The organism is Dermabacter sp. HFH0086, assembly GCF_000413375.1.
Classification (GTDB): domain Bacteria; phylum Actinomycetota; class Actinomycetes; order Actinomycetales; family Dermabacteraceae; genus Dermabacter; species Dermabacter hominis.
Genome location: NZ_KE340308.1, coordinates 514,682 through 572,352, shown reverse-complemented (window position 1 = coordinate 572,352; position 57,671 = coordinate 514,682). Strand labels below are relative to the sequence as shown.

Annotated in this window: 45 protein-coding genes (2 of these 45 running past the window's edge); 25 read left to right on the top strand and 20 right to left on the bottom strand. The window is 63.4% G+C overall.

Annotated elements, in window-relative coordinates; translation table 11 throughout:
* The 4 genes from HMPREF1484_RS02640 to HMPREF1484_RS02625 form a co-directional block, all read left to right on the top strand.
* Positions 1 to 257: the 3' portion of a phosphodiester glycosidase family protein gene (locus HMPREF1484_RS02640; RefSeq protein ID WP_016663474.1), read on the top strand. It extends 3,610 nt beyond the left edge of the window; the window shows 257 of its 3,867 coding nt (coding positions 3,611-3,867); its start codon lies off the left edge, out of view; the stop codon is at positions 255 to 257.
* A 151-nt stretch (positions 258 to 408) separates the two neighbouring features.
* Positions 409 to 2,211, top strand: a complete 1,803-nt coding sequence (locus tag HMPREF1484_RS02635) for an ABC transporter ATP-binding protein (RefSeq protein WP_016663473.1) — start codon at positions 409 to 411, stop codon at positions 2,209 to 2,211.
* Between the two features lie 51 nt (positions 2,212 to 2,262).
* On the top strand, positions 2,263 to 3,627 hold the full coding sequence (locus tag HMPREF1484_RS02630; protein ID WP_051120604.1) for a carboxylesterase family protein: 1,365 nt from the start codon (positions 2,263 to 2,265) through the stop codon (positions 3,625 to 3,627).
* A gap of 317 nt (positions 3,628 to 3,944) precedes the next feature.
* Positions 3,945 to 9,287, top strand: a complete 5,343-nt coding sequence (locus HMPREF1484_RS02625; RefSeq protein ID WP_016663471.1) for a G5 domain-containing protein — start codon at positions 3,945 to 3,947, stop codon at positions 9,285 to 9,287.
* A 604-nt stretch (positions 9,288 to 9,891) separates the two neighbouring features.
* On the opposite strand, the gene HMPREF1484_RS02620 is transcribed toward HMPREF1484_RS02625, so the two are convergent.
* The 8 genes from HMPREF1484_RS02620 to hutG all read right to left on the bottom strand — a co-directional run bounded on the left by HMPREF1484_RS02620 (position 9,892) and on the right by hutG (position 19,602).
* Entirely contained in the window at positions 9,892 to 10,791 is a 900-nt protein-coding gene (locus HMPREF1484_RS02620) for an anchored repeat-type ABC transporter permease subunit (protein ID WP_016663470.1), read from the bottom strand.
* Positions 10,791 to 11,603, bottom strand: coding sequence for an anchored repeat-type ABC transporter ATP-binding subunit (locus tag HMPREF1484_RS02615; protein ID WP_016663469.1), 813 nt, complete (start codon positions 11,601 to 11,603; stop codon positions 10,791 to 10,793). The genes HMPREF1484_RS02620 and HMPREF1484_RS02615 overlap by 1 nt, the downstream gene beginning before the upstream one ends.
* Positions 11,600 to 12,736, bottom strand: coding sequence for a choice-of-anchor M domain-containing protein (locus HMPREF1484_RS02610; RefSeq protein ID WP_051120603.1), 1,137 nt, complete (start codon positions 12,734 to 12,736; stop codon positions 11,600 to 11,602). The genes HMPREF1484_RS02615 and HMPREF1484_RS02610 overlap by 4 nt, the downstream gene beginning before the upstream one ends.
* Positions 12,737 to 12,764: 28 nt before the next feature.
* Positions 12,765 to 14,375, bottom strand: a complete 1,611-nt coding sequence (locus HMPREF1484_RS02605; RefSeq protein WP_197736225.1) for an anchored repeat ABC transporter, substrate-binding protein — start codon at positions 14,373 to 14,375, stop codon at positions 12,765 to 12,767.
* Positions 14,372 to 16,372, bottom strand: coding sequence for a choice-of-anchor M domain-containing protein (locus HMPREF1484_RS10805; RefSeq protein ID WP_016663466.1), 2,001 nt, complete (start codon positions 16,370 to 16,372; stop codon positions 14,372 to 14,374). Before HMPREF1484_RS10805 ends, HMPREF1484_RS02605 begins: the two co-directional genes overlap by 4 nt.
* A 93-nt stretch (positions 16,373 to 16,465) precedes the next feature.
* Positions 16,466 to 17,083: a cysteine hydrolase family protein gene (locus HMPREF1484_RS02595; RefSeq protein ID WP_016663465.1), complete on the bottom strand. Its 618-nt coding sequence runs from the start codon at positions 17,081 to 17,083 to the stop codon at positions 16,466 to 16,468.
* Positions 17,080 to 18,549, bottom strand: coding sequence for a cytosine permease (locus tag HMPREF1484_RS02590; RefSeq protein ID WP_016663464.1), 1,470 nt, complete (start codon positions 18,547 to 18,549; stop codon positions 17,080 to 17,082). The genes HMPREF1484_RS02595 and HMPREF1484_RS02590 overlap by 4 nt, the downstream gene beginning before the upstream one ends.
* A 48-nt stretch (positions 18,550 to 18,597) precedes the next feature.
* Positions 18,598 to 19,602, bottom strand: a complete 1,005-nt coding sequence (hutG, locus tag HMPREF1484_RS02585) for a formimidoylglutamase (protein WP_016663463.1) — start codon at positions 19,600 to 19,602, stop codon at positions 18,598 to 18,600.
* A gap of 62 nt (positions 19,603 to 19,664) precedes the next feature.
* On the opposite strand from hutG, the gene HMPREF1484_RS02580 reads away from it, so the two are divergent.
* Entirely contained in the window at positions 19,665 to 20,423 is a 759-nt protein-coding gene (locus HMPREF1484_RS02580; RefSeq protein WP_016663462.1) for an IclR family transcriptional regulator, read from the top strand.
* 38 nt (positions 20,424 to 20,461) lie between these two features.
* Here the strand turns inward: HMPREF1484_RS02580 and HMPREF1484_RS02575 are convergent, their stop codons facing one another.
* Positions 20,462 to 22,219 carry a pyruvate dehydrogenase gene (locus HMPREF1484_RS02575; protein WP_016663461.1) on the bottom strand — a complete coding sequence of 586 codons (1,758 nt, stop codon included), beginning with the start codon at positions 22,217 to 22,219 and terminating at the stop codon, positions 20,462 to 20,464.
* A gap of 613 nt (positions 22,220 to 22,832) precedes the next feature.
* A complete protein-coding gene (locus HMPREF1484_RS02570) occupies positions 22,833 to 23,678 on the bottom strand; it encodes an MBL fold metallo-hydrolase (RefSeq protein ID WP_016663460.1) in 846 nt (281 codons plus the stop codon).
* Positions 23,679 to 23,901: 223 nt separating this feature from the next.
* On the opposite strand from HMPREF1484_RS02570, the gene HMPREF1484_RS02565 reads away from it, so the two are divergent.
* Genes HMPREF1484_RS02565 through HMPREF1484_RS02555 form a run of 3 tightly spaced genes read left to right on the top strand, consistent with a single transcriptional unit; the run spans position 23,902 to position 27,043 of the window.
* On the top strand, positions 23,902 to 25,227 hold the full coding sequence (locus tag HMPREF1484_RS02565) for an ABC transporter substrate-binding protein (protein WP_016663459.1): 1,326 nt from the start codon (positions 23,902 to 23,904) through the stop codon (positions 25,225 to 25,227).
* Positions 25,224 to 26,108 (top strand): carbohydrate ABC transporter permease, encoded by an 885-nt coding sequence (locus tag HMPREF1484_RS02560; protein WP_016663458.1) that lies wholly within the window; start codon positions 25,224 to 25,226, stop codon positions 26,106 to 26,108. Before HMPREF1484_RS02565 ends, HMPREF1484_RS02560 begins: the two co-directional genes overlap by 4 nt.
* Positions 26,105 to 27,043, top strand: a complete 939-nt coding sequence (locus HMPREF1484_RS02555) for a carbohydrate ABC transporter permease (RefSeq protein WP_016663457.1) — start codon at positions 26,105 to 26,107, stop codon at positions 27,041 to 27,043. Before HMPREF1484_RS02560 ends, HMPREF1484_RS02555 begins: the two co-directional genes overlap by 4 nt.
* Before the next feature lie 15 nt (positions 27,044 to 27,058).
* On the opposite strand, the gene HMPREF1484_RS02550 is transcribed toward HMPREF1484_RS02555, so the two are convergent.
* A complete protein-coding gene (locus HMPREF1484_RS02550; protein WP_016663456.1) occupies positions 27,059 to 28,375 on the bottom strand; it encodes a sugar ABC transporter substrate-binding protein in 1,317 nt (438 codons plus the stop codon).
* 232 nt (positions 28,376 to 28,607) lie between these two features.
* Here HMPREF1484_RS02550 and HMPREF1484_RS02545 point away from each other — a divergent pair, with 232 nt between their 5' ends.
* From HMPREF1484_RS02545 to HMPREF1484_RS02530, 4 genes are all read left to right on the top strand, one after another.
* Positions 28,608 to 28,967: a FeoA family protein gene (locus HMPREF1484_RS02545; RefSeq protein WP_016663455.1), complete on the top strand. Its 360-nt coding sequence runs from the start codon at positions 28,608 to 28,610 to the stop codon at positions 28,965 to 28,967.
* Positions 28,964 to 30,907, top strand: coding sequence for a ferrous iron transporter B (locus HMPREF1484_RS02540; protein ID WP_016663454.1), 1,944 nt, complete (start codon positions 28,964 to 28,966; stop codon positions 30,905 to 30,907). The genes HMPREF1484_RS02545 and HMPREF1484_RS02540 overlap by 4 nt, the downstream gene beginning before the upstream one ends.
* Positions 30,908 to 31,050: 143 nt before the next feature.
* Positions 31,051 to 31,578 (top strand): NifU family protein, encoded by a 528-nt coding sequence (locus tag HMPREF1484_RS10800; protein WP_051120602.1) that lies wholly within the window; start codon positions 31,051 to 31,053, stop codon positions 31,576 to 31,578.
* 169 nt (positions 31,579 to 31,747) lie between these two features.
* Positions 31,748 to 34,186 carry a PhoX family phosphatase gene (locus tag HMPREF1484_RS02530; RefSeq protein WP_016663452.1) on the top strand — a complete coding sequence of 813 codons (2,439 nt, stop codon included), beginning with the start codon at positions 31,748 to 31,750 and terminating at the stop codon, positions 34,184 to 34,186.
* Between the two features lie 184 nt (positions 34,187 to 34,370).
* On the opposite strand, the gene HMPREF1484_RS02525 is transcribed toward HMPREF1484_RS02530, so the two are convergent.
* The 4 genes from HMPREF1484_RS02525 to HMPREF1484_RS02510 form a co-directional block, all read right to left on the bottom strand.
* Positions 34,371 to 34,988: a response regulator transcription factor gene (locus tag HMPREF1484_RS02525; RefSeq protein WP_016663451.1), complete on the bottom strand. Its 618-nt coding sequence runs from the start codon at positions 34,986 to 34,988 to the stop codon at positions 34,371 to 34,373.
* A complete protein-coding gene (locus HMPREF1484_RS02520; RefSeq protein WP_016663450.1) occupies positions 34,985 to 36,205 on the bottom strand; it encodes a sensor histidine kinase in 1,221 nt (406 codons plus the stop codon). Before HMPREF1484_RS02520 ends, HMPREF1484_RS02525 begins: the two co-directional genes overlap by 4 nt.
* A gap of 88 nt (positions 36,206 to 36,293) precedes the next feature.
* On the bottom strand, positions 36,294 to 37,112 hold the full coding sequence (locus HMPREF1484_RS02515; protein WP_016663449.1) for an ABC transporter permease: 819 nt from the start codon (positions 37,110 to 37,112) through the stop codon (positions 36,294 to 36,296).
* Between the two features lie 44 nt (positions 37,113 to 37,156).
* Complete coding sequence (locus HMPREF1484_RS02510; RefSeq protein ID WP_016663448.1) at positions 37,157 to 38,104, bottom strand: ABC transporter ATP-binding protein; 948 nt, start codon at positions 38,102 to 38,104, stop codon at positions 37,157 to 37,159.
* Positions 38,105 to 38,306: 202 nt separating this feature from the next.
* Here HMPREF1484_RS02510 and HMPREF1484_RS02505 point away from each other — a divergent pair, with 202 nt between their 5' ends.
* The 6 genes from HMPREF1484_RS02505 to HMPREF1484_RS02480 are packed head-to-tail and all read left to right on the top strand — an operon-like array spanning position 38,307 to position 43,741.
* A complete protein-coding gene (locus tag HMPREF1484_RS02505; protein ID WP_016663447.1) occupies positions 38,307 to 39,149 on the top strand; it encodes an S-adenosyl-l-methionine hydroxide adenosyltransferase family protein in 843 nt (280 codons plus the stop codon).
* Between the two features lie 11 nt (positions 39,150 to 39,160).
* The gene (locus tag HMPREF1484_RS02500; RefSeq protein WP_016663446.1) at positions 39,161 to 39,757 is read left to right on the top strand and encodes an ECF-type riboflavin transporter substrate-binding protein; all 597 of its coding nucleotides are present in this window, start codon (positions 39,161 to 39,163) and stop codon (positions 39,755 to 39,757) included.
* A 9-nt stretch (positions 39,758 to 39,766) separates the two neighbouring features.
* A complete protein-coding gene (locus HMPREF1484_RS02495) occupies positions 39,767 to 41,602 on the top strand; it encodes an ABC transporter ATP-binding protein (protein ID WP_016663445.1) in 1,836 nt (611 codons plus the stop codon).
* Complete coding sequence (locus tag HMPREF1484_RS02490) at positions 41,592 to 42,425, top strand: energy-coupling factor transporter transmembrane protein EcfT (protein ID WP_016663444.1); 834 nt, start codon at positions 41,592 to 41,594, stop codon at positions 42,423 to 42,425. The genes HMPREF1484_RS02495 and HMPREF1484_RS02490 overlap by 11 nt, the downstream gene beginning before the upstream one ends.
* 60 nt (positions 42,426 to 42,485) lie before the next feature.
* The gene (locus HMPREF1484_RS10795) at positions 42,486 to 42,995 is read left to right on the top strand and encodes an Arc family DNA-binding protein (RefSeq protein WP_016663443.1); all 510 of its coding nucleotides are present in this window, start codon (positions 42,486 to 42,488) and stop codon (positions 42,993 to 42,995) included.
* A 14-nt stretch (positions 42,996 to 43,009) separates the two neighbouring features.
* Complete coding sequence (locus HMPREF1484_RS02480; protein WP_016663442.1) at positions 43,010 to 43,741, top strand: hypothetical protein; 732 nt, start codon at positions 43,010 to 43,012, stop codon at positions 43,739 to 43,741.
* 63 nt (positions 43,742 to 43,804) lie between these two features.
* Here HMPREF1484_RS02480 and pdxH read toward each other — a convergent pair whose 3' ends face one another.
* Positions 43,805 to 44,488 (bottom strand): pyridoxamine 5'-phosphate oxidase, encoded by a 684-nt coding sequence (pdxH, locus tag HMPREF1484_RS02475; RefSeq protein WP_016663441.1) that lies wholly within the window; start codon positions 44,486 to 44,488, stop codon positions 43,805 to 43,807.
* A 697-nt stretch (positions 44,489 to 45,185) separates the two neighbouring features.
* On the opposite strand from pdxH, the gene HMPREF1484_RS02470 reads away from it, so the two are divergent.
* Genes HMPREF1484_RS02470 through HMPREF1484_RS02460 form a run of 3 tightly spaced genes read left to right on the top strand, consistent with a single transcriptional unit; the run spans position 45,186 to position 47,863 of the window.
* Complete coding sequence (locus HMPREF1484_RS02470; RefSeq protein ID WP_147594872.1) at positions 45,186 to 45,725, top strand: hypothetical protein; 540 nt, start codon at positions 45,186 to 45,188, stop codon at positions 45,723 to 45,725.
* Positions 45,726 to 45,778: 53 nt separating this feature from the next.
* On the top strand, positions 45,779 to 47,188 hold the full coding sequence (locus tag HMPREF1484_RS02465) for a hypothetical protein (RefSeq protein ID WP_147594871.1): 1,410 nt from the start codon (positions 45,779 to 45,781) through the stop codon (positions 47,186 to 47,188).
* Positions 47,189 to 47,203: 15 nt separating this feature from the next.
* Positions 47,204 to 47,863, top strand: a complete 660-nt coding sequence (locus HMPREF1484_RS02460) for an ABC transporter ATP-binding protein (RefSeq protein WP_016663438.1) — start codon at positions 47,204 to 47,206, stop codon at positions 47,861 to 47,863.
* On the opposite strand, the gene HMPREF1484_RS02455 is transcribed toward HMPREF1484_RS02460, so the two are convergent.
* On the bottom strand, positions 47,860 to 49,260 hold the full coding sequence (locus HMPREF1484_RS02455; RefSeq protein ID WP_016663437.1) for a hypothetical protein: 1,401 nt from the start codon (positions 49,258 to 49,260) through the stop codon (positions 47,860 to 47,862). The two genes, HMPREF1484_RS02460 and HMPREF1484_RS02455, sit on opposite strands and share 4 nt — an antisense overlap.
* Before the next feature lie 309 nt (positions 49,261 to 49,569).
* Between HMPREF1484_RS02455 and HMPREF1484_RS11460 the strand changes: the two genes are divergently transcribed.
* Both HMPREF1484_RS11460 and HMPREF1484_RS02450 read left to right on the top strand, forming a co-directional pair.
* Entirely contained in the window at positions 49,570 to 49,779 is a 210-nt protein-coding gene (locus tag HMPREF1484_RS11460; RefSeq protein WP_147594870.1) for a hypothetical protein, read from the top strand.
* A gap of 105 nt (positions 49,780 to 49,884) precedes the next feature.
* Positions 49,885 to 51,333, top strand: a complete 1,449-nt coding sequence (locus HMPREF1484_RS02450) for a multidrug effflux MFS transporter (RefSeq protein ID WP_016663435.1) — start codon at positions 49,885 to 49,887, stop codon at positions 51,331 to 51,333.
* On the opposite strand, the gene HMPREF1484_RS02445 is transcribed toward HMPREF1484_RS02450, so the two are convergent.
* Positions 51,330 to 52,487: an ATP-binding protein gene (locus HMPREF1484_RS02445; RefSeq protein WP_016663434.1), complete on the bottom strand. Its 1,158-nt coding sequence runs from the start codon at positions 52,485 to 52,487 to the stop codon at positions 51,330 to 51,332. The two genes, HMPREF1484_RS02450 and HMPREF1484_RS02445, sit on opposite strands and share 4 nt — an antisense overlap.
* Before the next feature lie 107 nt (positions 52,488 to 52,594).
* Positions 52,595 to 53,587: an asparaginase gene (locus tag HMPREF1484_RS02440; RefSeq protein WP_016663433.1), complete on the bottom strand. Its 993-nt coding sequence runs from the start codon at positions 53,585 to 53,587 to the stop codon at positions 52,595 to 52,597.
* Positions 53,588 to 53,739: 152 nt separating this feature from the next.
* Here HMPREF1484_RS02440 and HMPREF1484_RS02435 point away from each other — a divergent pair, with 152 nt between their 5' ends.
* Together HMPREF1484_RS02435 and glpK are read left to right on the top strand one after the other, a co-directional pair.
* The gene (locus HMPREF1484_RS02435; RefSeq protein WP_016663432.1) at positions 53,740 to 55,467 is read left to right on the top strand and encodes a glycerol-3-phosphate dehydrogenase/oxidase; all 1,728 of its coding nucleotides are present in this window, start codon (positions 53,740 to 53,742) and stop codon (positions 55,465 to 55,467) included.
* A gap of 71 nt (positions 55,468 to 55,538) precedes the next feature.
* Complete coding sequence (gene glpK / locus HMPREF1484_RS02430) at positions 55,539 to 57,089, top strand: glycerol kinase GlpK (RefSeq protein ID WP_016663431.1); 1,551 nt, start codon at positions 55,539 to 55,541, stop codon at positions 57,087 to 57,089.
* Here glpK and HMPREF1484_RS02425 read toward each other — a convergent pair.
* Positions 57,086 to 57,671, bottom strand: partial view of a methyltransferase domain-containing protein gene (locus HMPREF1484_RS02425; protein ID WP_232049680.1) — the 3' portion only. The gene runs 554 nt beyond the window's last position; the window shows 586 of its 1,140 coding nt (coding positions 555-1,140); its start codon lies beyond the right edge, outside the window; its stop codon occupies positions 57,086 to 57,088. The two genes, glpK and HMPREF1484_RS02425, sit on opposite strands and share 4 nt — an antisense overlap.

The following is a 57,671-nucleotide window of genomic DNA, read 5'->3' as shown; positions in this document are numbered from 1 at the left end:
TGGCAGGTACCGATGAGGACGGTGCCGCTGAAGGGCCAGCCGGCCAGGCGGAGCCACCCGCGAAGGAGGATCCCGGGATGGCAAGCGCCGATTCCGGTACGGCATCACGCCCCGCGCGAGCTACCGCTCCAGCGGCGAGCGGCCATGCGCCCCTCCCACGCACGGGCGTCGAGCTCGGCGGAGCGATCGCAAGCCTCATGTTCCTCGGCCTTGGCAGCGTGCTTCTTGCACGCTCGCGTAAGGCGAGCATGAAGTAACCAAAGAGCTCCCGATCGAGAGCTCAGGGGCGCCGGCGTCGCAGTTATCGCGAGCCGGCGCCCCACTCCATTATTGAAAGTGGGAGCAGTTCCTCACACTGCGGAAACGACGTGCGCTCGGCAACCGTCGGACCTCGCCTACCCTGGAAGGGTGAAGGCACTTTCGAGAATTTTCCGGTTTACGAGCGAGCTGTGGCCGCTCTACCTTGTGATCGTCGTGTCGGCGCTCCTGACGACCGCGATGACCCTCATCATTCCGTTCCTCATCGGCTCGGCAACCGACACCGCGACCGCGGCCGTGGCGGGGACGCTCACTCGCGACGAAGCCCTGCACGACATCATCATGACGGCCGTGTGGATTTTCGTCGCGTTCATGGCGAGTGCTCTCATTCAGAACATCGGCGGGTACTTCGGTGACGTCATGGGCAACCGCCTCCGTGCGATGCTCTCCGTTCGCTACTACGACAAGCTGCTCAACCTCCCGCAGCGCTGGTACGACGAAGAACTCACGGGAACGATTGTTTCGCGCCTGAACCGCTCAATCGCGGAAATTGGAACGTTCGCGAAGATCGCCTCAAACGCCTTCATCTCGATGATCATCACCGCGATCGCCGTGCTCGCGATCAGCGCGTGGTACTGGTGGCCGCTCGCCCTCATCCTGTTCATCATGTTCCCGCTGTACCTGTGGCTGACCTCCCTCACGAGCGTCAAGTGGCAGCGACTCGAAGGCGAGAAGAACGAGCAGATCGACATTGCCTCGGGCCGCTTTGCGGAGGTCGTGGGCCAGATCCGCGTCGTCAAGAGCTTCGTGCGAGAAAAGAGCGAACTTGCCTCGTTCACGAAGCGCTTCAACAGCACCGACGCGATCACAAAGGAGCAGTCGGTCCACTGGCACAAGATGGATGTCTACCGTCTCGCGGCCCTTAATCTCGCGTTCGCGGTGCTGTACCTCATCATCTTCATCCGCACGGTTCAGGGCGATTTCTCGGTCGGTGACATGGTCATCCTCATCCAGCTCATGAACCTCGTGCGCAACCCGATCGAGAACATGAGCTGGGTCGTGGACACGTCGCAGCGCGCGGTTGCCGGGTCGAAAGACTATTTCGCGGTCATGGACACGAAGGTCGAGGTATGGCCGACGCTTGCCGACGGACGATCGTTCCCGGAGGCGGTGGAGGGTGCCCCGCGCATCGTTTTCGACCACGTGAACTTCGCCTACGAAGAAAACCACGACGTCCTGCACGACATGAGCTTCCACGTGGACTCGGGGGAGAAGGTCGCGCTTGTCGGCGAGTCCGGCGGCGGCAAATCCACGATCGTGAACCTGATCCTCGGCCTGTACCGCACGCGCACGGGAGAGGTGCGTCTTCGCGGCCACAACGTGAACGATCTGCCGATCGACGTGGTGCGCTCACGCGTGGGCGTCGTGTTCCAAGACGCGGCGCTGTTTAGCGGCACGATCCGCGAAAACATCGCCTACGGCCGCCCCAACGCGACCGACGAAGAGGTGCGCGAAGCGGCTCGCCGCGCGAACGCGAGCCAGTTCATCGAGCGGTTCAACGACGGCTACGACACCCTGATTGGGGAGCGCGGCCTCAAACTCTCGGGCGGGCAGCGCCAGCGCATCGCGGTTGCGCGCGCGATGCTCAAGGACGCTCCGATCCTCGTGCTCGACGAGGCGACGTCCGCCCTCGACACGAAAGCCGAGCGGCAGGTCCAGGCGGGCCTCGATGCGCTCATGGAGAACCGCACGTCGATCATCATCGCCCACCGCCTCTCGACGATCGCGGGAGTGGACCGCATCATCACGCTGCGCGATGGTCGCATCGACGAGATCGGCACGCCCGCTGAGCTCGCGGCTTCGGGTGGCATCTACGCCGAGCTGCTTGCCCTGCAGAACGCGGGCGGCGCTGAGGCAAAGAAGCTGCTCGAGAGGTTCGGGATCACCGGCTGAGTTCCCCAGGTTAGTCTCGAGGACGCCGAAGGGCGTTCGTACGATGGTGGCGTGACTTCCGAGCGTTTTTCACGAGAGCAGAGCATTGTGGTTGACGCGCCCGCGGGGCGTGTAACGGGGTGGCGCGACGGGGGCGTGATCCGCGCGACGGGGATTCCGTACGCGCGTGCGGGTCGCTTTGAGAAGCCGGTGCCCGTGCTGGACCTGGGGGAATTCGAGGCGCGCGAGTGGAGCCCCTCGGCGCCGCAAAACCCCGCGGAGGAGCCGCCGCTTTTCGGCCCGGAGCTTCGCGACCTGCCGGTGAGCGAGGACTGCCAAAACCTCTCGATTACCGTCCCCGGTGATATTCGCGAGGGTGAGAAGCTTCCGGTGATCGTGTGGATCCACGGAGGTTCGTATGTCGCGGGTGCGGGCGATTCGTCGTTCACCGATCCCGCCCGCTTCGTTATTGAACGCCGTGTGGTCGTCGTGACCGTTTCATATCGCCTCGGGGTGCTTGGCTTCCTCGGCTCCGCGCTCGGCCCCGCGAACCTCGGGCTCCTCGACCAGGCTGAGGCATTTCGCTGGGTTCGACGCAACATTTCGTCGTTCGGCGGGGACGCTGCGCGAGTGACGGCACTCGGGGAGTCGGCGGGGGCCGACGCCATCCTGCACCACGCCGCCGCCATGGGTCATGCGATCCTCGCGGGCCGTGACGAGGAGTTGCTCTTCGACCGCGCGATTGCACTCAGTCCACCGCTCGGGATTCGCGAGGGTCGTAGCCGCATGAACGCGCTCAGCGCGAGAATTCTTGAGAAGCGCGTGAGGCGCGAGTCGCCCATCGACGACCTGCTCGCTGCGCAAAAGGCCATTGAAACGGCAGCGGCGCCCTTCGGCTACGCGGGGTCGATGCCGTTCGGCGTCCAATACGGCCACGACCCACTTCCGCCGGAGGAGGACGTGCTCGCGGCGTGGCACGCGATTGCACCCAAGGTGCCCCTCCTCATCAGTTCAGTCGGAACCGAAAGCAGTTTCTTCGCGCATTCGATGCCTTTCGCGCGTTTTTTGCGGGGGCTTCCGCGCGTGGGAGAGCGGGCGTACTGGATGTTCGTGGATTCGGCGAGCAGGGCGGTGTTTACGAAAGGCATCGATGTTCTCGCGCACGAGTGGGCGGCCGCGGGCGGAACCTCGCACCGTGCCGTTGTGCCGTGGAGCGTGCCCGGTAATCCGTTCGGCTCCCCGCACGTCATGGACATCGCGCTCCTCTTTTCGCGCGAGGATTCGTGGCGCAGCGCCCTCCCGTTCGAAGGTGCAACGTGGGAGGAGATCGACAGTGCCGGAGCGGACCTGCGCCGCTATCTCACGCAGTTCGCTTCGGGCGAGAGTGACCACCCGTTCACGCGCGAGCCGAGGAGCATCCGCGGCTTTACTGCGTAGGGCGAGCCCTATTTGCGGTGGACGCTTGCAACCCGAGTCGCAACCGTGGGTGTGAGAGCGAGTTGCGTTGGTACCTCACCAGGATGCACTCAGTAGACGTCGAGGTCACAGTTTCATAACGATCGATTTGAATCGTGCCGTGCATTCGATTGGTCCTAGCGTCCAGGTGCCTCTAGCGCTAAAGTCAGAGGTACCGTTGAATATTACTGTCCGCTTTCGTCGTCCCTGACTTGGGCGGTGGCATACGAGAAGAGACTCCAGTTCTCCGCTCTCGTCCAATCGGTATTCAGTGAAATCCCTGACCTAAGGACAAAGGCATGATTTCTTCCCACGACACATGGGGGCGTAAGCGCTTACCGCGCTTGGGCTTCTCGGCGCTCACCGCGCTCGCTCTCGCTGCGGGCACGCTCGGCGCTGTTCCACTGAGCCCCTTCGTTTCCGAAGCCTCTGCAGCTGAAAGCTTCACCGGCGGCATCCGCGGCAAGTCCGGCGCGGTAGAGAAGGGCGCCCAGCAGGCGTCCGACCTGTCAGCCGGTTCGTGTGTTGTCGAAGAGTCCGACACCCCTAACCACAGCCAGGCTGGTTTCACCTGGAACACTCTGGAGCCGAGTGCGACCAGCCCCTCGAAAACCCTGTGGGGTCTGAGCGTCTCCTTTGATAACTCGAAGGACCGCACATTCGCCGATTGGTACTTCACCAATACGGGGAACCTTGGTGCACTCTTGGATACCGGCGAGGTCCCTTCCATGGAGGCCGGCCAGACCTTCCTTGACAAGAGCGTCACTCACAAGGCCGACGAAAGCATCGTCATTGATGGTGCTCGCGCACAACGAAACCTGAATCTCAACGCAGAGATGACCGAGGAGGAGGTCAAGCAGTTCGTTTCGGCCACTGCCGACAATCCCGTGCGCTACGCCTGGCAGAGCAATTACAAGAAGGACAATCCTTCGGGCCTGAGAGCCACGCAAGGTCCCAGCTCGACATTCAGCGCTACTGTAAACCCGTGGCCGAGCGAGAACATCGAATGTAATCCGATCACGGTGTCGTGGGAGAACTGGGAGAAGCACGTCATCGTCCCCGGTGACGAAACCAAGGTCGGTACAGTCAACATTCCTGCTGTGCAGAACGACGGCGAGGACGATTCCATGTCCCGCATGGTCGTGGAAGCTTACGACGGCAACGGCAAGTTCATCGGCACCACGGACCCGGCAGTCTCTGGCGGTGAACAGAACCTGCGTATCGATAAAGACACCGGTGAAATCTTCTTCACCTGGCCGGAGTACCGCGGTACTGACTTGGCGACCGACAAGAACGTCAGCTTCTCCGTTCTGGCGAAGCCGCGTACCGTTGACCAACTCCAGGCCGCTGCTCACCACAACACCGACGGCGAAGGCAAGGCCTTCGACAGCTCCAACTCGCTGGACCGCTACAGCAAGGCGAACGTCATCGACTCCAAGGCGTTCTCACTGGATGACACCGAGTACCACGACCCGAAGTACGACAAGACCGACGCGTCGATCATCTCCGGCGTCGACAGCGCTACCGGTCCGATTGCTACCGAGCCTCAGAAGGTCACCTTCACCCAGACCCCTGACCTGATCAAGGAACTGGCGAAGAAGGGCGACGGCGGCTTTGAAGCTAAGGTCACCCTCGACGAGAAGTACGTCTACGAGGGTTGGACCGTGGAGATGGACGAGGACTACAACGTCACCGTCACCGCCCCGGAGAATCCGCGGCCGGGCACCTTCGCACGCCCTGTCGTAACCGTGGAGTACTCCAACGGCTCCACAGACGTGCTCGAACTGCTCGTCGTGGTAGACCCGAACAACACCCAGGTCACCGACCTCGTGCGCCCGGGTCTCACTAAGGGCAAAATCGGTGACGACCTGACCGCCCAGGTGGGCACGAAGTCCATCATGAAGGGGCATAAGCCGGTTAACCCGGCTAAGTTCGAGATCGACGAGTCCACCGTGCCGGCTGGCTGGACCGTCACCGTCGATGAGACCGGCAAGGTCACCGCGAAGGCTGACGAAACTGTCGCGCCGGGCACCATCATCACCCCGAAGGTGAAGGCGACCTACCCGGACCAGACCACGGACGAGATCGAGACCCAGTTCCAGGCGATCGTTGATATCAAGATCCCCGATTACGACACGGTCACGAACAAGCCGGGTGCCAACGTTAGCTTGACGCCCACGCTCCCGGAACGTGGCCTGAGCGGTAACACGACCGACGAGGCGCCGAAGCGCTACACCTTCGAGGACGGCACGACCGAGATGACCGTCACGGATGACAGTGGTACGTGGACCGTCAAGATCGACGAGAACACTGGCAAGATCACCACGACGATTCCGAAGACCGCACCCGAGGGCTACCAGCTGAACGTCCCGGTGCTTGCCTACTACGACAACGTTGACAAGCCGCAGAAAGTAGAGGGCACCGTGGTCGTTCTGAAGGCCGATCACGCCCCGACTTACTCTGTGGAGTCAACTGGCCCGAACCAGACTGTGAACCACAACGTTCAGGACGCCCCGAAGGGCTCAAAGTTCTCATTCGGTAGGGATGAGAACGACCAACCGATCACTGAGCAGGAAGTTGACGGTTGGAAGTACAAGGTCGATCCGGACACCGGTGTCGTCTCTTCCACCCCGCCGGCTGACGCCAAGCCGGGTGACAAGAAGACTGTCACCGTAACCGTCGAGGCCCCGGATGGATCGACTCCGGTGGTTCCCGTCACCACCGTGGTGAAGCTATCTAACAACTGGGAAGCGGAGCCCTCCTACCCGGTACAGACGGTGTACCCGGGCGAGTCCGCAAAGCTGCCGCTGGAGCTCAACAAACCGGACAACATCAACGTCGCCAAGGACAACCCTTACAAGCTGGGTAACCTCCCGGCGGGTTGGACGGCCACCATTGACAACAATGGCCAGATCACTGCAACCGCACCTGCGGATGCAAAGCCAGGTGATCAGGTCAAGATTCCGGTTACCGTCACCTACGAGGACGGCTCTACCGATACCGCTTACGCAGTGGTGAACGTTATTGACGTCCCCACCCGCGAGGTGCCGTTCGACGTCGTATACAAGTACGACGACTCCATCCCCGCCGGCGAGTACAAGGTCGAGACCAAGGGCGAGCCGGGCTCGGAAAAGCAGAACAAGGACGGCAGCTGGGAGCGGACCAAGAATCCGGTAAACGAGGTAGTTATCGTCGGCACAAAGCCTGCCGAGGCTGCCAAGGATGTGACGTGGACGGTTCCGATCCCGTACCCGACTGAGGTTCGCGAGAACCCGGAACTGAAGCCTGGTGAAACCCGGGTTGTTCAGGAAGGTGAGAACGGCGAGAAGACCTACACTGCTAAGTTCACGGCCAAGGGCTCCGAAGCACAGGTTGCTGAGGAAGAAACCACCAAGGAGCCTGTCAAGCGGATCGTCGAGTACGGCCCGGGCGTTGCTCCGAGCGAGCTGGTGACCAAGACCGAGAAGCCGATTCCGTTCGAGACCAAGGTTGTCTTTGACGACACCCTCGAGGCAGGCAAGCAGGTAGTTGACCAGAAGGGTGAAGTTGGTACCGAGGTTGAGACCTCGACTCAGAAGATCGTGGACGGCAAGCCTTCCGGCGACCCGGAAGTGACGACTGAGCGCACTAAGGAACCGACCGAGCAGATCATCCGCGTCGGCACCAAGACGACCGGTACTACGACTGAGACCGTTAAGTCCGAGGTTCCATTCGGCGTGAAGGTCGAGTTTGACCCGAACATGCCTGCCGGTACGTCTGAGGTTGTGACCGAAGGTAAGCCTGGTGAGAAGACGGTGACGATCACGCGCGATATCACCAACTCCAAGCCGGGCGAACCGCAGATCACCGAAGAAATCACCAAGCAGCCTGTTGATCAGGTCATTAAGGTCGGCACTAAGCCGTCCGAGGCCTCCAAGCAGGTCACCTGGACTGCCCAGGTTCCGTTCGAGGTTATTACCCGCCCGAACCCGGAGCTGAAGCCGGGCGAGATCAAGGTCGTCCAGAAGGGCGTCCCTGGCGAGAAGACCTACACTGCTGACTTCACTGCCAAGGGCGACCAGGCAACTGTCACCCCTGAAGAGAAGCAGACCAAGGACCCGGTCGACGAAATCATCGAGTACGGCCCAGCAGCTGAGGACACCGAAGTGGTGACCAAGGTTGAGAAGCCGGTTCCGTTCGAGACTGAGATCGTCTTCGACAACACCCTCAAGGAGGGTGAGCAGAAGGTCGACCAGCAAGGTGAGACCGGTACCGAGGTTGTGACGTCGACTCAGAAGATCGTGGATGGCAAGCCTTCGGGTGACCCGGAAGTGACGACTGAGCGCACGAAGGAACCGGTCAAGCAGATCATCCGCGTGGGTACCAAGACTGAAGGCACTCACACGACTGCGTATGAAAAGGATGTGCCGTTCGAAACCGAGATCATCTTCGACGACACGATGGAAGCCGGAAAGCAGGAAACTGTTCAGGAAGGCCAGCTCGGTAAGGACAAGGTCACCACGACCCTGACCATCGAGAACTCGAAGGTTGTGGATACGAAGGCTGAAACCGAGCGTGTGACCGAGCCGGTCAAGAAGATCATCAAGATTGGCACCAAGGGCACGCCCGCCTCCACAACCATCGAGTGGACGGAAAAGACTCCGTTCGAAGTCGAGGTACGCGTCAACCCTGACCTACAGCCAGGCGAGACCAAGGTTGTCCAGGAAGGCAAGCAGGGCGAGGTCAAGCACACCGTCAAGGTCAACGCCGAAAACGGTGAGATCACCAAGGAGGACACCTCCGAGAAGATCAGCGACCCGGTCAAGCAGATCGTCGAGGTTGGTCCGGCCACGAACCAGACCGAGCTCACCGATAAGCACACTGAGAAGACCCCCTACGACACCATCATTGAGTACGATCCGAACCTCGAAGTCGGCAAGGTGGTTGAGGACCAGGCTGGTTCCTTCGGCGAGAAGGAAATCACCAAGACGTGGAAGCTCGAAAACGGTAAGCCAGTAGGCGATCCGGAAGTATCCGAGAAGGTTCTTAAGGATCCGCAACCGCGCAAGATCCGCGTGGGCTCCAAGTGCAACTGCGACAAGCCGACTCCGGAGGAACCTGGCAACCCCGAGGATCCGACGAATCCGGGTAAGCCGGAGGAGCCGGGTAATCCCGAGGAGCCGGGTCAGCCTGAGGAGCCGGGTCAGCCTGAGGAGCCGGGTCAGCCTGAGCAGCCTGGTGAGCCTGAGCAGCCTGGTGAGCCCGAGGAGCCGGGTCAGCCTGAGCAGCCTGGTGAGCCCGAGGAGCCGGGTCAGCCTGAGGAACCGGGTAAGCCTGAGGAGCCGGGTCAGCCTGAGGAGCCGGGCAATCCCGAGGAGCCGGGTAAGCCTGAGGATCCGACGGATCCGGGTAAGCCTGAGGAGCCGGGTAATCCTGAGGATCCGACGGATCCGGGTAAGCCTGCAGATCCGACGCAGCCCGGTCAGCCCGAAGAGCCCGGTAAGCCCGAGAATCCGGCTAACCCGAGCAATCCGTCGAAGCCGGCTATTCCTCTGCCGCGTACCGGTGCCGAGATTGCCGCGACTGCCGGCCTTGCCGCACTGCTCGTGCTCGGCGGCGTAGGCGCAGTGGCATGGCGCCGCAGGTCGAACTCGCAGAAGTGAGCACCGAGGCGATGAGGCTCTAGAGCTTCATCCCTGACTCGCACACATGTGGCGGGGGAGCGGGAGAAATCCCGAGCCCCCGCCACATTCGTATACCCATGACCGAAAGACGGCGATGCCGCCTCCCTAAGAGGGCTAGGCGGCAATTCGCGAGGAATCGTTGCGGCCGAAGCACGCAAAGGCGAAGGGAGCCGCAGAAGCCGAGATATATCGGGCCAGAGAACCACCCGTGGCCGTCGGCGGGATAGCTGTCGCCGGTAGCTAAAACTCAACCCAACGTTTGCGGCGGAATGAGGTCGAATAGCGCCGCAAACGTTGGGGTTAGTTTCCTAGACCGGGAAAGGGAAGGGAAGGGATGGGAAGGGGCGGGAAGGGAAGAGGAGGGAAGGGAAGGGGCGGAGTGCCGAAGCCGTGGTGCGCCGGGGTGTGCCGGTTCGGGTGCGAGGCCGGAGCCGGTGCGGGATGGTGGGTCGCCGAAGCCGTGGTCCGTTCGGCCTGCCGCTCTGGATGGCCCCTGCGGCCCCCCTCACCAACCTAGGAATCTAAACCCTACGTTTGGGGCGTAATGGCTTCGAGTTGCGCCGCAAACGTTGGAGTTAGTCTCCTAGACGGTCGCCTCGAGCTCCGTTCCCTCGGCCCCGTTATCGAGCTCGCCCCGGCGCTTGTTGCGTAGTACGCCGTGGCGGGGGCTCAGCGCCCACGACAGCACGAAGATCGCAGTCGCGACGAGCACGATCGTGCCGCCCGTGGGAAGATCGAGCGACCACGAGAAGTACACGCCGAGCAGGGCACTGCCCATGCCAATACCTGCAGCGCACGCCATCATCGGGACGATTCGATCCGTGAGCATGCGCGCCGAGGCCGCGGGAGTCACGAGAAGGGCGAGCACGAGGATGTTGCCGATCGTGTGGATGCTCATGACGACCGCGAGGGTGACGAGAACCGACAGCGCGATGTCGAGGAGCATCACGGGGAGGCCAAGCGCCGCCGCGTAGCCGCGATCCATGCCCACCACGACGAGGTCGCGGTGCAGGATCACGAGCAGGGCAAGCACAATCGCGGTGAACACAGCCGAGGTCACGAGCGCCGAATCCTCAATGCCCGTGATTGCACCAAACAGGAAGCTCGAAAGCGAGCCACCATAGCCGGGAGCGCGGCTCATCACGACGATGCCGAGCGCAAATGCCGCCACGAAGAACACGCCGATCACGGCGTCGCTTCGCAACCGGTGGTGGTTCCCGAACACCGCGATGAGAATTGCCGTGATGACACCCGCGACGATGCCTCCCACGAGGAACGAGCCCTGAAGCACGAACGCGACCGCGATGCCGGGAAACACCGCGTGCGCGACGGCGTCCCCAATGAACGTCATGCCGCGCAGCACCACGTGCGTGCCCACAACGGCGCACACGAGCGCCGCGAGCATCGACACGACGAGAGCTTTCGGCAGGAACGTCAGCTGCGGGTTCGTGAGGTCGGTGAGGAAGTCGAGAGGAGTCAGCATCAATGGTCTTTCGATTCGGCGTCGACCGCGGAGGCGACGTGCGTAAGAAGAGGTGAGTGCTCGGAAACGCGGAAGGTCTCCCGCCACGGCTCGGGGTCGCGCAGTTCGCTCGGCGGGGCATCCGCGATCACTCGGCGATTGAGCAGCACCACGCGATCGGCGACGTGCAGCGCATGCGTAAGGTCGTGCGTCGACATGACCACGGCGCAGCCCTCGCGCGCGAGCGAGACGAACAGGTCGCTCAGGAGTTCCTGCGAGGGCATGTCGAGCCCCGTGAACGGCTCGTCGAGCAAAAGAACGGCGGGCTCGAGCACCAGTGCGCGAGCGATCATGACGCGTTGCCGCTGACCGCCCGACATCTCACCGATCGGGCGATCCTTCATTGCGTCCATGCGGACCTTTGAAAGGGCGTGCGCGACGGCCTTGTAGTGCTCTTTGCCGGGGGAGCGCCAGCGGCTGAGCTTGCGAATAAGCCCGAGCATGACCACGTCGTGCGCGGTCGCGGGGAAATCCCACTCCATTTCGCTGCGCTGCGGAACGTACGCACGTTCCCCGCGCGCGTCGACGGTTCCCGAAGCGAGGGGGAGAACCCCGAGAAGGCTCTTCACGAGGGTGGTTTTACCGGCGCCATTCGGCCCGAGCAGCACCGTGACGCTTCCCGCCTCGATATCGAGGCTGATGTCGTCAAGGACCGTGCGCCCACCGAGATTCACACGTAGCTGCGAGCACGACAGCGGAAGCGCGGCATCGGTGTGGCCCGCCGCGGTCGCGCCAGCCGCCTCACGCGGGTGTGCGCTGAGGGCGGAGGTCACTTCCTGCCACCTTCGCCCGGCTGGTTCGCGGCCGAGGAGCCGGTGCCTGCGGCTTCGCTTTCGGCTTCGGCTCGCGCGCGCTCATTCTTCTTTTTGTTGAGCGCGTAGGCTCCGCCGCCCGCAGCAGCAACCACGGCAGCGCCGCCGCCCACGATCCACGGAAGAGAGTTCGAGCTCGTCTTTTCGCTCGCGCCGTCATCGGCAGCGCCCTTCGAGGGCTTAGCCTTCGCGTCATCCTTCGCGGCGCCGGGAGCCGAGGAAGCGTCGGACCCGCCATCGCTCGCACTTCCCGCGGCCGGTGCACCGTCGTTGGCCCACGCGGGCGTCGCCTGCATCGCTTCATCCGGTGCGGTCGCATCGCCGACCGCGAAACGCAGGGTGCCGCCAGCGGAGTACTTCGTGCCATCCTCGCCCTCGGCCATCGCCTCCACGGCGAGGAGATACACGCCGGGCTTCGTGAACACCCAGTTCGCGTGCGTGTGCGTGTTGATGTCCACGAACACGTCGGCGGGGGTCTGCTCGAGCGTGTCGCCATCGGCGAGCTGCTGCGGCGGCGCGAAGTTGCCCGGCTGGAGGAAGAGGCTGAAATGCCCCGGGCCTGAAACGTTGGTGAAGCGCAGCGTCACGCCGCGCGGGCACGCCTTCACAACCGCCGGGTCCTGCGTGTTCCAGCCGAGCCACACGACGCCCGAGACCTCGGTCTGCGGAACGACGTACACCTCGGAGCCCGGATCGGCCTTGATGAACGAATACGCTTCATCCTCCGGAACGGGAAGAATGCCCTGGTCATGCACCTGGAAAACGATGTCCTCGACCATGCGCCACGTGGGGGTTTCCCCCGTGTCGTCGCGCGCGGCGAAAATCCACTCACCGTCGATGAGGCGCGGGCCGAGATCGACGTGATGCGCATCGATCACGACCTTCTCGCCCTCGACAATCTTCTCGTCATCGCTCACCTTCTGCTTGAGAGCCGGATCGTCGGCACCGTCGGTCGCGCCGTCGGTCGGATCGAGCGGGAGGGGCCGTGCGGGGGCCGCGAGGGCAGCGGGGGCACAGGCCAGGGCGCCGAGTGCGCCGGCGCCGAGGGCCGCAAAGTGGCGCCGCGTGAGGGCGCGAGAAGAACGGGAAGTCATGAGCTCATCTTTCGTTGGTAGGAGGGTCTTATTCCGACGCTTGCCGGTCACCATCGCCCAGGGGTTTTCCACCGAGCCCCCTCGCGAGGGAGTCGGCGTTGGCTCTCATCATCGCGGCGTAGGTATTGACCTCGCGCGTGAAGGAGTCGCCCCAGATGGGCTGGACGGGAATCTTTTCCATGCGGGCGGCATCAACGAGGCTCGTCGATACCGGTCCCGCTGTGGCTTCAAGGAAGACCGCTTTCGGGGCGAGGTCGCGCAGAGTCGCGGCGAGGCGGCGGCGATCCGCGATGGAAGGCTCTTGCCCCGGTGAGGGGGAGACGACGGCGGCGATACGAAGCCCGTAGCGGTTCGCGAGGTAGCCGTAGGCGTCGTGGGTCGTCACGAGTTCGCGGCCGGCCTGCGGGATTGAATCGATCGAACGCTGGACGTAGGAGTCGACGTCGTCGAGTTCGCGCAAGTATGTGGCTGCCCGCGAGCGGTATCCGCCCGCGTGGTCCGGGTCGAGGCCGCACAGGTGGTCGCGAATGACTTCGACGTAGGCCTGGGCGTTCGTGACGTCTTGCCACAGGTGCGGGTCGATCTCGCCGTGCACGTGCTTGCCGAGCACAGCCTGCGGCAGCTGGTAGACGTCTGTTCCGCCGCGGGCGATGAATCGGAAGGCCGGATCGGCGGGGACCGGAAGCAGCGCTTTCGGAGGCACGTGGATCACCATGTCGTCGAGCGCGATGTCGCGCGTACCGCCGTCGGCTTCGGGGTCGTCGATGCGCATCACGAGCGCACCAGAGGGCACATCGACCGTGATGTCGGCGTGGCCCGCGGAAATCACCCGGCGCTTCGCGAGGGAGGAGTGGGCGCCTTTTTTCGCCGCTTCCTCGGGGGAGATGCCGACGCAGATCCAGACGTCGCCCTCGGCGGAGGACTCGGCGCCAAGCGCACCACCGCTCCACGTTCCCCTGAAGCGCGCGCGATAGACGCCTGCCTTAGTAAAGGCCCAGCTCATGTGCGTGTGGGCATCCATGGGAAGGTCGATGGCATCGGTGCGGGCCGAGAGGCCGTCGGACGAATCAAAGACGCGCTGGGGCTCCCCGAACGTTCCGGTCACGTACCCGTGCAGGGCGCCGGGTCCGTCGCTCTCGGTGAGGGCGAGACGCACTTGCGTGAGGCGCCCGGCACCACGTTCGCGGCCCGCGACGCGAAGGCCGAGCCACACCGTGTCAAGAGAGCGGTTCTCGACGAGCGGGATGATTGTGGCGCCGCGCGTCGAGGCTTCCTCGGCGAGTGCGAGGTGCGTCGAGCCAGCGGGAAGGTTCGCGTCGATCGTGCGGATCAGCGCCTGTTCCTCGAGCATGAGATAGTTCGACAGCGCGAGATCGGCGTATGCGATGTCGCGGACGTTGCGGGGGAGCGGTTCGAACGAGTGTGGGTCGCCGCCCTCGGGGATGAGGGACGTGACGAGTGCATCGGGACCCGCGACGTTCTTTGCGAGATCGGCGAGAATGCCGGTCGTTGCCACGACGCGCGGGCGAGGATCCTCGCTCGAGCGCGCGGTGCGGCCAGGCAGAATGATCGCGCCGAGAGAACAGGCGGCGGCGCCCAGGAGCACGGAGCGCCGCCGCAGTTGAGGGGTGGACGTCACTGGAAGCGGCGCCTCGCCACTGCAGTGCCAGCGCCCACGATGATGAGCGCTGCAGCGGTGCCGGCAAGGCCGGTCACCTCAGCGCCCGTGCGCGGAAGATCCGAAGCGGAACCCGCGGGAGCGTCGCCCGTCACGGACTTGGCGTAGTCGGCGGAGCCGCCCGCCTCCACGATCTGGTCGGCGCTGAGGTCACAGTCGGCGCCGTCCTCGGTCTTGCCCTTGAGGTCGACGATCTTGTAGCCCTTGCCGTCCTTGAAGATCTGGCCGATCTTCGCGCTCTTGCGGTCCTTTGCGGCGCTCACGCTCGAGCCCGAGCCGGCGGTCGAGGAGTACCACTTCTGGCCAACGATCTGGCCGAAGTTGCCCGAGGTGAACACGCCCACGTTGCCCGGGCCGCTCGCGGACACGAGGGTCTGCGTGATTTCGCCGGTCGTGTTCTGAATGATCGAGGGGTGCATCGAGTTCGCGCCGACCCACGGAACGCTCGGGGCCTGAGTCGAGCCGATCATCCACACGTCCGAGCCTGCGGGGGCGATGAACTCGATGCCCGCGGGGGCCTTTGCCTTTGCGGCGTTGCCGAGGCCGAACGAGATGGAGGAGGGGTCAACCCACTGCGCGGGTGACTTGCGGTCGTCCTTGATCGACGAGATGAGCTTGCCGTTCTCGAAACGTGAACCGAAGTCGAAGTGGCCGCTCGTTGCGCCGGAGCTGCTCCCCACGTTGAACGTGAGGGTCGAGGTGTCGGAGTAGCTCTTGCCGTCCTTGCCCTTGACGCTCTGACGGATCGTCAGCTTGTAGGTGCCGGGCTTCGAGAAGACCCAGTTGGGGTGCACGTGCGTGTTCGCGGGAATCGTGTACGAGCCGCCAACCTTGGCCTTGGAGATGCTCGTCGCGGCCTTGATTTCGTCCTGCGTGGCGTCGCGCACGACCTCGGTCGCCGTGCACACGGGCGCCTTCGGCTCTTCCTTGGCGGGGGCTTCCGGCATCGCCGGTGCTGCGGGAGCAGCGTGCTTTGCCGGTGTCTTGGCCTCCTTAGCCGGGGCCGCAGCCTTAGCCTTAGCCTTAGGCTTCGCCTTCGGCGCGGGTGCGGCGGGCTTTTCCGGCGCCTTGGCCTTCGGCGTGGAAGTGCGAGGCTTCGGCTTGTCCGCGGGTGCGGGATTTGCGGGCGCGGCAGGCTTGGTGGAGTCCTTCGGCGCAGGCGCTGCCGCGGTGGGTGCGGTGTCCGACGGCTTCTTCGGTGTCGTCGAGTCCTCCGGTTTAGGGGCAGGAGCCGGTGCTGGGGCAGGAGCCGGTGCCGGCTTTTCAGCCTTGGCGTCGGCCTTGCCCTTGAACTCATCGCCCACGGTGAAGGTGTAGGTCGCCTTGTTCGAGGAGACCTTCTTGCCGCCCTTGCGGCCCTCGGCGTGTAGGGTCAGCGTGTACACGCCGGGCTTCGTGAAGACCCAGTTGGCGTGAGTGTGCGCTGGCATTTCCTGGTTGCGCACGGCGCCAGCCTTGAGGTCCATGCTGCCGTTCTCGAGGAGAGGCGCGATCCCGCCGAATGAGTCCTGGCCGAACAGGTGAATCTGGCCCGGGCCTTCGACCTTGTCGAACTTGAGCTTGATCGACTTATCAAAACCCTTCCCCTGCGTGCTGAGCGTGTCCCAGCCCGGCCAAAGGAGCTTTTGGTCCTGGGACATAGGCAAAAAATACGCTTTGGGTGCGCCGGGAAAGGCCTTGGGGATGTCTTTGAGGGCCGCGGACTTCACGTGAAGCTCGACGTCTTCGGGCTTGTGAGTCACGTGTTGACCGGTGACGTCTTCCTTGAGGTTGAGCTTCAGTGCGTCGCCCTCAGCGGTGACGTTGAAGGCATCGACGTGGCCGGATTCGATCACGAGGCGCCCGGCGGCGTGCGCCGAGCCGAGAGGAATGAGGATAACGGCGAGCGAAGCGAACGCCGCGAGGAGCGCGCGCAACGCGGCGCGAGTGCGCGCCGGCGCCGTGGCTGTCTGGACCAAGGGAGCACCTTTCTATGTCGCCCGGCGAAAAAACGCGAGCAACGGTTGTTAATGAGAGTCGCTATCATTAACAACATAGGGAGCCTCCTCCCGTCAACCCAGGGACAGCACCTCGTTCGTTGTAGCGATACGCACCTGCGGCGCAAAAAGCCTCATGATTGAGAGCGCCCGCTCGTGATTTCCCTGGTCAGAGCCCGCACACGCATCGCTCACGAGGGTGATCCACGCACCCGAATCGGCCGCGGGAAGCACGGTCGAGATCACGCAGCAATCGGTCGACACTCCCGCCACGACGAGACGCGGGCTCCCGCCCGTAATCGCGGTGAGCTGGGCGCCCCACTTGCCGAACGTTGGCTCGGAAATCACGTGCGAAGCACCGAGCGCGGCAGCCTCGGGAGTGAGGTCGTACAGTGGGTCGCTCGCCGGCACATCTGCAAACGGCCACGCCTCGAAATACTCGCCCCACGAGGTCGAGCGGTCAGCCGTCGGAACCCAGCGCGTGAGAATCACGCGCCCCTCGAATGCCTCCGCGAGGCGCGCGATATTCGCCCACGCCGCCTCCCACATGGGGGAGGCCCAGTCCGACGGCTGCTCGGCAAAAATCACCTGCGGATCGATCACGAGGAGCCACGCCTTCGAAGCTTTGTCGCCCGCGCCCCCGCGAGAAGAGGCGGACGAGGTGGGCCCCCCGGGCGTCGGAAAAGCGCTCACTGGCCCATCTCCTGCCGGCGGATCGTGCCGCGGCGCAGCACGAGCGTCACGAGGAAGCCGAGCACGAGCGCGAGCAACACCCCGAGGTTCGCGAACGCCCAGTCTCCCTTGCGGCCGCCGATCGGGCCGAGCAGGTAGCCCTGCCAGTTGTTCCACGCGGCCGCCTCGGCGAAGTTGTTGACGACGAGGCCCCAGCCGATGATCGAGCACACGACGAGCGTGAGGATCGAGACCCAGTCAATGGAGCCGTAGCGCCCGTTCGCGTCGAAGAGCGCGTGCTCGTCGTAATCGGCGCGGCGCGTGAGGATGTCGGCGATGAGGATGCCCGCCCAGGCCGCGAGCGGCACGCCAAGGGTGATGAGGAAGCTCTGGAAGGGGCCGAGGAAGTCGTGCGCGAAAAACACGACGTAGATCGTGCCTGCCGTGAGGATAAGACCGTCGATCGCGGCGGCGGCCGGGCGCGGGATGTTAATGCCGAGGCTCAGGAGCGTGAGGCCCGAGGAGTAAATGCCGAGAACAGCGCCCGAAACGAGCGCGAGAACCGCCGTGAGCCAGAACGGGATGAGCACCCAAATCGGGAGGATCGAGGCGAGAGTACCGATCGGGTCATTCGCGATGCCGCTGCTTAGAGACGGATCCGAGGCCACGAGGAGCACGCCGAAGAACACGAGGAGAACGGGGGCGATCGCGCCGCCAAGGGTGTTCCACAAAATAATCGCGCCATCCGACGTCTCGCGCTTTTGGTATCGCGACCAGTCCGCGGCGATGTTGATCCAGCCGAGGCCGAAGCCCGTCATGACCATGACGAGCGCGCCGATGACCTGCTGAGGGCTCCCGTTCGGAACGGCGAGAACCGTATTGAGGTCGATATGCGAGAACGTGAGAATCACGTACAGGATCGTGATCGCGCCCGTGACCCATGTGAGAACCGACTGGAGCTTCATGATCGTGTGGTAGCCGAGCACGCTCGCGATCACGATGAGGGCCGCGACGGCGATCGTGGCCGCGATAAGCACGGGCGTGCCGCTCGGGAGACCAAGGCGCGCGAAAACCGTGGCCGTCGCGAGGACCGCCATGATCGACAGGAACGTCTCCCAGCCGATCGAAGTGAGCCACGAGACGATGCCGGGAACCTTCTGCCCGTGAACGCCGAACGCGGCGCGCGAGAGCACCATCGTGGGCGCGCTACCCCGTTTGCCCGCGATCGCAATCAGGCCACACAGGAAGAACGAGATCGGGATGCCGATGAGGGTCACGAGCGTGGCCTGCCAGAAGCTCACGCCGAAACCGAGGATGTAGCTGCCGTAGCCCATGCCGAACACCGAGATGTTTGCGGCGAACCACGGCCAGAAAAGGTCGCTCGGCTTCGCCGTGCGCTCGGATTCAGCAACGATCTCAATGCCTTGGCGTTCCATGAGCCCCGGGCTCGTGGAAGGCGTGGGGGAGGAGGATGCGTGAGTGCTCATGAACAGCTCCAGTCGCGCGAAGGAAAGAGGGGTTAGGTCACATCCTAGTCAGCGAGCGAGGATGTGCGCGGCCTCGCTCACGAGTCGAGCCGCGGACTTCGCGGTGCGTCCATCCACGTCAAAGCGCGGATTCAGCTCGACTATGTCCATGAGCGAGAGTTTCCCGGTGCGCGCAGCGGCCCGCACCGCCGCCACGATGATCGGCAAATCCACGCCAAGTGCCGCCGGGGCCGACACCCCGGGCGCCGTGTGGGCGGGCAGCACGTCGAGGTCGATCGTCAGGTAGAGAACGTCGATACGGGCGGCGAACTCCTCGACGAACCGCGCGACGCCCTCGGCACCCATCTCAAGGCACTCCAGATCCGTGCGGTACTCAACCCCAAGCGCATCGGCAGTCTCAAACAGAGCGCGCGTATTGCCTGGCTCCGCGATCCCGAGCACGGCGTAATTGAGGGAGCGCCCCTCGGCCGCCTCCGCCTCAGCCATCTGCAAGAACGGAGTCCCGCTCGTCGGCGTCGGGGCGCTGCGCAGATCGAAATGAGCGTCGAGATTGAGAACACCCCACGATGGGAGGCGGCAACCGTCGGATCCCTCGCCGCCAAGGTGCTCGCGAAGCCCGAGGTAACTCGCCCACGCGGTCTCGTGGCCGCCACCGAGCACGAGCGTGAGGCGATTGCCCTCGGTGCCGAGCGCGGTGGCCGTCAGGCTCCCCATCGCCGCCTGCGCCTCCTCGAGAGCCTCGCCGATCGTCGCAACGTCGCCCCAGTCGGCAAGAGCCACCTCACCCGAGGCGAGCGAGCCGTGAAGAGCCATGCTTGCAAGAGCCGAACGCAGTGCCGCCGGCGCCTCGGCGGCTCCTACGCGACCGTGGTTTCGGCGCACCCCCTCGTGCGAGGCGAAACCCGCGAGAGCCACGTGCGGGCCCTTGGGCGGTTGATTCTCGCTCACGAGCGACACGCGCTGATGCCAGCGCGCATGTGCGACCCCCTCGCCGTCGACTCGGCCTTGCCACGGACTTCTTTCGGTACTGCTCACGGTGTTCACACCCACCATTATGGGCGGATGGACTGTATCCAAATGGATTCGCTCCAGGCGCGCCCGATAGTGTGTGCCCTATGCCGTCGAAAGTACCCGCAGCCGCCTCAACGTTGAGGATCCTCACCTACCTCGCGCAGCGCTCGAGGCCCATCGCCGCCTCGCGCATCGCGAGCGAACTCGATATTCCGCGCTCGAGCACGTACGACATCCTCGCCGAACTCCTCGATCAGGGCTTCGTTCTCCACTACTCGGACCTGCACGCCTACGGCCTTGGCCCATCCGCCTATGAACTCAGCTTCGGCTACACCCGGCAGGCTCCGCTCGCGCGCCTCGGCAAGCGCGTGACCGAACGTCTCACGGATCGAGTCGGCGAGATCTCGCACGTCGCCGTGCTTCAGGGCCGCCACGTGCTCTACGTCGTCGAAGCACGCCTCAGCAAACCCGCCTCCTACCCCACCGACGTCGGCGTGCGCGTGCCTGCCCACCTCACCGCAAGTGGCCGCGCAATTCTCAGCGCCCTGCCAGCCAATCAGCTCGCCGCAGTGTTCACGGGAGAAACCGTGCTCGAGCCTCATCTCGGTGCCGACGTTGGCCCAGCATTCCCCGTTGCCCGCGCGCTCGCCGACGCACGCGACACACGCACGCGCGGCTACGCCGTCGAAAACGGCGAGGTTCTCGAGGGGCACCGCTCGGTGGCGCTCCCCGTTTTTGACGGCGCCCGATGGCCCGTTGCCGCGGTGGCCGTCACCTGGCAGGGAAGTGACTCCTCGCGCGACCTCGACATGGTTGAAGCCGTGCGTGTCGCCGCAGACCAACTGCAAAAGGCGATCTCCTAAAGGAGACCGCCTTTCGCCTTAGCCGCTCGCGAGAGTTCCTAGAAGAACGCTCCGGGTCGCGGAATATTACGCACGTTCGACTTCGCAAGATTCACCATCTTGCCCACGCCGCCCTCGAGCACGATCTTTCCGCCCGCGGTTGCAAAACCGCTCATCTGCTCGAGCGTGATCTTCGGAGGCATCGCAAGCGCGTCCGGATCCGTCACAATGTCGATGAGCATGGGGCCGGGGGCGGCGAGAGCCTTCTTGAGGTCCTTGCGCAGGGTCTTTGGGTTCTCGATACGGATCGAGGGGATGCCGGCACCTTCGGCGATCTTCGCGAAGTTCACCGAATCGTGGTCAGTCTCGAAATCGGGAAGGCCCGCCACGAGCATCTCGAGCTTCACCATGCCGAGGCTCGAGTTGTTGAACACGACAATCTTCGTGTTCAACTGGTGCAGGCGCACCGTGAGAAGTTCGCCCATGAGCATCCCGAGGCCGCCGTCGCCACTCATCGAAATGACCTGGCGGTTGGGTTGTGCAGCCGAGGCGCCGATCGCCTGGGGGAGGGCATTAGCCATCGTGCCGTGACGGAACGAGCCGAAGATGCGGCGCTTGCCGTTCGGCTCGATGTAGCGTGCGGCCCACACGTTGCACATGCCCGTATCGACCGTGAACACAGCATCGTCGTCCGCGAACTCATCGAGGAGGCTCGCAACGTACTCCGGGTGGATCGGCTTGAGGCGCGACGCACGCTTCGTGTACGAGTTGACGACGTGCGTGAGCTCCTTCTCCTGCTTGCGCAGCATCGAGTTGAGGAACGAGCGGTTTTTCTTCTGCTTGAGCTGGGGCAGCAGCGCGCGGATCGTGAGAGCCACATCGCCGTGCACGCCCAGATCGAGGGGCACGCGGCGGCCGAGACGCGAGCCGTCGGCATCGATCTGCACAACCTTCGGCTTGCCTTCGCGGGGAAGGAACTCCGAGTACGGGAAGTCCGTGCCGAGCAGGATCAAAAGATCGCACTCGTGAGTTGCCTCGTAGGCAGCGCCGTAGCCGAGCAGGCCGCTCATGCCCACGTCGAACGGGTTGTTGTACTGGATGAACTCCTTGCCGCCGAAAGCGTGCCCGATCGGCGCCTTGAGGGTGTCGGCGAGCTCGAGGACTTCCGCGCGTGCCCCCTCGATACCGGCCCCGGCAAAGAGGGTGATCTTCTTTGCCGAGTTCGCGAGGCGGGCGAGTTCCTCGACGACCGAGGCCTGCGGCTGGATCGCGCCGAAGGTCGTGGTGAGGGTGCGGGTCGCTTCAATCGTGACCTCCTGGCTGGCGATGTCGCCGGGAATCACAAGGACCGAAACATCCTTCTTCGCAAGCGCGGTTTGCGCGGCGTTATGAAGCATCTGCGCGCCGTGGTTGCCCGAATTGACCATTTCGCAGAAGGCCGAGCACTCGTTGAAAAGAAGCTCGGGGTGGGTCTCCTGGAAAAAGCCGGTCCCGATCTTTTCGCTCGGGATATGCGAAGCAATCGCGAGAACCGGGACGGAGTCGCGGTGGTTGTCGTAAAGGCCCTGAACGAGGTGCGTGTTGCCGGGGCCGCACGAGCCTGCGCATACGCCGAGCTTGCCCGTAACGCGGGCTTCGGCGCCTGCCGCGAAAGCCGCGGCTTCCTCGTTGCGCACGTGGATCCATTCGATGCCCTTGGTCGTGCGCACGGCATCCACGATGGGGTTGAGGGAGTCGCCCACAACGCCGTAAATGCGCTCGACGCCCATAGCAACGAGTTGATCAACGGTGTGCTGGGCGAGTGTCTTTTTCGCCATGGAGTTTCATCCCTTTCGCGGATGTTCGTCTGGCCCGCGGCGAAAACGCCGAAAAGACCAGCGTTGAGTCTGTGACGCTTTAAGCGTAGGCGGGACTTTGGTCCATTGCAGCTTGAGGTTTCAGAGGTCACGTTATTCGCGTGAGCCGGGCCACGTATTGATGAAGTTAGTACATTCTTGGGGCGGGGGCGTCGGCCTCGCGCAGGCCATGCGAGTGAACGGGCACGTAATGCAAAAAGGAGCGTGAGTGGTGCAAGGTGGCGTGCGGATTGTGTGACTCGCGTAATATTTCGCGAATCGCTCAAGGCGCTGACCAGGCAGTTTGTTGCGCTTCCGAGGGGAATTGCAGGAAATACAGCCAATCGTGAGCCCATTTCCTGGTTTTTTCAAGGCGGACGTAGTTGCCTTAATGCATCGCGCACGGATCCCGCAAAGTGGGGTCTCGTCGTGCGGGGATAAGGGTAAAGGGATTGACCCCCGGTTGTGCCTCGTGAAGGCAGACCGGGGGTTTCCCTATTGTGCCTCGCGTAATCGAGGTGTCGATAACTGCGCTATTTCCCCGTTTTCGCGCATGCCTACGAATTTTTCTCCACGCGGAAGAAGGGTCCGACGGTTACCCGCGCCCTACTGCCTCCCGAAGGCGCGCGTGCCACGCCTCCATGCGAGGTATCGATCGGCGTTCATCACGGGGATCGCCGCCCTCGAGAATCGTCTCGAGGTAGGCCCGATCGCGCTCGAGCCTGTCGAGCGCATCGGTGCCAAGGGGGCCGTGGCCAGGAATGACGAGTCGCGCCTCATGTGCGTAGGGCTCGAGCAGTGAGAGTGCATCGAGGTAGGCGCGGAAAGGGTCGAAGCTGCGCTTTTGGAGCACGCGTGCGCGATAGTCGCAGCCGTCGAGATCGGGCAAAGGGAGCTCGATGCTCGAGAGCATGTCGCCCGCGATCAGGATGCGCTGGTCGGGTAGCCATAGCGCTGTGTGGCCCGGGACGTGGGCGTCGTGAGTGAGCAATTCGGGCTCGAAGCCGTCCGGTGCCGCACCCTTTGGGAGCCATGTGCGGTGGGCATCGGCCGGAGCCTGTGGGGTGGGGTAGAGCCGGCCGAGCAGCGCGGCGATGTCGGGCCGAGAATCAAGGCCCGGATCGTCCGAAGCGGCGCGCTCGAGGAGGCGCTCGCGATCGGCTTCGACAAGGCGGACGGTTGCCTGAGAGGCGAGCCGCGGGACATCACCAAAAGCCGGATGCCACAGGACGTGATCGTGATGGGCGTGGGTGGCGAAGCCAGAAAGGGCGCTCAAGCCGCGCTCGTCGAGTTGGTCAGCGATGTCATCGAGCTCATCGACCTCCCCTCCCGGATCGACGAGCATCGCCTCGCTGATCGAGGCGAGCACAACGCTATTGAGTGCCTCGTGGCGCGAGGTGTGCACGAGGACTCCGGGCGCGACATCCACCAATTCAGCCATGGCCCCATTCTTTCAGCTGCTCGGTTTTCGAGGTAGAAGCAGCCCGTCAAGCGCGTCAAAACTAGCGACGCCGCGGCCCCTTTCTTCGGCCTTTTCGGTTGGACGGCGTGGTGTTTGCCCAGGTCCGAGGGGTAGGCGTATAATAAAATGTGATGCAGGCCGCATGGGTGCTGGCCGACCCAACGTCGAGGGCCGCACCGTTGCGGATCGACAAGGAGGTCCCATGAAACCCATCACGCGGCGTACCGCGCTCGCCGGAACAGGCGCCGCACTCGCGGGTGCCCTCGCGAGCTGCGCTCCACCAAACCCCGGCTCGGTTAACGCCGAAGCCACAATCCCACCGTCGAAGGATCGCGTAAAGCTCACCTACTGGGCGTGGGTCAAAGACCTTCAAAAAGTCGCTGACGTATTCAACAGGAGCCAAGACCGCATCCACGTGGAAGCCTCATGGATCCCCGGCGGCGGAAGTGGCGGCTACGCCAAGATTCTCTCCGCTGTAGCCGCAGGAGGCGGCCCCGACATTGCGCAGGTTGAACTCCGCTCCGTCCCCGAGTTCGCGCTCGCGGGCGCCCTCGTGGACCTCTCTCGCTACGGGATCGTCAAAGACAAATTTGATCCGGGCGCTTTCGCGCAAGCGCAAGTGGGCGAGTCCGTGTGGGCCGTTCCGCAAGACACGGGCCCCGTCGCAAACTTCTACAATCGCGAAGTGCTCGAAGAGGAGCTTGGCCTTACGCCGCCGTCCACATGGGACGAGTTCCGCGAGGTCGCGGGCGCCGTCAAGGATGCGGGTAAGACGATCTTTACCCTCGATCCGAGCGACGGTTCCTACTTCGTCATGTGGGCCATGCAGGCGGGTGCCACGTGGTTCAAGCCCGAGGGCGATGGATGGGTCATCAACATGACCGACGAGAAATCGCTCAAGGTCGCCGAGTTCTGGGATGGCATCCTCGCCGACAACCTCGTGGGCACCGGATACGGCGCGTTTTCGACGCCGTGGATGGCGGCCACGGGTGACGACAAGGTGCTGAGCACGATCTCCGGATCGTGGAGCGACGCTCTCATCGAAGCGGTGCCGGGCGCCAAAGGTAAGTGGGCCGTCGCGCCCATGCCAACGTGGGGTGATGGCTACGCCTCGGGAGCCCACGGCGGCTCGTCAGCGGCAATCCTCTCCACGAGTAAGCACCCGGCCGAGGCCCTCGAATTCTGCACGTGGATGTGCACGAGCCCCGAGGGAATCGACGCGATGATCGAGAACTGCGGTATCGGCTGGTCGCCGTCGGCGGACTACATCGGTGAGTCCCGCACACAACCATCAGAGTTCTTCTCGGGCCAAAACTACAACGAAGAGGTCATGGTGCCCATGGCCGAGGGGCAGAACCTCGAATGGACGTGGGCGCCGCTTATGCAGCGCTTCATGGACGTCGTGGGCACGGGAATGACGAAAGCGATCAACGGTGAGCAGCCCCTCGTGGACCTCCTTGCGGTCACGCAGAAAGACATCACCGAGATTATGCAAGGCATGGGCCTCAACGCGGAGGAGGCGCGATGAAATCGAAGTGGGCACCCTGGGTACTTATGGCACCGTTTTTGGTGCTGTTCATCGGCACGATGGTGGTGCCGATCATCATGGCGGTTGGCTACAGCTTCACGACCGTGGAGCGCCACGGCCTCCTCGGCGAGGGAGGTATCGAGACTTCGTTCGCGGGCTTCGATAACTACATCGCCGCGCTCGCGAACCAGAACTTTGTGGCCTCGATCGGGCGCATGATCCTCTTTGGCGTCGTGCAGGTGAGCGTCATGATCGTCGCCGCAACGATCCTCGCGCTCCTTCTCGAAAGTGCCGCGGCGAAATGGCCGGGATTCTTTAGAAGCGCCTACTTTTTGCCCTACGGCATTCCGGGCGTGATCGCCACTATCCTCTGGTCGTTCCTGTACATCCCGGGTCTGAGCCCCATCGTTGATGCGCTTCAGCTCGTGGGAATTGAGGCCGATTTCCTGAGCCCAGACATGGTGCTGTGGTCGATCGCGAACATCGTGACCTGGACGTATACGGGCTACAACATGCTCATCATCATCGCCCAGCTCAAGGCCATTCCCGGTGAGCTGTACGAGGCCGCCCGCATCGACGGGGCCGGCCCCTTGAAGATCGTGACCTCCATTCAGTTGCCACTCATTCGGCCGGCGCTTTTGCTGACGATCATCTTCTCGATCATCGGCACGCTCCAACTGTTCGCGGAGCCTCGCCTACTGATGACGATGAGCTCGGGCATCACGAACGAGTACACGCCGAACATGAGCGCCTATGCGTACGCGTTCCAATACAACGAGGTTGGGATGGCGGCCGCGCAGGCCGTAATCATCGCGGTCTCGGCCTTTGTTCTTTCGGCCATTGCTCTCGGGGTCTCCTCGTGGGCGGAGAGGAAGCGATGAGCGCCACGCAAACGACGCACGTCAGCGAACGTTCGAGGAAGAAGCAGGCTATGCGCCTTGAGCGGGATCAGCGTTCGGGTGCCCGCTCGGCCGGTCGCAAGCCAGCGACGACGATCATTGTGACGGCGCTTTTGGCGATCGTCGCGATGTACTTCCTCGTGCCGGTCTATTGGGTGATCGTGAACGCGACGAAGTCGACCGAGGACCTGTTTGGTACGAGCGGCTTCTGGTTTGGCAAAGAATTCCTGCTGTTCGACAACCTCAAGGCTGTCTTTACGGCCAATGGCGGGATCTTCTCGCGCTGGGCGCTCAACTCGCTTCTGTATTCGGGAGTGGGCTCGGTGCTCGCGACCTACTTCGCGGTCGCCGCGGGGTATGCGCTCGCGAAATACCGCTTCCCCGGCCGCAGGGCCGTGTACGCGTTCGTGCTCGGTGGTGTGCTCGTGCCGGGCACCGCGACCGCGCTCCCGCTGTTTTTCCTGTTCTCGAGCGTGGGGCTCACAAACACGTACTGGGCCGTGCTTATTCCGTCGCTCGTGAGCCCGTTCGGTCTGTTCCTCGCGTCAATCTACGCGAGTGCGGCCGTTCCGGATTCGATGCTTGAGGCGGGGCGTCTCGACGGCGTGAGCGAGATTGGGCTGTTCCACAGGCTTGCCCTTCCTCAGCTCACGCCGGCGGTGGTGACGATCCTGCTGTTCCAATTCGTGGCGATTTGGAACAACTACTTCCTGCCCCTCGTGATGCTTGCCGACGAGAAGCTCTACCCGATCACTCTGGGCCTCGATAACTGGCGCGCGCAAACGGATCGTTTGCCGGAGTTTTTCCAGCTCACGACCGGCGGCGCGCTGCTCTCGGTGATCCCGCTCGCGATCCTCATTCTCGTGCTGCAGCGCTTCTGGCGCGGTGGCCTCACGGAGGGCTCGGTCAAGGGGTAGGGAGAGTCCGGGCGTTTAGCTGTTTTCCTTTTCGAGGACCTCGTTCATCGCTTTCGCGAGCTCGCGGCAGCCGTCCTCCGCGGTGATTTCCCCGTTGAAGACCTTCGAGAGGTATTCACCCTCGAGTTCCTCCCATTCGGGGCACGTCTTGGAGACGGGGAAAGGCACGGCGTAGTTGTGTGCCTGGTCGACGAAGACCTCGAGGTTATAGCCGGGCTGGGCGTCGACGTACGGATCCTGGGTGCCTTCGAGAGCGGGGAGCGCGATCCCGGATTCCGCGCTGATTTTGGCTGCTTCTTCACCCGCAAGGAAGGTCACGAGGGCCTGGGAGGCAGCGAGGTTTTTGGTGTTTGCAGAGATCACGTGGCCGAGGCCGTGCACGGCGGTCTTGCGGTCGTCGCCGCCGGGAAGATACGCGACGGCGCAGTCGTTCTTCACGGAGGAGCCGATGAGTGCGCCAACGCGCCAGTTGCCTGACCACTGCATGGCCACCTGGCCGCCTTCAAACATGCCGTAGCACGAGTTTTCAGCAAGGAACTCCTGGTCGGGGCATGCGCCGATCTCGATGAGGTCGCGCCAGAACTTCACGCCCTCGATCGTCTTGGGGTCGTCGTAGCCGGACTTCTTTTTGTCGTCGGAGATTACCCATCCGCCGTTGATGGCGATCGAGTGGTAGTAGGAGGCTGTGCGCGAGAAAACCTCAGCGCAGCCCCACACGCCGTCGGGAAGCTTGTCGGTGAGCTCGAGTGCCTTTTCCTTGTAGGTGTCGAGCGTCCAGGTTTCGTCCGGGTAGGCAACGCCGGCCTGGTCGAAGAGCTTCTTGTTGTACCAGATACCTACGCAGTCGACGTCCTTGCACGTCGCGAAGAGTTCGCCGTCGACCGTGTACATGTCGACGAGTGCGCTCGGGTATTTGTTCGGGTCGATGAGCCCGTCGTCGACGAGGGCTTTGAGGGACGCAAGCTGGCCGTTTTCCGCGTAGGAGCGGAAGTTCGGGCCGTTCATCCAGAAGACGTCGGGAAGAGCCTTCGACGAAGCCTGCGCGCGAAGCTTGGTGAAGTAGTCCTTGAACGGCACCATGTTCAGCTGGACTTTGACGTTCGGGTATTTCTTGTTGAAGGCCTTCATGACGTCGGTGAGCATGGCCTCCTGGTTGATGTCCCAGTAGGCGTAGGTGATCGTGCCTTTGATCTTTGTCGGGTCGTCGCCAATTTCGTTCGTGGCGCCCTTGACGTCGGCTTTGTTCCCTCCGCCGCATCCTGCTGCTGCGGCGGCGAAGGCGGCCCCGCCAGCGGCGAGGAGGGAGCGGCGGGCGATCGGGGATGTGGCCATGATGGTCTCCTTTGTGGGTAAGGGGTTTCGGAGAGTGGCAGAAGTGAACGGTTTTCTAAAGCCGCTTTAAGAAGACCAATGGCGGGGAATTTACGGCAAGGCAGGAGGTGAAATGTTGCAGCTCGTTCACTGAGTATTCAGATCTGCGGCACTGCCCGGGGGTTCTTCGGTCCGACGGTGGCGTGCCCCACGTCCCTTCCTAGTTAGATTAGGCAATGCTAACCTTGCAAATATGTCAGTTGCCTATCCCGAGATGACGTCGCTCGCCAACGAGCTCACCTCGCGTGCGCTCGTGTGCACCCTCGACTGCCCCTTCGCTTCGACGATCGCCTTGAGCGATGTGCCGAAGGGGGTCACGGCGATCATCGCGGCGTATCGTGACTCGCATTCTGTTCTGTGCCGCCGCCTCTTTGACCTGGGCTTCCACCCGGGTCTCGAGGTTGAGCTCGTGCGCAAGGCGCCCATGCGTGACCCGCTCGTGTTCCGCGTTGCCGATTGCGAAATCGTCCTTCGAAAGCGCGACGCGGCACGCATCCTCGTGCACGTTGGGGATGAGCACCCCAACAACTCGGTCGAGAAGAAGGCAGCATGACCTGCCACGATGCGGCGCCGGAAGCGCCGCGCGATACCGGCGCGCGCCGTTTTGCGCTCGTGGGCAACCCGAACGCCGGTAAATCCACGGTGTTCAACGCCCTCACGGGCATGCGGGCGAAGGTCGCGAACTACCCGGGCGTCACGGTCAGCAGGTTCGTGGGTAGCGTCGAAGTGCAGGACGCCTCCGGCGCGAGAATCGACGCCCAGGTGGAGGACCTCCCGGGCACCTACTCGCTCGACCCCATCAGCCCCGATGAACAGGTTGTTCTCGAATCGCTCAGCGATGAAAGCCGCGCGGATGCGCTCATCGCGGTGCTTGACGCGACGAGTATGCGCCGCTCGCTCGGGCTCATTGCACAGCTTCAACGCACGGGTCTGCCGATCCTTGTGGCGCTCACCCATGCCGACGAATTCCTCTCGCGCGGCGGCAGTGTGGACGTCGCGGCACTGTCGAAGGCGCTTGGCCACCGCGTTCTCGTCGTGACGGCCGGAAACCACCGAGAGCTCGACGCGCTGAAAGCCGAGCTGGCGTCGGAGGAGGACTGGCCGAGCCCCGCCATTGCCGCTCCCACCAACCCGAAGGGCTCCGCTGCGTGGATCGATTCGGTGCTCGAAGCCGCGCACTATCGCGCGCCCGGCACCCACGCCCGCACCCGCAAGCTCGATGCGGTGCTGCTGCATCCCGTGTGGGGCAGCCTCGTGTTTTTTGCGGCGATGTTTGCGCTGTTCCAGCTTATTTTTACGGTCGCTGCTCCCATTCAAGGCTGGATCGAAGAGGGCTTCGCGTTCCTCGGAGATGTTGCGCGCGAAAATATCGGTATCGACTGGCTTGCCGGTCTCGTGGCCGATGGCGTGATCGGTGGCGTGGGCGGCGTTCTCACGTTCGTTCCCCAGATTTTCCTGCTGTTCTTCGCGCTCGCCATCCTCGAGGCGTCCGGCTACATGTCGCGGGCGGCGTTCCTCATGGATCGGGTCATGGCAGGTGCGGGCCTCGAGGGCCGGGCGTTCGTCGCGATGCTCTCGAGCCTCGCGTGTGCGATTCCGGGGATTATGGCGACGCGGTCGCTGCCGTCGGCCCGCGACCGGCTCGCGACGATGCTTACGATCCCTCTCATGACGTGCTCGGCACGTCTTCCCGTGTACACGATGTTGATTGCGATGCTGGTCCCGGCCGATGCCCGCCTCGGCGGAGTGATCGGCGCGCAGGGCGCGGCGCTCTTTGGGTTGTACGTGCTCGGGGCATGCTCTGCGATGGGCTCGGCGTGGGTGTTCTCGAAGATTTTTGGGCGCGGTCGGGCAAACCTCCCCTTCTACATGGAGATGCCTACCTACCGCATCCCAACGGTGCGCGAGCTCGTGACGAACACGTGGATTCCCGTGAAGGGCTTTCTCACGAAGGTGGGACGCATCATCCTCCTGCTCACACTCGTGTTGTGGGCGCTGCTCAACCTCCCGGCCGTGGGCGATGCGGAGCTCGCGGCCGCGGGCATCGACCAGTCCGATTCGGCGGCCGTGGCGACCTACCAGCTTGAGCATTCCTACGGTGCGGGCCTCGGCAAGGCCGTCCAGCCCGTGTTCGAGCCCCTTGGTTTCGATTGGCGCGTGAGCGTCGGTGTCGTGGCCTCGCTCGGCGCGCGCGAAGTGTTCGTTTCGACGCTCGGGCAGATCGCGAGTGCGTCCGATCCAGAAAACCCCGGCGATGCTCTCTCCTCTCTCACGTGGGGTCCCGGACCGCACGAAGGCCAGCTCCTCTTCACGCCAGGCACGATAGCCGCGCTCCTCGTGTTCTTCGTGTTCGCGCTGCAGTGCACTAGTACCATCGCGGCGTTGCGTCGCGAATCCGGTTCGTGGACATGGCCCGCCCTCGCCTTCTGCTACATGTTCGCGCTCGCGTGGGTGGGAGCGTTTATCGCGAAGCTCGCGGTGGGAGCGCTGTAGTGGGCGTGGGTTCCGACGGTTCCCCGGCAAGCGTCGGACCTCACGCTTTGCCCGACCACTCCCAGCGTGCCGTGCCAAGTCTTGGCCATGCCACCCCCGCTCCGACGAGCGTAACCGGGGCGGAGCGAGCGCTGAGGTGGAGCGTGCAGGGGGCGTCGTTGCCGCTTGGCTGGGAGCCGATTGCCGAGGCACTGCCGCAGCTTGAACGAATCGTGGCGGAGCCTCACGGACTCTGGGTGTGGCTGCGCGCGGGATATTCCTGGCGCAACGATGCCGAGGCTGTTCGCGAGGGTCTTGCGCTCATGATTGCCGAGGCGGCGCCCCACCTCGCGGAGTTTGAGTCTCAAATCGGGGTGGACAGGCGCGTCGAGGCCGTGCGTCTTGCCGCGACCGATGTGATTGACGGTGACCTCGCGCCCTACATCGCCTCGCACGGCGGAAAAGTGCACATCGTTGGTGTCGAGTGGGGCGATGCCGGGCCGGTGGTGAGTGTCGAGTTCGCAGGGGCGTGCAAGGGCTGCGAACTGTCCGAAGTGACGCTCCACCTGCGCATTGAGAAGGCGCTCGCGGAGCGCGTTCCCGCGCTTGCTGAGGTGCGCGATGCGACCCCGCGCACGGCGCCGCGGCTCTTCCAGGGACTTTTTCGCCGCCCGCCTGTGTCTTCTTCGTGAGGGTGTAGGTAGGTGCTTCATCCGCCCCTCGTTGCGGGCGGCACGCGCACGTCTTGACTGTTCTTTGAAAAAAATTCACGTGGGCGTCACTTTTACTGCGGATGTTGGTCCCTCGCGTAGAGCACTGTAACTGCGTCCGATCACCAACCACATTGAAGGGATGCCTCCAATGGTGCTCCACCTCCCGCTCCTCATGAAGGATCACGTTCGCGGCAAGCGTTCCGCAGTGACCTGCGCACTCAAGTGCGACAACCAGTGCGCGAAGCCCGCATGCAACACGAGCAACAACTCCTACATCGGTGACATCGTCTCCGCCGCGATCAGCCGCCGCTCGCTCCTCGGCGGTGCTGCCGCAAGCGCCCTCGTGATCGCCGCCGGCGGCACGCAGGGCATGGGTCAGGCCGCCTTCGCTGCCGACCCGAGCGCCCCGAACCCCACGATCGGCTCGGCCCCCGAAGCGCCGAATGGCTCGAAGCTCCGCTTCACCCCCATCGCTCCCGTCAACAAGGATGTCGACGAATTCAATGTCCCCGAGGGCTACCGCTGGGAGCCCGTCATCAAGTGGGGCGACCCCCTCTTCGACGACTCGCCTGAGTTCGACTGGAACAACCAGACTCCCGAAGCCCAGGCGAAGCAGTTCGGGTACAACAACGACTACACGGAGATCCAGGAGATCCCCGGCTCGGATGGCCTGCGCGCCGTCATGTTCGTGAACCACGAGTACACGAACGCGAACATCATGTTCCCGGAGGACATGATGAAGGAAGACCAGGTCGCCATCACGATGGCTGCGCAGGGGCTCACCGTCGTGGAGCTCGAGCGCAAGGACCGCAAGTCGCCCTACACCTACGTGAAGGGCGGAAAACTCAACCGCCGCTTCCTCCTCGACACGGAGTATGAACTCACCGGCCCCGCCGCGGGCTCCGAATTCGTGATAACGAAGGACGACCCCAAGGGCCGCACGATCCTCGGCACCTTCGCGAACTGCTCGGGTGGCCTCACCCCGTGGGGCACGCTCCTTTCGGGCGAAGAAAACTTCCACGGCTACTTCGTTGCCGATGAGAACATTCAGTCGAACGCCCGCCTCGGGCTCGGCTCGGGCGAGACCGTATACGGCTTCGATATGATTGAGGACCGTTTCAACGCGACCAACCACGGCTACGAGAATGAGGTCAACCGCTTCGGTTACGTCATCGAGATCGACCCGTGGGACCCCACCTCGACCCCGAAGAAGCACTCCGCGATCGGCCGCTTCAAGCACGAGGGTGCGAACGTCATCATCGCCGAGGACGGCCGCGCGGTTGTCTACTCCGGTGACGATGAGCGCTTCGAGTACATGTACAAGTTCGTCTCCAAGGAGAAGTACGTCGAGGGCGATCGCAAGCACAACATGACGCTCCTCACCGAGGGCGATCTCTACGTCGCGCGCTTCTACGGCAACTCGCCCAAGGAAGAAATCGACGGCAGCGGCGCCGTTCCTTCGGACGGTCAGTTCGACGGCACCGGCGAATGGGTTCCGCTGATCCTGGGCGGCAAGTCGCAGGTTGAGGGCATGACTGTCGAAGAGATTGCGGTCAACACCCGCACCGCTGCCGACAAGGTGGAGCCCACCAAGATGGACCGTCCCGAGGACGTCGAGCCCTCGCACCACTCGCGCAAGGTGTACGCGGCCCTCACGAACAACTCGAAGCGCGAGATCTTCCAGGTGGATGAAGTGAACCCGCGCCAGAAGAACCGCGACGGTCAGGTTCTCGAGCTCGACGAGCAGGGTGACCAGACGAGCACCGAGTTCGCGTGGAACCTTCTCCTCGTGGCCGGCGACCCGAACGGTGGCGACCAAACCTTCTACGGCAACGTCGATCCGACGTCGGTTTCGCCCATTTCCTGCCCGGACAACCTCGCGTTCGACTCTGTGGGCAACCTCTGGATTTCGACCGACGGTGCCCCGAGCGGGATCGGCTACAACGATGGCCTGTTCCGCGTGACCCTCGAGGGAGACATGCGCGGCAACGTCGAGCAGTTCCTCTCTGTGCCTCGCGAGGCAGAGACGTGTGGCCCGATCGTTCGCGACGAGGACTACTCGGCATTCGTGTCGGTTCAGCACCCGGGTGAAGATGGCAAGTTCAGCGAGCAGCACTCCTTCTTCCCTGAGTACAACCAGACCGGCCCGCGCCCGACGGTCGTGCAGGTTCTGCCGATTTGGGATGAGGCTGAGGAGCCGAAGCCCGAGCCTAAGCCGGAAGAGCCCAAGCCCAAGCCCGAGCCGAAGCCGGAACAGCCGAAGCCGGAAGAGCCGAAGCCCGAGGAGCCCAAGCCCGAGGAGCCGTCGGCACAGCCTGCGCCCGGCAAGGACCCGAGCGACGCGGCTGTTCCGGTTGCGCCCGCTCCCAAGAAGCCGGAGAAGAAGCAGCCGAAGAAGCCGGTCAAGAAGGTTAAGAAGGATGCAGAAAACAACCGTGGTCCGCTTCCGCGCACCGGTTTCGAGGCCGCTCCGGTCGCCGCAGGCGCCGCGGCTTTGCTCGCCGCTGGCGGCATGATGGCTGCAAAGTCCGCCAAGGACGCTAAGCCTGCAACCGAGGCTGAAGGTGACGGCCAGGCCGACGCCTGAGCATGATCCGCTGAGCCCTAGGGCTTAAACGGGAGGGGTCTCGCGCTGCGGCGCGGGGCCCCTCCCTGGTTTTGCCTTAATTCCTGGGGGAGAAAAGCGACGCTACGACACCTGAAGGGGCTCTCTAGTCTGTTTGCTCCCCTCTCAAAGCCGTGGAACCGGCACTCCCTGCCCGGCAACGTGCTCATGACGAGAGCCAGCCGCGGTCGCGCGCCACGGTGAAGGCTTCGAAGCGGTTGGCCGCACCAACTTTTGCCATCGCGTTCGAGAGGTAGTTTCGGCAGGTTCCGGCCGCGAGGTGCGCTTCGGAGGCGATGTCGTCGATGGAAAGGCCCCGCCCCGCTAGTTCAAGTAGTTCCCGCTCGCGGACCGTGAGGGGGCTGTCGCCCTGGTTGATCGCGAGGGCCGCTGTTTCGGGGTCGAGGTAGCGCCGTCCGGCGTGGACGGTGCGGATGGCCGCGGCGAACTCTTTCGCGTCCGACGTTTTCGGGAGGAATCCCGCGATACCGCGTTCGAGCGCGCGCTTGAGGGCTGCGGGCCGTGCGTGGCTCGTCACGATAAGCACCTGCACACCGGGGTGTTTCTCGCGCACGCGATGCGCAGTTTCGATGCCGTCGATCCCGCCAAGCTGCAGGTCGCACACGAGAACGTCGGCGCCGCCGGTGTCTCGGGCCCACCACTCGAGTATCTCCTCGCCCGAGCCGCACACGGTGGCGATCTCGAAATCCTCTTCGAGCCCGAGCAGGGTCGCGAGGGAAGAGGCAACGAGGGTTTCATCGTCGGCGATGGCGATGCGGATCATGCGCTCTCCTCGGGTGTGTGGGTGGGGGCGGGTCTGACACTCGCCGGCCCCTCGTCGAAGCATAGCCGCACGGTGAAGTGCGGGGCGTCATGCTCGACGGTGATGCTTCCGCCCGCTACGGCCACGCGGCGGCGGAGCGACTCGAGACCCGAGAGTGGGCCGGGGCTTTCGAGCGCGCCGTCGTTCGTCATAGCCACGTTGTCCTCGGCAAGAGTGAGGCGCGCACTCGTGGCGTGGGAGTGGCGGAGGATGTTGGTGGTGGCTTCGCGGACGAACCAGGCGGCGTCTTCTCGACGGCTGTCGGGAACGTCGAGGGAGTCGCCGTCGACGCGGACGTTGATGTGTGAGGCTCCAAGGAGCGCACGGGCTTCGGCGATCTCCGTGGCGAGATTGATGCGCCGGTAGCCGTGGGCGACGGCGCGCATATCGGCGGTGCTGGCCTTCACGAGTTCCTGGAGTTCGCGAAGTTCCTTCATGGCGTTCCTATCGCCACGTTCGACGAGGGCGATCGCCACCTGTGTTTTGAGGCTGATCGCCGCGAGCCTCTGACCCATCGTGTCGTGAAGCTCTTGGGCGAAGCGGAGTCGTTCCGCGCTGACGTGGAGTTCGGCATCGAGTTTGCGGGCCCGGTCAGCGTCGCGCAAAACGTCGAGGCCCCAGAAGGCGGAGAGCGTGGCGGTGAGGAAGATGAGGGGAATGCAGATCGATGTGAGTGCGGTGCTGGCGTCAATCCTGAGCTGCGTTGCGCACGTGAGAAGGGCGGCGACGGTGACGGCGATCCACTTGTGTCGCATCCACGGCGCGTGGGCGAGTGCGAAGAGCGCGGTGCACAGAATCGCGTAGACGCTTGCCCACGCCCCGATCGAAACGGGCGCGAGCACGGACACGAGGATGCACACGATCCAGCTCACGAGCACCAGAATGAAACTGACCCTCGCTCCACGCGCGCGTCCCCGTCTTTCAGGAAATAGTTCGAATGCGGGTTCGCGTAGGAGAGTGATGCTCACGAAGAGCGTGAGGGCAGCCGTGGCGACTGCCCACAGCAGAGGTGTGAGGCCCGCGTGCTTCGAGGTTGTTGCCGTGATACTGGGGATGGCAAAGAGGAGCCAAGTGAAGAGTGCCGCAAGCGCGACGGACCACTTCGTGTAGAGCGCGTATTTCTCCATGCTGCGAACGCGCGCCGGTTCTGCGGCGTGGTCGCCCGGGGCGGTGCTCATGCGGTGTCCTCTGTTTGTTGGCGGAAAAGGGGAAACTGGCGGGGCCGAGAGAAGCCCCACCAGTGTCCCACGGGTCGTAGTCGGCGGTTTACCGGTTAGATTCCCACTTCATGACCCTCGGCACGAGCACGAGGAGCGCTATGGCCCACAGTGCGAGCATGAGCATGGGCGCGGTTGCGGCCGCGAGAGCCGCGCCGGATTCGAGCGGCTCGAACCCACCGGTGACCGTCGTTCCCGACCATGCCAGGTGTGCGAGGTCCCCCATGAGCGCGAAGGGTGTGCGGTCGATGATGCGCGTGACCTGTTCGGGCATGAGCGCGCGGAAGGTGCTTTGGGAGGCGATCGCGAGGACCATAACGGGTAGCGAGGTGATCTGGGCGGCTTCGGCGTTGATCGTGAAGGCACTCGTGAGGAATCCGAGTGCCGCACTCACGGCGATCCCGCCGAGGACAGCGACGATGAGAGGAACGACGTTGACTGGTGCGGGAGCACCGAGAACGATGAGGAGGATTGGGGCGAGCACCATCAACACGACGGCGAGGAGGGAGCTCGGGGCAGCAATCGCCACGAGAATATCCGAGTCCTTCGCCTCTCCGGTGCGCAGACGCTTGAGGACCTTCTCGTCACGCCGAGTGGTCGACATCGAGAGAACCGAGTAGTACACGACGAGAAGCATCGTCATAAGCACGGACGTTTCGAGAGCGAGCGAGGCGGCGAAGGCCTCGCCGCCGCCCGTGGAGCTGAGCACGAACATGGCGACCGTGAGGCCAAGGGGGAAGAGAAGCGCCATGAACAGGAGAGTGGGATTGCGCAAAAACTGCGTGAGCTCGGCGCGCGCGAGGGCAATCGTGCGGGAAAGGCGGCTCGAGCGGGGTGTGGAATGTGCTGTGGCTGTTGCCGTGGTCATGGGGTGTCCTTTCGGTGGAAGCTTTGGTGTCTGCTGCGCGCCCGTCAGTTCTGTTCGCCTGCCACGCGCATGAAGACGGTCTCGAGGGATGCGGGGGTCGAGGAGAAGTCGCGCAGGGCGAGGCGCTCACTTCGCGCCCACTGCAAGATGGCGAGCGAGTGCTCCTGAAGGTGATCGGTTCGCACTTCGTACGTGGAGCCGGAGCGAGTGACCTGGGCGCCGGCAAGGGCGGGAGGCTGAGGGGCGGTGGAGGCGCCGGCGGCGTCGGACCCGTCCCCGACGCCGAAGCGGATCACCGATGCTTCCGTGGAGACGATGTCTCGCAGGCTGCCTTCGAGGACGATTGCTCCTCGGTGCATGATCCCGATTCGATCGCAGAGGCGCTCGGCTTCCTCAAGGTAGTGGGTCGTGAGGATCATCGTGACCCCTTGCGTTTTGAGGTTCTCGAGGAGTCTCCATACGCGGCGGCGCGATTCGGGGTCGAGCCCGGTCGTGGGCTCGTCGAGGAAGAGGATCGAGGGCTGCCCAACGAGGGCGCAGGCGAGGTCGAGGCGGCGCTGTTCACCGCCGGAGAGCGAGCCGACCTTGACCTTCGCGCGGTGCGTGAGGTCGACAGCGTCGAGGGCCCGCTCTGGGGGCATCGGCTGCGAGCACGTTCCTGCCCACATGCGAATCGTTTCAGCGGCGGTCAGTTGGGTGGGCAGGCCGCCGGATTGGAGCATGGTTCCCGTGTGGGGGCGAACGTTCGCGCGGTCCTTCGTGGGGTCCATGCCGAGGACCGATACGCTCCCGCTTGTGGCGGGTGCGAGGCCTTCGAGGATTTCGAGAGTTGACGTTTTGCCTGCGCCGTTCGTGCCGAGGAGGCCGTAGACCTCGCCTTCGGTGACGTGAAAGGAAATGCCGTCCACCGCGGTGAAGGCTTTCTTTTTCTTTGCGCCCGCGTATGTGCGGGTCAGGTTCGAGACGGTGATGGGGGTGTGTGCCGTGTTCATGTCTCCACTCTTCGCGATCGCTCGCGAACCCAGTAGTGGAAAACGTCAGGAGCTTCGCTGGGTTTTGTCACGCGTGCGAATGACAGATGTCAACAGGCACCCTGCGGCGGTGTTCACATTTCGCCACGGAGCTTCATGCCTCTTGCCTCGCTCGCTATCCTTGTGGGGGTATCAGTGCAGGTGAACAGAGGGAGGGTGCGCGGTGAAACCGCTCGTTCTGCAATCGGATTTCGGGTACGTCGATGGCGCCGTGAGCGCAATGTACGGCGTCGCCACGGGCGTGCACCCCGAATTGCGCATCCACGATGTCACGCACAACATTCCTCCCTATGACATTTGGGAGGGCTCCTACCGCCTCGCGCAGGTCGTGTCGTATTGGCCCGAAGGCACGGTGTTCGTTTCGGTCGTGGATCCGGGTGTTGGCTCGGATCGCTTGAGCGTGGTGGCGCGCACGTCGACCGGCCACTACGTCGTGACCCCGAACAACGGCACCCTCACTCACATCGAGAAGCTTTTCGGGATCGAGGAGCTGCGCGAGATCGACGAGCATTTCAATCGGCGCGAAGGTTCGGCGCATTCCTACACTTTCCACGGGCGTGACATTTACGCGTTCACCGGTGCGCGGCTCGCGAGCGGAACGATCACGTACGAGCAGGTCGGCCCGAGCCGCGAGGTGAGTGAGGTCGTGACCCTCCCGGTGCTTGCGCCGAAGATCGAGGGCAACGCACTTACGGGCACGATTGACGCGCACGATAACCGTTACGGCTCCCTGTGGACGTCCATCCCGCGCACCTTCTTTGAAGAGGCCGGTATTTTCCACGGCGACTACGTGCGCCTCACGATCACCCATAACGGGCAAACCGTTCACGCGACGAGCCTCGTGTATGCGCCGAGCTTCGCGCACGTCGAGGTTGGCGAATCGCTCATCTACGTGAATTCCCTTGATCGCGTGGCTGTCGCGATCAATCGTGGCTCGTACGCGAATGCCTTCCACCTCGGGCGCGGCAACAGCTGGCACGTCGTGTTCGAGAAGGTCGAAAAGTAAAGGATCCCCTCATGTCTACCCCTGAAACCCCTACGTCGAGTGCACCGCTTCCCGTGACCCGTAAGGTCTCTCCCGTGACGCAGGTCGTCGCCATCGGTATCGGTGCCGCCCTCTTTTTTGTCCTGAGCCGCTTCGTCGCGATTCCCGTCCCCGTGCCGAATCAATCGATCACGTTCCAGTACGCTCTCCTTGCGGTTCTCGCGGTCCTGTATGGCCCGTACGTCGCGGGCATCGCCGGTTTCGTGGGGCATATTCTCGCGGACGCAACCGGCTACGGCATTTGGCTTTCGTGGGAGATTCCGACGGCTGTATTCGGCCTCATCGTGGGCTTCTTCATGCTTCGTAACCGCGTAAACGAGGGGGAGTTCCCGCGCCGGGATCTCGTGCGCTTCAACCTCGCGGTCATCGTGGGTCACTTCGTTGCATGGGGCGTTCTCGCGTGGATTCTCGACGTGACGCTCATGGGCGAACCGTTCGATAAGGTCATCGTGCAGGGCCTCCTGGCCTTCGTGACGAATGCGATTCTCACCTGCGTGTTTGGCTCGATCATCCTCGCGCTGTACGCGAAGACGCGCATCCGCTCGGGCTCGCTCGAGGTGGGCGCTTAAGCGTTCCGCATGGCTCTTCCCTCCCATTCGCCCGAGGCGAACCGTGCCGCTCACGCCATCGTGTTCGATGACGTGAGCGTGCATTACCGCACCCAAAAACTTCCCTCGGTCGAGAACGTGAGCTTCACGATCGGCTGGGGGGAGAAGGTCGCGATCGTGGGGCCGAGTGGCTCGGGAAAGTCGACCCTGCTGCACGTGATGAACGGTCTCGTGCCGCACCGCTTCGAGGCACGCGTGAGTGGCAGCGTGAAGGTCGGTGGCGTGGATCCGGTGCGCGCACCGCTCGTGCGCACCGCCGGTGAGGCCGGCACGGTTCTCCAGGATTCCAACGCGCAGTTCGTCGCCCTCACGGTCGCGGAGGACATCGCCTTTTCGCTCGAGAACCAGGAGGTTGCCTCGGGCAACATGCCGAGCATCGTCGAGCGGGTCGCAAAACGCGTGGGCCTCACCGAGCTTCTCGAACACTCGCCGCACGAACTGAGTGGCGGGCAAAAGCAGCGCGTCGCCGTCGCGGGCGTGCTCGTGGACGACGTGCCGATTCTCCTGTTCGACGAGCCGCTCGCGAACCTTGACCCGGCGACGGGTCGCGCGATGATCGAACTGGCTGACGACCTCAATCGGGAGAGCGGCGCGAGTGTCGTCATCATCGAGCATCGTCTCGAAGAAGTGCTGCACAGGGGAGTCGATCGGATCCTCATGATGGCCGGCGGCCGCCTCGTTGCCGATACAACTCCGGATGAGCTCGTGACCTCCGGGCTCCTCACCGAGCACGGCATTCGCCGTCCGCTGCACCTCACGGCCCTCAACTATGCGGGGATCGAACCGCCAGCGTCGGCGCACCCCGCTCGGCTCGACACCCTCCGCCTGAGCGAGAGCGAATGCGCGCGGGTGCGAGAGTGGGGGCGTGAGCAGTGGTCCGCGAGGTTCGGCTCGGTTTCGGCTGAGGAAGTGCCGGGGGAGGGGTCCGACGCCACCGCGGCCATCAGCGTGCGCAATCTTCACGTGCTGCACGGCCACGATAAAGACCACGAGGGCGTGCACGCGCTGCGGGGAATCGATCTCGAGGTGCGGCGCGGAGAGATGCTCGCGATCCTCGGCAACAACGGCGCTGGAAAATCGACGCTCGCGAGCGCGATCACGGGTTTTGCGAAGCCGAACTCGGGCACCGTCGAGGTGCTCGGCGACGATGTTCTGAACTTGAGTATCGCCGAGATCGGCACGCGCGTGGGCTTCGTGCTTCAAGAACCGGGCCACATGATCTCGAAGCCGCTCATTTTCGACGAGGTCGCGCTCGGTCCACGCGCCCACGGCCTCGACGAGGAAGAGGTGCGCCGGCGCGTGGAATCTGCCCTCGAGACGTGCGGGCTCGCCCCGTTCAAAACCTGGCCCGTGAGCGCCCTCAGTCACGGCCAGAAGAAACGCGTGACGATCGCGGCCGCGCTCGCGCTCGAGCCCGAAATCCTCATTCTTGATGAGCCGACCGCTGGCCAGGACTTTCGCCACTACACGGAGTTCATGGAGTTCATTCGCGGCCTCAACCGTGCGGGCACGACGATTCTGCTCATCACACACGACATGCATCTTGCCCTCGAGTATGTGCCGCGCGCCGTCGTTCTGAGCGAAGGGGAGATCATCGCGGATTCTTCGCCCTCGCGAATCCTCGTCGACGATGACGTGACGACGCGCGCGAACCTCGTGCGCACGAGCCTCGATGCGCTCGCGGCAGCCGTCGGACTTCCCGTTTCCACCGGTGACGGCGCCACCCAAGAGTTTGGCCGCAGCGAGTTTGTCGAGGCTGTGATCGCGGTTGATCGCGAGAGGCGGGAGGTGGGCGATGCCCGCTAAGTCCGTTCTCGGGTACGTCGACCGGCCGGGGTTCCTGCACCGAGTCTCGGGGCTGTCGAAGCTTATGCTCGCCGTCACGAGCGTCGTGGGTGCGCTCGTGGGATTCGATGCGCGTTACCTTGCGGCGATGCTCGTGCTCAACATCGTGCTGTGGGTTCTCAGTCGCGTGAAGCTGCGCGACCTCGCCGTTGTGCTCGTCATCATTGCCGGTCTCATGCTGCTCAACAACGTGTTCATTTTCCTGTTCGCGCCCGGCTACGGAACCGAACTGTATGGCACACGCACCGTGCTCGTGAACGGCCCGTGGCACTGGGACATCACGAGTGAGCAGCTTTTTTATCAGCTCGTTGTGACCCTCAAGTACTTCGCGGTGCTTCCACCCGTGCTTTTGTTCATTGCGACGACGCGCCCGCCAGAGTTTGCGCAGTCACTGAACCGCATCGGCGTTCCGTACAAGATCGCCTACTCCGTCTCGATCGCCCTTCGGTACATCCCCGATATTCAGCGTGATTTCGTGACGATCTCGAAGGCGCATCAGGCGCGCGGACTCGAAACCTCATCGAAGGCGGGGATCGTGACGCGCGCGCGGAACATCGTGGGCGTCATCATCCCGCTTCTCCTCGGCGCGTTCGACCGCATCGAGGAAGTCGCGAGCGCTATGGAGCTGCGCGGTTTTGGGCGCGGCAAGCGGCGCACGTGGTACGGCAAGAAGCCCCTGACGTGGCGCGACGGGCTCATCATGGCCCTCTCCTTCGCCGTGCTCGCAGTGCCGATTGCGCTCGCGATCGTCAATGGCGGAAGGTTCTGGAACCCCTTCGCTTAGAAAATGACGTCAAAAAAGCTTGTTGTGGCGTCACAGTGGTGCTACTGTTGAGTTATGGAGATGTCACAGCAGACCGACGCTCTTGTTGAGCAGCTCGAGCATGTCGCTAACGTCGGTGGCGATGATCTCGGCTCCGCTATGAAGCGAGTGGGCCCCCTTGCCCGCCCCCTACTCAAGCTTGCCCTTCTCGATACGGTCACGACGGCGACCGCCGAGATTAGCGAGTCGCTCACGTTCGAGCGCGTGAGCGCGCGCCTTGCCCCCGAAGGTGTCAGATTTGATGTCACTCCAAAGCATCCTGACGCCACTCCCGCGCCTGAATCGGCCACCGCGGCGGATCAGGGACTCGATGAAGGCGATATTTCGCGGGTATCTCTTCGCCTGCCCGAAGGGCTCAAGGCCCGCGCGGAAAAGCGTGCGGAAGCCTCGGGCCAGAGTCTCAATGCCTGGCTCGTCCAGGTGATCCGCGATGCCGTTGTCGAACCCCGCACTTCGCAATTCACGAAGAATTGGGGCTTCACCCCCGATAACCCGCCGAAAGGCACGAACCCCGTCAAGGGATGGATCTAAGGAAGGGTCCCGCCATGAGCACCACAACCTATCGTTACGACGCCACCGGCGATGTGCGTGCCGAGCTCAAGTTGAACTATGCCGACGTCGCGATCACGACAAACACTACGAACCAGATCACGATCGACCTCGAGGGCGAAGAAGCCGCGGGAACGAGCGTGAAGTATCGCTTCGGGCGCCTCGCAATCAAGAGCCCTGACCGAAAAGCGCTCGACATTCTCCACCGCAAGCGCTCGCGCCTCACGGTGAGGCTTTCACTTCCCACCACGACAGCCCTCGAATGCGCAAGCGTCGCGAGCACGATCGAGCTTGAGGAGGTCCCACGCGAGGCACACTTCGATGCGGTCTCGAGCACCGTGAAGGCTTCTTCCGTGACCGCGCCTCTCTCGATCCAAGGGTTCAAGGTCAGGGCCGAGCTCGATGCTGTCTCCTCCCCGGTGGAGGTGAATGGTGCCGCGGCCAAGGTGAGCATCGGTGAGTTCTCGGGCGCGCTCGACGCGAAGGGCGCCTCGATCACTGTCGATATTGCCCGCGTCCACCGCGGTGATCTTCAGGTTGAGGGCCTCAAGGCCGCGTGCACCGTCGGGGTTTTGCCCGGCGTACACGTCCACACTGATTTTGACGGCCTTGCCTCGTCGTTCAATTCGAGCCTTACTCCGCGCGGGGTTCCGCAGGAGGGAGCGCCCGTGTTCCGCGTCAAGGTGGGCGGAACACGCACCTCGCTCGAACTCAACGAGGTCGCCTAATACGAGAGGGCCGGGATGACGCTTAGCGTCTCCCCGGCCCTCACAGTTATCTCGGGTGAGTGTTTACGGAGCGAGGCGGTCGACCTGCCAGCGGCCTTCTTCCGAATCCAAGGCCGTGAAGCGGATGCGGTCGTGCAGGCGCGAAGCGCCACCCTGCCAGAACTCAATCACGTGCGGGGTGAGTGCCCAGCCGCCCCAGTGCGGCGGGCGGGGAACGTCTTTGCCTTCGAAGCGTTTTTCAGCGCGCTCGTTCGCGAGCTGAATGTCTTCGCGTGAGTCGATGACGTCCGACTGCGAGCTTGCCCAGGCGCCGATCTGCGAACCACGCGGGCGAACCGCGAAGTAGGCGTCGGACTCCTCGGGGCTGATGCGGCGCACCTTGCCCTGGATGCGCACCTGGCGCTGAAGCGGCAGCCACGTGAAGTTCAGGGCGGCCTTGCGGTTCACGTCAAGGTCGTGTCCTTTTTGGGACTCGTAGTTGCCGAAGAACACGAACTTCTTGTTCTTGTGCTCCTTAAGGAGCAGTACGCGCGAATCTGGCCAATCAGTTTCCGGGTTGATTGTGGAGACGACCATGGCGTTCGGTTCGAGCACATCGCCCTCGCGGTCGCGACGCTCGATCGCGTCTCTCATCCATTCGTCAAACAGTGCGTGCGGGTCGTTGCCCGCGAGCGTTTTGGTGAGTTGGCCCTTCGTGTAATTCACGCGTTCCGCGCGAAGATCGGGCGCACTAGCCTTCTCGTTCATGACCTCTCCTCGAAACTCGATGCGGATCGTCCTCGATCCCGATCTACCACTCTAGCCCCGCCCTCTGGTCGCTTGCGGGGACTAAGGGAAGCATCAATGCTCGAGCGCCTCGAGCGCGTTGAGGGCCAGCAACCGAAGGGATGACGGAGGGCGTGGCGTGTAGCGTAAGGCACTAGGGGGGGTAGGATCCTTGCTGTCTAAGTGGTGTTCCAGGATGAGGGGGATCGTTGTGATGCGTAGACGTGCAAGGTTGCTTCGGGCCATCGTTACGGGGGCTGGTTTTATGGCAACATCCGCCTATGCGGGATCTTCCTCTCAATGTTTAGTTCGACGGCTGCACCACTCAGCGGCGAGGGGTACGCGTCGTATCAATGGAAAACTTATGCTGGGCGCACTGGCGAGAAGCGGCGTAATAACTGAAACGGCGATGTGAACTGTGATTCGGCTTGCTTCAGGAATGGCACCCGTGAAAAATCCTGTCAAAACCTCCACGTTTCTTATGTCAATAGTTGTCCTCTTGAGTCCCAGCGTTTTTATGGAGGTCTCCCGCGCTAATGGTGCGGTCGCCGATCAATTCTCCCTATTCACATTAGGGATATCGGATTTTCTGCCCTTCTTCATGCCAATTTTTGCCGCCCTGCTGTACGCGCCAGTGGTGATGCAGGAGGTCGGCACTGGGGGTGCGTGGGGGCCTATCATGGCAAGGCGAGGGCGCAGCCCCTACGTTGTTCGCCACGCGGTTCGCGCTGCGTGCGCTGGGTTTATCGTCTTCGCGGGAGGTGTCGCTCTCGTGGCTGTCGTGTCATACGGAATCCACCCGCACCTTATCCCCGTCGATTTTTTCAACCCTTTCGGGGACGATCTTGAACCGGCAGCAGAACGTCTAACATTCTCGCAGCTCTATGCCGTCTCCCCGGTACTGTACTTTGCTTTCCAGGCGATATGGGTAGGTATCGGCGGTGCGGCATTATCGACGTTGGCAGCGGTAGGGGCGATGTTCTTTGAGAATCGATTTGTTGCACTGCTCTGGCTTCCTGTCGTCGTGCTTCTCTCCGAGTTTGTCGCGGGGGCTCTTCGGGTTGACCACTTCAGCCTTATACGATCGTTCATTCCAACTGGTGTCACCCAACAAGATCCCCTCATCCCCGTGACCGTAGGCCTTATTGTTTTCCTCATCGCTGGAGTCGTCGCTGCTTACGCCGCTTTCTCAGCGAAGCTGCCGAAGGCCTTGTGCTGATGGGGGCAGTGAGCCGTTTGCGTCCGGTAGCTGGGTGGGGGCTCATCTGCGGGATGTGCGCACTGCTTGCTATCGTGACGTCGTCGCAGCCCCTGCTCAAAGGCGACGTCGATTTCGATGCGGTCGTCGGCATCTCGCTGTGGGAACGAGTGCTCGCCTTCGGACAAGACCCGTACTACTTCCGTTACTTTCAGTGGCCTCTACTCATTATTCTGCTTTTGCGGCAGTGTGCCTTTGTGGCGAACCCTCTTGCGTTGTCTCGTTTCGGGTCAAAACGGCACGGACTTCTTGCGCTCTGGATGCGTGGTGCTGGGATAGGAGCGCTGCTCGGAGCAAGCAAATTGTTAGGGGTCTTGGCGACGTCGTCTGGATACACGTGGCGCATGTCCTGGACCCCGGGAGTGCTCTCTGTGCAGCCGGCGACAATATGGCAGGGAATTCTGCAGCCCTATGCCAGTCGAAACCTAAGCCCTGTGGCCTGTATAGCGTACGGAATCGCGTTCGAGGTCGGGCTCGCTGGGCTTGCGGCGACCCTACTAGGGGCCCTTATCGTGAATACTCGAGTGAAGCCATGGATCCCTGGGATCGGGGTAGGTTTTGTTCCGCTTGTGCTCGTCAAGGTATGGCCGTTTCCGCAGTGGAGCAATCCCGATGTGGCCCTTGCGCCCTTCTCGGGTGTCGAAGCATTTGGCGCCCTATGGTATGTTCCGCTTTTTTTCGCCGTCGCGACGATCCTGACTATTGGTGTGAGTGGATCGTCAGTCTTGGTGCGCGCTCGGAAAGTCTTCGCGCGGACAGGGCCGTTCGGATTTTGGTGTATCGCAACCGTAGGTGCGGCGACTCTCATGAGTTTCTTGCGGCCCGACGGTGCCGACCTTTTCATGTATCTCACTTACGGTTCGGCGCGCGAAGAGTTTTCCTTTGCGGCATGGTTCATGTACATGGTGCTAGTTTTCGGGGCTTCGTATGCCGCGCTCGTACGTTTTGCGGGTGAGACGGCACCCGCGGCATCGCTGGTGGCGATCCGCACGGGAGACCCGTGGAAACTCTTCACTCGCACAATAGGGGGTTCGCTTGTCACTGCGATCGCTGCGCTGTCCCTTGTGCTTGTGTTGCTCGGTGGTGTTTCAAGCAGCATGGCTCATCACCCCACGGAGCTCTTGCCAGCCCTGCAGGTATGGCTGGGCTCGATCGTGACCGTAGTGGTGACGACACTGCTCTCAATGGCCGCTGCGTGGAGGTTTGGGTCGATGGCGGTAGCCGCCATAACTTTGGTCGTATGCGCGGCGCTCACGCTGCCGTGGTTGAACCCGCTGTGGCCGGCCCCATTTGCCCTGGGCTTTTATGGGGCCTTTCCGGCTACGGCAGGTGCCATTATCGTAACGGCGACAGTAGGAGTCGCCAGTGTTGTGTTTCTCCGGTTCGTGCTGAGCAATACCCGTATTCCTCAGTTTGATTCATGATTGTAGAGGTGCCGAATGGTCAATCTTGTTGATGTAAAAGACGTTTCGATCGCTTTCGGTTCGACTCCGGTCTTGAGTCATGCTTCGCTTGCAATCGATGAACACGATTTCATGGGAGTGCAAGGCCCTAACGGTTCGGGTAAGTCCGTGCTGTTCAAACTTATCGTTGGCTTCCTCAAGCCGGATTCGGGTCGCGTCGTCGTCTCACCAAAGTTGAAAAGTACTGGCGAGGACTTCCCCTCCAAAATTGGCATTATTATCGATCGCCCAGGCTTCATCGGTGGTCTCACGGGGTTCGACAACCTGCGTCGGCTCGCGTCTATTCGCGGGCTCATTGGAGACCAGCAGATAGAAGAGGCTCTTCACCGTGTGGGCCTTGCGCCGAACCTACGCCAGTCTGTTCGCCACTATTCTCTCGGCATGAAACAAAAGCTCGCTCTTGCCCAAGCGTTTATGGAAGGACAACCGCTTCTGCTTTTAGATGAGCCTTTCAACGGACTCGATAAGACGAGCGTTCGCGATATTCGTGCGCTTCTCCATGAGCTCCATGAAGAAGGGCGCACGATTGTGATGACCAGCCACAACCAGGAGGACATCGACGAGCTGTGCACAAGCGTGTACGAGCTCGATCGCATGCAGTTTGACCGTGTGCGTCCACCCGCAAGCGCTTCCTAGCTGTGCAGCGCCTCGAGCGTGCTGAGCGCGAGCGCCGCTGGCCACGAGAGGGGCGCGACGGCGGCGGGGCTACCGTCGGCAAGGATTTTTTCGCTGATTGCCCCGGCGCTCGTGCGGTGGGCGGCGAGCCATTCGAGGAGCTCGAGAGCGCGCTCGCGCTCGCCGAGACGCGCATAGGCCTGGGCGAACATCGCCGTTTGCGGGGTCCAACTGATGCCGTCGCGTTTCCAGCGCGCGCCCGGAGCGACACCGCCGGCGGGGCGCTGCATCGCCTCGAAAGCCTCGTCGATGTGGCCGGCAATCGCTGGGTTGCGCTCGGCAAACTCCTGCGTTTGGTACGGCGGCAGGAGCATGAGCAGCCCCGCGTCGAAACCTCCGCCGCGCGCGTACCGCTGGAAGGCACCGGGGCCGAAAGTTTCCACGAGGGCGCGTTCGGTTTCCCGGGCACGTCTCTCGAGTGTTTCCTTTCCGACGCCTGCCTCGCCCTCAAGTAACCCCAGCGCCGAAAGCTGCGCCGCGCTCCCGAGCGCGCTGAGTGTCATGGCTGCCGTTGCGAGGGTGAGGCGCCGCTCGGGTACCTCCCAATAGTCGGGGCTCGGCTTCGGAAGCCCGCTCTCGGTGGTCGTGGCGTCGAGGGCGGCGCGAGCCGCGCGGGTGAGCGCCGTTCTAAGAGTGGGGAGCGAGGTCGCGGGGGAGGCGTCGGAGGTCAAAACCCCAAGCCTGGCGAGCGTTGCCGCCGCCCAGAGGAACCAGCCGATTCCATCGAACTGCGGTGAGCGGGCATCGGGCGCGCTTGTAGTGCCGGGTCGGTAGCGAGCCTCGAACGTGCCGTCAGGGCGCTGGATGCGTGCGAGGTGCTCGAGGAGGCCCAGCGACCAGTCGTCGAAGCCGCGCTCGGCGAGGGCCACGATCACGTGGGCCGTATCGCGCGGCCACGTGTAACGCCAGTTGGGGCTGAGCGCCGCGATGGGGGAGGGAAGCGCCCACGTGAGGGTGAAAATATCGAGGAGCGCGGAGCGATCGAGATTAGTGAGCGCGGGAGTGGGCGCGGGTCGTGAAGCTTTCTCGAGGAACGCTCGCGTGATCGCCGTGAGGGTCTCGGCGCCGTGTGCAGTGCTCAGAGTGCGCGTGCCCGCAATGATCGGGGGTGAATCAGGCTGAACGAACGTGCGATCCACGCCCGGGATGCACCCGGCGTGCAGAACGGACGCTGGGCCGTGCGCCTGGACCTCACTCGCGAGTGAATCCGGCACGGATGAGAAGGCAACGCCGAGGGAAAAGAGGTCCACGTGCGCCTCGTGCGGAAAGAGGCCAGCGATGCTGTCGCGCTCCACATACAGGGCCGAGGCGCCGAGCGCGGCGAGAAGGCCGCCGCCAAGAAGAGCGCGACGCCGCATGGCTTTCCTCCTTCTTCCGCTGCGATGTGTGGCTCGAGCTTAACAAGCTGTTCGCGCAACGCGTGAGTGCGCTCGTGCGCGACCGTGAGGTCCGCTGCATCACTCGCGGGACCTTAGAGCGCTCCCTCTCTCGCCTGCCCGTGAAAACGAGTCGCATTGAGAAGTGCGGCGATATCAATGTTTTCGGCGTTCGGAATCGGCGCGGGCCCCCGATTTTGGTTATACCAGGAGGATTCAGTGAAATCCTCACTTATGCGAGTGACATTCTCACTTATATAAGTGACTGCTTCAGTGATGTGCAGTGAGGACATGACTGACAGTGACTGGCGTGAAGAAGTCGAACGAGCGCGACGCCTAGGAACCGACGATGCGCGCTCTATTCGTGAACTCGAAGACATGACAGGGCGACCAGCGGCCTCGCTCAGGCCGGCGCTACGAACGCTCGTTGACGAGGGGTTAGTTAAGGCGACTGCTCCGCCGCAAAGCAGAAACAGAAAGTATCTGCGCCTCAACGACTGACGGTCACGCTTGTGCGGTGAAGTGTTGCAAGAGTGTCACTGAAGTCATGAGTGATGTTGTACGAGAGGGGTTGGAAGGCCGCGAGAGTTCCATAAACTTGACCGAGTGACAGACGATTCTCAGAGGAAAACCGATACCAGCGCACTCGAACTTGCGCGGCTTGCCGATGAGCGTGCCGCCGAAAGTCTCGCGACCGAGGAACCGCGGCCGCTAACGGAAGAAATTCCGCAGGTCGCTTTCGCCAACCCCACCGACAACGTCTCGCACGTGACCGGCCCGATCGAGCAGGTCGAGGAAGTCGCGACCGAGACGGCCGCGCTCCGCCTCCACCTGGGGCGGAGTGAAAAGGTCACCTTCGGTTTCACGTTTGCGATGGCCATGCTCGCGATGCTCGGCCCGTTCTCGATCGACATGATCTTCCCGGGCTTCCCGGCGATGAGGGGCGACTTCCACACCGACGCGGCCGCGATGCAGCAGGTTACGAGCCTGTACCTCATTTCCTTCGCGTGCATGAGCATGTTCCACGGCCCGCTCTCCGATGCCGTCGGACGCAAACGCGTCATGGGTATTTCGCTCATCGTGTTCTCGATCGGCTCGCTCGGTGCGGCTCTCGCCGTCAATCTTCCGATGCTGTTCGCCTTCCGCGTGCTCCAGGGGCTCAGTGCGGGCGGAGCGACGATCGTCTCTCGCGTCGTGATCCGCGACCTCTACGGAGGTGGCAAAGCGCAAAAGCTCATGAGCCAGGTCATGATGATCTTCGCCCTCGCGCCCGCGGCGGCGCCGATCTTCGGCGGCTGGATCCTCCTGATCGGGCCGTGGCGCTGGATTTTCGGGGCGATGCTCCTTTACGCGCTCGCCACCCTCGTGATCATGCTCATTGTCATCCCCGAGACGCTCCTTCCCGAGAAGCGCCAGCCGTTCAACGCGAAGGGCATCCTCACGTCGCTCGGGCGCGTGCTGCGCTCGCCGGTCATCTGGCGCCTTTCGCTCGCGCTTGGCCTCGCAAGCCAGGCCGACTTCATCTTCATTTCGGCGGCGCCGATCATCGTTCCCGACGTCATGCACCTTGGCGAACAGGACTACTGGGTGCTGTTTATCCCGATCATTGCGGGCATGATCCTCGGCAATTACCTCGTGGGGCGCCTCGCATTCGTCATGAGCCGTTCGCGCCTCATCACGATCGCGTTCATCACCGTGGTTCTCGGAGGGGTCCTCTCGGTCATCATTCCCATGCTCACCCCCGAACTCACCTCGCAGTTTGGTGTGTGGCACCTTCTGGTCATGATTGGCCCGGGTCTTCTCGGCATGGGTGCGGCGCTCATGATGGCGCCCGTGCAGCTCGAGGTTCTCGACATGTTCCCCGAGGAGCGCGGCGCCGCAACGAGCTTCGCGACGTTCGTGAACCTCATCGTCGCCGCGATCGCTTCCGGCGTCATGGTGCCGATGCTCGGCGCCGACCTGGTGAAGCTCGGTATCGGCGGGCTCGCTCTTTCGGCCGGCGGCGCCGTCTTCTGGTTCGCGCACGTGCTCATCGTCCGCCGCGCGCAGGCCTAATCCACGAGGCTGGCGGCGTGCTCGCGCAAATATTCGCGCAGATACGGCAGCGCAAAGTCAATGCGACCACGCCCAGCTTCGACGATCATTTCGGCATCGATAAGACGCCTGCGGTAGTTGCTGACGTAGGAGTCTGAGCGGCCGAACCGTGCCTTGAGGTCGGCGATTTCCGTAGGACCGTCGTCTCGCGCCATAAAGATGAGAAACGAGCGATCAACATCGGAAAGGTCCGCCAACGCAGGTTCGTGAACGAGTTGGCCGAGTTTTCGTCGGGCCTTGTCTGCCCCTCGTTCGGCAGCTTCTCGCGTGATACTCCTCCCCTGAGCCTCGCGAAATGCCCACTGCCCGACGAGCTGGATCATAAAGGGGTAGCCCTGGCACGAGTTGACCGCGGTCTCGAGTGCCTCGTGCGTCCAGGTGATCTCCGCTTCGGCTAGCGGAGTTTCGAGCGCCAGGCGCACGTCATCGTCCGATACCCGGTCGAGTTCAATTCTCTCGGCACGGCGCAAGAACGTGATGGGGTTCGGACCCTCACTCTCGCTCGTTCGGCTGGACAGCAACGGTTTGATCGCCGAGGGGATCCCGGCCATCGCGACAGCGATGTCTTTTCCCTCGCGCACAAGGTGCTGAACGGTCGCACCGAACTCAATCAGTTCATCGTTGCGTTGGTGGTGCATTTCGTCGAGGGTAATGAGCACGCCGCTCGCGGGCTGCCCCGCAGAGCGATCGAGATCGGCCTTGTACGCGAGGTAATCGTCGAGGGCATTGCGCAAGGAATACGACGTTTCCGAGATCGAGGAGGAGTCCCAGGTGACGGAGCCGCCAACGCCGAAGATTGAGAGCCCTAGGCCCTTGAGTTGCGAGCGCTGACGTGCCAAACGGCGAATGATCTCGCTGCGGATGCGCTCCACAAAGCCTTGTGTTGCCGTCTCACTTATGACGAACCACCCGTGCTCCTGGGCTGTGTCCTCGAATGCGTTGAGAAGCACCGTTTTCCCGATTCCCCTTGGGCCCACAATGAGCGAGATGCGTTCGTGAGCTCCGGGACCGTCATCGAGCGCGAAGGCAAAGTTCTGCACCGCTTCGTTGCGACCGACAAGAAGCGGGGGAGTAGCGCCGAGGGTTGCGCGGAAAGGGTTGCGTGCACGGGTCATACCTCAAGAGTAGGCCGCAGCACCTATGAAGATCTATGAGTTTTATGAATTGCTTTGAAATTTATGAAATTTATGAAAAGTAGGGCCGGGGTGGCTGCCACAGAGCATCAGTAGGCGAAGCCCGCGAATGCGCCGCTGATCTCCTCGCGGCTCGCGCCGGAAGCGAGCAAAACCTGGAGCAGCAGGCGCGCCTTGTGCGCGCTCAACATGCCGGCCATGCACGCACCCGAATTGATGAGATCCACTTCCGCGCCCGGGTAAGAGTAGTGGTAGGTTGACGTGCCGCCCTCGGGGATGCGGGTCGCGACAACGATCTGGATGCCGCGCTCGCGGGCCTCACGCACGAGCGGCATAACAGCCTCGGGCACGTGCCCCATCCCCACACCGTTGATCACGATCCCCGCGGGCGGCTCAGACTGATGCACGAGCGCCCCGAGAGCCTCGCCGCGATCAAACAGGCCCGTCCCGATGAGAGGTACGGAGGGAAGCTCGGCGGGCACGGTAGGCATCACGCAGTCCGACGGCTCCAGCGCATACATCGCGCGAATCCCATCCTTGCTCACGAGCGCGAGGGGGCCCGAAGGCTCCGAATCGAACGCGTCGATGCTTCGAGAGCTGACCTTCGTCACGCGATCGGCGGCGTGCACGAGGGAATCGAAAACCGCGAGAACGCCGAGGCCGCGCGCCTGTTCGCTCGCGGCGGTGACGATCGCGTCGTGAAGGTTCGCGGGTCCATCCGCGCCGGGGGCATTCGCGGGACGCATCGCGCCCGTGACAACAAGGGGCGTATCGAGGTTCCAATAGCGATTGAGCAAGAACGCCGTCTCTTCGAGAGTGTCGGTGCCGTGAGTGAGCACGATGCCGCGAAAGCCAGCGTCGGACCCCTCCCGTGCCACCCGCAGAACCTCCCGCACGTGCGCGAACGTGACCGAGGGCGACCCCACGTTCGCGATTTCCCGAAACTCCAGCTCTATGCCGGGGATGGGGAACACGCTCGCGTCTGGCTGTGCAGCGGGGGAGGCGTGCCCACCCGGCTGGTTTTGGCTCATGGCGATCGTGCCGCCGAGGCCGAGAACGAGAATGCGGACTGTCGCGGTCATGGGTGCTCCTATGCGTGCCGGTGCGCGTGCCACCAGTGTAGAACCGAGCCGATCGGTCACTCACCGTGAACGATGATGTGCCGGTGTTAGCCTCACTGAGCTTGATAGACGTGGTTCAACGGCGAACCGAGCACACTCACGAAGGAAGTGTTATGTCCGCATCCGCCCGTTCCGCACTTAACTCCACCACTCGCGCCGCGCATCTCGAAAGGCTCGCCTCGACGAGCGCCGAAAAGCCACTCGATATCTTCATCGTTGGTGGTGGCGTGAACGGCGCTGGCGCCGCATTCGATGCCGCGACCCGCGGGCTTAGCGTCGGCGTTGTCGAAATGAACGACTGGGCGAGCGGCACGAGCTCGCGCTCGTCCAAGCTCATGCACGGCGGCCTCCGCTACCTGCAGATGCTCGACTTCACGCTCGTCGCCGAAGCCCTTCGCGAGCGCGACCTGCTCATCTCAAAGACTGCCCCGCACCTCGTGAAGCCCATCAGCTTCATGTTCCCCATGAAGAACGTTTTCGAGCGCGGGTTCATTGGCTCGGGCATCGCCCTCTACGACGCGATGCAGATCGGCCACCGCGAGGTCCCGATCCACAAGCACGTCTTTTCCAAGGGCCTCGCGAAGGATTTCGCGGGACTCGACCCCGAAAAGAACTCGGGGGCGATCGAGTTCTACGATTCCCGCATGGATGACGCGCGCTTCGTCGCGATGCTCGTGCGCTCCGCCGTGAACCTCGGCGCCGCCGCCGCGAACTACACGAAGGTCACGCGCTACCTCAAAGACGGTGGTCGCGTTGTGGGCGCTGCCATCACGGACCTCGAGACCGGCAACGAATACGAGGTGCACGCGCGCGAGGTCATTCTTGCCGGCGGCGTGTGGACCGGTGAAGAACAGGATCGCGCCGGCGCCGATTCAGGCCTTCAGGTGCTCGCCTCGAAAGGCATCCACATCACGGTGCCGCGCGAGGCGATCGAGGCGAAAGACAATACGGGCATCATCACGCAAACCGAGAAATCGGTGCTGTTCATCATCCCGTGGGACGAATACTGGCTGATCGGCACGACCGACACCCCGTGGAAAGAAGACGTCTCGGTGCCCACTGCGACGAGCAGCGACATCGACTACGTACTCGAAAAGGCCAACGACGTGCTTCGCCGCCCGCTCACGCGCGAGGACGTCATCGGCGTCTACGCAGGCTTGCGCCCCCTTCTTCAGCCCGTGAAAAAGTCCGACGGCGCCTCGACGAAGGTGTCGCGCGAACACACGGTGATGGAGGTCGAACCGGGCCTGAGCGCGATCGCCGGTGGCAAGTACACGACCTACCGCGTCATGGCCGAGGACGTCGTCGACTTCGCCCTTCGCGGGGATTCCGATGCCCCGAAGACCAAAACTCGCGACATCCCCGTCATCGGTGGCGCCGGCTACGAGGAGATGCGGGTGCGTGCAACCGCGCTCGCGGGGAAGTACGGAATCGACGAGGTGCGCCTCGAACGCTTGCTCTTCCGCTACGGCTCGTTGCTCGAGGACATTTTTGACCTCATGGACGAGAACCCCGAGCTCGCGACACCGCTCAAGGACGCGCCTCGCTACCTCCGTGCCGAAATCGTGTACGCCGCGCGCAGCGAGGGCGTGCTTCACCTCGCCGATGCCCTCATGCGCCGCACGCGTCTCGACTACGAGACGCGCGATCGTGGCGTGAGCGCTGCTCGCGAGGTCGCGGGGATCCTCGCGGACGAACTCGGCTGGGACGAGGCGCGGCGCGAGGCCGAGATCGAGGCCTACTCGACGTTCATTGCCGCGCGCCTCGAGGCGGAGCACACGACGAGCGATGCCGATGCCGCCGCCCTCCTCGAGAACGTGCGCGAAATCCCCGCACGCTGACCACCGCGCGTGAAAGCGCACCCACGATCAAGCGCGGGCAGCGGTGCCCGCGGGAGCCGAAAGGACCGCTCATGCCAGAGACCTCAGAGCAGAAATACATCCTCGCAGTCGACCAGGGCACAACCAGCTCACGCGCGATGGTGTTCGACCATGAAGGCCACGCGGTGTCGCAGGCCCAGCTCGAGCACAAGCAAATCTTCCCGCGCTCAGGGTGGGTCGAGCATGATCCGATGGAAATCTGGAGCAACACCCGTGAGGTCATCGCGCTCGCACTGAACAGGGCTGAAGTGAACCGGGATGACCTGGCAGCCGTCGGCATCACGAACCAGCGCGAGACCGCGGTCGTGTGGGATAAAAACACCGGCAAGCCCGTGTATAACGCGATCGTGTGGCAAGACACGCGCACGGCGCGAATCGTGCACGAGCTCGCGGGCGAGGAGGGCGTGAACCGATTCAAAGAGGTCACCGGCCTACCGCTCACGACGTATTTCGCGGGCCCGAAGGTCAAGTGGATTCTCGACCACGTCGAGAGCGCGCGCGAGAAAGCCGAGGCGGGCGATCTGCTCTTCGGCACGATCGACACGTGGCTTTTGTGGCACATGACGGGCGGAACGAAGGGCGGCGTGCACGTCACCGATGTCACGAATGCCTCGCGAACCCTCCTCATGAACGTGCACACGCTCGACTGGGACGAAGATATTGCGCGCGAGATGGGAATCCCCATGTCGATGCTGCCCGAGATCCGCTCGTCGTCCGAGGTATACGGGAAGGGCCGCAAGCGCGGCCTGCTCACGAATGTGCCGATCGCGGGCATCCTCGGCGACCAGCAGGCGGCGACGTTCGGCCAGGCATGCTTTGAGAAGGGCACCGCGAAGAACACGTACGGCACGGGTAACTTCCTCCTCGTGAACACCGGGAACGAGGCGCTTTCCTCGGATAACGGCCTGCTCACGACCGTGCTCTACAAGCTCGGCGACGCCGACCCGGTCTACGCCCTCGAGGGATCGGTCGCCGTGACCGGCTCGCTCGTGCAGTGGATCCGCGACAGCATCGGGCTTATCTCGAGCGCGAAAGAGGTCGAAGAACTCGCGACAAAGGTCGACGATTCGGGCGGCTGCTTCGTCGTGCCCGCGTTCTCGGGTCTGTTCGCCCCTTACTGGAAGGACGATGCTCGCGGGGCGATCGTGGGCCTCACCCGCTACGTCAACAAGCATCACATCGCGCGTGCCGTTCTCGAGGCCACGGCCTACCAGAGCGCCGAGCTAATCGACGCGATGAATGAGGATGCCAAGGTGCCGCTCAAGGAGCTGCGCGTTGACGGCGGCATGACCGTGAATGAGACCCTCATGCAGTTCCAGGCCGACATCCTCGGCGTGGACGTGATTCGCCCGAAGATCATCGAGACAACGGCGCTCGGTGCCGCCTATGCCGCCGGCCTCGCCGTTGGTTTCTGGGATTCGACCGACGACCTCGAGAAATACTGGGAAGAGGACATGCGCTGGAGCCCGTCGATGGACGACAAGACGCGCGAGCGCAGCATGCGATTGTGGCGCAAGGCAGTCGAGCGCACCTTCGACTGGGTCGATGAGGACGTCGAGGAAGCCTTCGATAACGAGGGCTAACGTTCCCCCGCAGTGGCGCGTGTCAGCAGTACGAGGGCCTCGTTGTGCGCGCTGTGCGGAAACATGTCTATGAGCCGTACGCGTGCGATGCGGTAGTTCGGCATGCGCGCGAGGTCCGCGGCGAGTGTTTCCGGGTTGCAGCTCGAATACGCGATGGTGTGAACCCCCGAGCTGTTGAGGACAGTGGCGAGTGCATCGCCGATGCCGCGCCTCGGTGGGTTGACGACGACCGCTTCGGGCAGGTTTGGCTGGTGCCTCGCCCACTCGGTTGCGTCAGCGGTGTCGAAGTGCGCGCGAACGCTTGGTTCGGGTGTGGTGAGGGGTCCGACGGCGCCCGCGAAACCGTGCCGCTTCGCCGAGCCACGTGCGCTTTCGATCGCCTCATTCGTGATTTCGATTCCCGTGACGTCCATGTGCGCGCCGCGGGCGCGGGCCTCGTGGGCGATGCTGAGGGCGAAGCCACCCACGCCGCAGTAGAGGTCCCACGCCGTGTGAGCGCCCGCGTCAAGAATCCACCGCGCGACCTGGGCATAGAGCTCGCTTGCGACGGCGGTGTTCGTTTGCGTGAAGGAGCGGGGGAGC

What these genes read in the sequence shown, in the direction of transcription:
- HMPREF1484_RS02625 (WP_016663471.1), top strand. Translation starts at nt 3,945, where the DNA reads ATGATTTCTTCCCACGACACATGGGGGCGTAAGCGCTTACCGCGCTTG.
- HMPREF1484_RS02620 (WP_016663470.1), bottom strand. Translation starts at nt 10,791, where the DNA reads ATGCTGACTCCTCTCGACTTCCTCACCGACCTCACGAACCCGCAGCTG.
- HMPREF1484_RS02610 (WP_051120603.1), bottom strand. Translation starts at nt 12,736, where the DNA reads ATGACTTCCCGTTCTTCTCGCGCCCTCACGCGGCGCCACTTTGCGGCC.
- HMPREF1484_RS02590 (WP_016663464.1), bottom strand. Translation starts at nt 18,549, where the DNA reads ATGAGCACTCACGCATCCTCCTCCCCCACGCCTTCCACGAGCCCGGGG.
- hutG (WP_016663463.1), bottom strand. Translation starts at nt 19,602, where the DNA reads ATGGTGGGTGTGAACACCGTGAGCAGTACCGAAAGAAGTCCGTGGCAA.
- HMPREF1484_RS02580 (WP_016663462.1), top strand. Translation starts at nt 19,665, where the DNA reads ATGCCGTCGAAAGTACCCGCAGCCGCCTCAACGTTGAGGATCCTCACC.
- HMPREF1484_RS02575 (WP_016663461.1), bottom strand. Translation starts at nt 22,219, where the DNA reads ATGGCGAAAAAGACACTCGCCCAGCACACCGTTGATCAACTCGTTGCT.
- HMPREF1484_RS02570 (WP_016663460.1), bottom strand. Translation starts at nt 23,678, where the DNA reads ATGGCTGAATTGGTGGATGTCGCGCCCGGAGTCCTCGTGCACACCTCG.
- HMPREF1484_RS02565 (WP_016663459.1), top strand. Translation starts at nt 23,902, where the DNA reads ATGAAACCCATCACGCGGCGTACCGCGCTCGCCGGAACAGGCGCCGCA.
- HMPREF1484_RS02560 (WP_016663458.1), top strand. Translation starts at nt 25,224, where the DNA reads ATGAAATCGAAGTGGGCACCCTGGGTACTTATGGCACCGTTTTTGGTG.
- HMPREF1484_RS02555 (WP_016663457.1), top strand. Translation starts at nt 26,105, where the DNA reads ATGAGCGCCACGCAAACGACGCACGTCAGCGAACGTTCGAGGAAGAAG.
- HMPREF1484_RS02550 (WP_016663456.1), bottom strand. Translation starts at nt 28,375, where the DNA reads ATGGCCACATCCCCGATCGCCCGCCGCTCCCTCCTCGCCGCTGGCGGG.
- HMPREF1484_RS02545 (WP_016663455.1), top strand. Translation starts at nt 28,608, where the DNA reads ATGTCAGTTGCCTATCCCGAGATGACGTCGCTCGCCAACGAGCTCACC.
- HMPREF1484_RS02540 (WP_016663454.1), top strand. Translation starts at nt 28,964, where the DNA reads ATGACCTGCCACGATGCGGCGCCGGAAGCGCCGCGCGATACCGGCGCG.
- HMPREF1484_RS02530 (WP_016663452.1), top strand. Translation starts at nt 31,748, where the DNA reads ATGGTGCTCCACCTCCCGCTCCTCATGAAGGATCACGTTCGCGGCAAG.
- HMPREF1484_RS02525 (WP_016663451.1), bottom strand. Translation starts at nt 34,988, where the DNA reads ATGATCCGCATCGCCATCGCCGACGATGAAACCCTCGTTGCCTCTTCC.
- HMPREF1484_RS02520 (WP_016663450.1), bottom strand. Translation starts at nt 36,205, where the DNA reads ATGAGCACCGCCCCGGGCGACCACGCCGCAGAACCGGCGCGCGTTCGC.
- HMPREF1484_RS02515 (WP_016663449.1), bottom strand. Translation starts at nt 37,112, where the DNA reads ATGACCACGGCAACAGCCACAGCACATTCCACACCCCGCTCGAGCCGC.
- HMPREF1484_RS02510 (WP_016663448.1), bottom strand. Translation starts at nt 38,104, where the DNA reads ATGAACACGGCACACACCCCCATCACCGTCTCGAACCTGACCCGCACA.
- HMPREF1484_RS02500 (WP_016663446.1), top strand. Translation starts at nt 39,161, where the DNA reads ATGTCTACCCCTGAAACCCCTACGTCGAGTGCACCGCTTCCCGTGACC.
- HMPREF1484_RS02495 (WP_016663445.1), top strand. Translation starts at nt 39,767, where the DNA reads ATGGCTCTTCCCTCCCATTCGCCCGAGGCGAACCGTGCCGCTCACGCC.
- HMPREF1484_RS02490 (WP_016663444.1), top strand. Translation starts at nt 41,592, where the DNA reads ATGCCCGCTAAGTCCGTTCTCGGGTACGTCGACCGGCCGGGGTTCCTG.
- HMPREF1484_RS10795 (WP_016663443.1), top strand. Translation starts at nt 42,486, where the DNA reads ATGTCACAGCAGACCGACGCTCTTGTTGAGCAGCTCGAGCATGTCGCT.
- HMPREF1484_RS02480 (WP_016663442.1), top strand. Translation starts at nt 43,010, where the DNA reads ATGAGCACCACAACCTATCGTTACGACGCCACCGGCGATGTGCGTGCC.
- pdxH (WP_016663441.1), bottom strand. Translation starts at nt 44,488, where the DNA reads ATGAACGAGAAGGCTAGTGCGCCCGATCTTCGCGCGGAACGCGTGAAT.
- HMPREF1484_RS02470 (WP_147594872.1), top strand. Translation starts at nt 45,186, where the DNA reads ATGGCAAGGCGAGGGCGCAGCCCCTACGTTGTTCGCCACGCGGTTCGC.
- HMPREF1484_RS02465 (WP_147594871.1), top strand. Translation starts at nt 45,779, where the DNA reads ATGTGCGCACTGCTTGCTATCGTGACGTCGTCGCAGCCCCTGCTCAAA.
- HMPREF1484_RS02460 (WP_016663438.1), top strand. Translation starts at nt 47,204, where the DNA reads ATGGTCAATCTTGTTGATGTAAAAGACGTTTCGATCGCTTTCGGTTCG.
- HMPREF1484_RS02455 (WP_016663437.1), bottom strand. Translation starts at nt 49,260, where the DNA reads ATGCGGCGTCGCGCTCTTCTTGGCGGCGGCCTTCTCGCCGCGCTCGGC.
- HMPREF1484_RS11460 (WP_147594870.1), top strand. Translation starts at nt 49,570, where the DNA reads ATGACTGACAGTGACTGGCGTGAAGAAGTCGAACGAGCGCGACGCCTA.
- HMPREF1484_RS02445 (WP_016663434.1), bottom strand. Translation starts at nt 52,487, where the DNA reads ATGACCCGTGCACGCAACCCTTTCCGCGCAACCCTCGGCGCTACTCCC.
- HMPREF1484_RS02440 (WP_016663433.1), bottom strand. Translation starts at nt 53,587, where the DNA reads ATGACCGCGACAGTCCGCATTCTCGTTCTCGGCCTCGGCGGCACGATC.
- HMPREF1484_RS02435 (WP_016663432.1), top strand. Translation starts at nt 53,740, where the DNA reads ATGTCCGCATCCGCCCGTTCCGCACTTAACTCCACCACTCGCGCCGCG.
- glpK (WP_016663431.1), top strand. Translation starts at nt 55,539, where the DNA reads ATGCCAGAGACCTCAGAGCAGAAATACATCCTCGCAGTCGACCAGGGC.